Below are 57,671 nucleotides of genomic sequence, written 5' to 3' on the forward strand. Positions count from 1 at the left end.
CCGGTGCGCGCGGTGCTCGACGGCACCGTGCGCGGCTCCGGCGGGCTGGCCCTCGCCGGCGCCGACTGCGCGACCACCGTGCCCGGGCTCTTCGCCGCGGGCGGTGTCGCCGGTCGTGAGGTCGTCGCAGGGGCAGCAGGGTGCTCGGGCGGGTTGCGTGGTGCCTGGGCGCTCGCCTCGGGTAGCTGGGCGGGGGAGGGAGCCGCCCGCGCGGCCACCGCCTTCCGTGACGATGTCGCCTTGCCGCCCGCACCCGGCGCCGGACTCGGTCCACACGCCCACATCGACCCGCGCTCGGTGATCGGACTCGTCCAGGAACACACCTTGCCGTTGCGCCGCAGCTTCCGGCGCAGCGCCGACAGCCTCACCGACAGCATCGCCGAACTCGACGCCATGTGGCCCGGCGCCCGGTTCGAGCTCGGCGGCACCGGTGCCGAGCGATTGCGCGCCCGCGAGGCCGCCGCCCTGCTCGCCGTCGCCCGGTGGGCCGGGCACAGCGCCCTCGCCCGCACCGAGAGCCGTGGCATCCACCGGCGCATCGACCACCCCGATGTGCTGGCCGAGTGGCGGCTGCGGTTGCGCTGTGGTGGGCTCGACGCGGTCTGGGTGCGTCCGGAGCAACGGCCCGACCCCCGCGGCGGTGAGCTCACCGCGAACACCACCGTCACGGTGTGACTGTTCACCGGCGACCGCACCGGTGCTGCGAGTTTTCGCTAACTCCACGGCAATTCGACACGGCTACGCTCGACGGATGACGCCCAGCTCGTTGACACGCCGCACCGGTTTGGCAACCGGTCGACCGGGCTGGCAGAATGGTGCGAATTCCCTTCCCTTGCCACCGCCGGGTTCGGGGATGTTGGAGACCGTCCGCCTCGCGACGCACCGTCGTGGCCGAAGGTCGACCCGTTTGCTCGCCCGGACCACCCGTCCGGCTCCGCTCTGCGGTTCAGTGTCGCGCCCCGCATCCGGTTCCGTCCGGAAACGCGGGCGGCCGCGCACCCGATGAGCGTCATGTATCCCGTATTCCAGATAAACCCGGCTTTCAGAAAAACCCGGCGGTAACCGTCCCCCGGTTGAGCCCGACTCGAGCAGGAGTGAAATCGTGTCACCTGTGACTGACGCACCGAATGCCACCGCGGCGCCCCAGGCCGATGACGCAGCCAGCCTCGCTGCTATCACCAACGAGGAGATCTTCGCCGGTCACCTCGGCGGCAAACTGTCGGTCGAGCTCAGCGCGCCGCTCGAGACCCAGCGCGACCTGTCGATCGCCTACACCCCCGGCGTCGCCCAGGTGAGCCGCGCGATCGCCGAGGACCCCGCCCTCACCAAGACCTACACCTGGACCGATCGCCTCGTCGTTGTCGTCAGCGACGGCACCGCCGTGCTCGGCCTCGGTGACATCGGCCCGCGCGCCTCGCTGCCCGTGATGGAGGGCAAGGCCGCGCTGTTCAAGAAGTTCGCGGGCCTCAACTCGATCCCGCTGGTGCTCGACACCACCGATCCCGACGAGATCGTCGAGACCCTGATCCGCCTGCGCCCCAGCTTCGGTGCGGTGAACCTGGAAGACATCTCGGCGCCGCGCTGCTTCGAGATCGAGCGCCGCGTCATCGAGGCGCTGGACTGCCCCGTCATGCACGACGACCAGCACGGCACCGCCATCGTGGTGCTCGCCGCGCTCAAGGGTGCCGCCGCGCAGCAGGGCCGCGACATGTCGGCGCTCAAGGTCGTCGTCTCCGGTGCCGGTGCCGCGGGTGTGGCCTGCGCCAACATCCTGCTGGCCGCGGGCGTTCCCGATGTGGTCGTGCTCGACTCCAAGGGCATCGTGAGCATCGGTCGTGACGGCCTCAACGGCGTGAAGGCCGACCTGGCCGCCCGCAGCAACCCCCGCGGCCTGACTGGTGGCGCCGCCGACGCGCTGGCCGGCGCGGATGTGTTCCTCGGCCTGTCCGCGGGCACCATCCCCGAGGAGCTCATCGCCTCGATGGCCCCCGACTCGATCGTGTTCGCCATGTCGAACCCCGACCCGGAGATCCACCCCGAGGTGGCCGCCAAGTACGCCGCCATCGTGGCCACCGGCCGTAGCGACTTCCCGAACCAGATCAACAACGTCCTCGCCTTCCCCGGCGTCTTCAAGGGCGCGTTGGACGCGGGCGCTCGCCGCATCACCGAGGGCATGAAGGTCGCCGCCGCCGACGCCATCTTCAACGTCGTCGCCGACGAACTGGCCGTCGACCGCATCATCCCGAGCCCGCTCGACCCGCGCGTGGCTCCCGCCGTCGCCGAAGCCGTGGCCGAGGCCGCGCGCCGTGAGGGTGTCGCCTGATCGGCAACGCACAACCGACAGCGGCCCCGCTCCCCTAGGAGCGGGGCCGCCGTCGTCTTCCGGTGCGTGCGCTGCTCGGCGACGACTGAATCGCCTAGGCGATCGGGGTGTCGAGGCCGCGGGCGGTGAGCCAGGCGAGGGCGGCGGCCTTGGGTTCGATCTTGGCGGCGCCGGAGACGGCGGTGTTGAGGGAAATCAGTTCCGCGGTGGTGAGTTCTGCCGACACGGCGTCGAGGACCGCGACGGCTTTGTCGGTCTTCTTGGCGGCGTGGAAGAGGGGCACCACGTTCTGGGCGGCGAAATTGTTCTTGGGATCGGTGAGGACCACGAGGTCGTTCTGGATGATCGCCGGCGAGGTCGTGTAGATATCGGCGGCGGTGACCCGGCCGTCGGTCAGGGCACGGACGGTCTCCGGTTCGTCGGCGATGGCGACGAAATTCTGGGTGCTGATATCGAGGCCGTAGTTCTTGCGTAAGCCGGGTAGGCCGCCGGGGCGGTCGGCGAACTCGGGTTTGGCGGCAAAGGTCGTCTCGGCCGAATGCGGTGCGAGGTCGGCGATGGTGGTGAGGTTCCAGCGCTGCGCGGTGGCCCGGGTGACGACGACCGCGTCGGAATTCTGGCCGGGGGCGGGGGTGGCGATGGCGAGGTCTTCGCCGAGCGCGCTGCTCAGCGCGGTATCCACCTCGGCCGGGGTGGTCACGGTCGCGTCTTTGTTCAAGTACCGCAGCAGGTTTCCGGTGTATTCGGGGACCAGTGAGATGACGCATCGGCGGACGGCGGGCAGATACGCCTCGCGATTTCCGAAATCGAATTTCGTCGCCACCTTGAAACCGTTGATCCGCAGCACCTCGGTGTAGATGGTCGCCACGGTCTCGGACTCGGGGAAATCGGCCGAGCCGATGATCAATTCGTCGCTGGCGCAATCGCCGTGGGCCATCTGCTGCTCGGAGTCGGCGCACGATGCCACCACCATGGCGGCGGCCAGTGCCACCGCGGCGGCCAGAATCCGGCCCATCCGCACCACCATGCGGTGTGCCGGTCGACATTGTCGGTGTGCAGAGGTTCTCACTGGAGTCCTTCCGGCAAAGGCGGGCAGTGCGCTGTGCGTGCGGCGCGGACGCCGCAGGTACATTCTGGGTGTTCATATTGCCCCGCGTCGCGGCGAATTGCGGGGGTTGACGGCAAAGACAGAAAGTTGGTGTCGGCGGATGATCTCGGGCGCCCTGCGGCGGAGCGCAGCCGTGTTGGTGGCCGCCACCTGCGTTTTCGCCCTCGCGTCCTGTGCCGGTGACGAACCGGGCCCGGTGGTGACGGTCGGCGCCGACGGTTCGGTCGAAGCGAGGGTGCTCGCCGAGATCTACGCCCAGGCCCTGGCTCGCACGGGCATGGAAACAGCCGTCGCCGCCGAGTCCGCCGCGCCCGTGGCGGATCTGGACGCCGGGCGGATCGCCGTCCTGCCCGCACGCAACGGCGCCCTGCTCGATCTATGGAATCCGTCGTCGTCGGCCCGCAAGCCCGACGACGTCGGCGCGGCCGTGAATGCGGCACTGCCGCAGGGACTGTCGCTGTCGGATGCCGCCGACGGCACCGACCTGCGCGCGCGACTGCTGGTCACCCAGGAGACCGCCGCCCGCGACAACGTGCGCACCATCGACGCGCTGACGTGCGCGAACACCACGGCGGGCTTCGTCGAGGTGCCCGGGTTCGCGCCAACCGAACCGCCACGCATCGAGGACTGTTCCTTCGCCGCGACGGTGCGTTATCCGTCCTCGGCGCAACTGTTCGAAGCCTTGCGCCACGGGGACGTTCAGGTCGCCGTGCTGTCGGGTCCGGTCGTGGCGACCGAGGATCTCGTCATGCTCGACGACAAGAATTACGACCTGCGCGCGCAGAACGTTCTCGCGCTGTTCCGCTCGGGCATCTTCGACCGTGTGCGGCTGAAGAAGCTCAATTACGTGGCGGGCGAGCTGACCACCGAGGGTCTGGTCGAGTTGCTCGGACGGGTCGAGAGTGGGACAGCGCCCGCCGACGCCGCGCGCGAATGGTTGAACGCGCACGGTCTCTGAGCCGGATCGACTATTGGCACTGAGCCAAAAACGCTAGGGTCGTCACCGACGCGGCAACGAGCGATGCCGTCGTGGGTGAAAGGTGTGCCGTGACAGATCCCCAGGTGGACCCGCTGATCGAACGGGTGCGCGAGGCCTATGCCGCGGTCACCGACGAGGCGCGCGCCGACAAGGTCGCCAAGCAGCACTCCCGCGGCAAGCTGACCGCGCGTGAACGGGTCGCGCTGCTCGTCAACGGCGGCTTCTACGAATTCGGCGCGCTCGCCGGGCCCGGGCCCGCCCAGGCCGGTGCCGCGCCGTTGGTCGCGCCCGGTGACGGCGTGGTCACCGGCATCGCCTACGTCGACGGCCGCCCGCTCGCTTTGGCAGCGTTCGACTTCACCGTGCTCGGCGGCAGCAACGGCGCCACCGGCATGGCCAAACTCGACCGGTGTGTTGAACGCGCACTGCTGGACAAGATTCCGCTCGTCATGCTGATGGACGGCGGCGGGCACCGCATGCAGGAGGCGCTCGACTCGCGACTGGCCGCGCCGGGCTCGCGGCTGCTGATGCGGCTGGCCGATCTGTCGGGGTACGTCCCGATCGTGGCGGCCATGATGGGGCCCGGTTTCGGCGCGCCCGCCAACCTCGCCGCCTGCTGCGACTTCGTCACCATCGTGCGGGGGATCGGCACCATCGGGATGTCGTCGGCGCCGCTCGTGCAGGCCGCGACGGGGGAAACCCTGACCAACGACGAGATCGGCGGCGCCGACATCCAGGCCGAACGCGGCGTCGTCGACGTGGTCACCGACGACGAACACGAAGCCATCGACGCCATCCGGCTCTACCTGTCCTACCTCCCGCCGTCGGCCGACGGTGCTCCCGTGCTCGGCACGGCTCCCTTCGAACCCGGCGATCGAGCAGGCGAGATCGACGCATTAGTGCCCGCCTCGTTGCGTGCGGGCTACGACGTCCGCGAGGTCATCGAGGCCCTGGCCGATCGCGACACGCTCTTCGAACTCAAACGCACCAACGCGCCGAATGTGGTCACCGCGTTCGTGCGCCTCGGCGGGCGCCCGGTCGGTGTGGTGGCCAACCAGCCGCTGCACCTGGCGGGTGCGCTCGACAGCGCGGCGTGTGAGAAGGCCGCCCATTTCGTGGCCGTCTGCGACGCGTTCGGCCTGCCGCTGCTGATCCTCATCGACCTGCCCGGCTTCCTGGTCGGTACCGCCGCCGAGGAAACCGGCCTGGTCCGGCGCAGCGCGCGCCTGGGCTACGAACTCGCCAACGCGACGGTGCCCCGTTTCGTCATCGTCACCCGCAAGGCCTACGGCGCCGCCTACATCGTGATGGGCGGCGGGCGAAGCGTCGACGCGGATCTGTCGCTGGCCTGGCCGACCGCCGAGATCTGCGCCATCCCCATCGACAGCGCCGTCGACGTGGCCTTCCGCGCCGACTACGAATCCGCGCCCGACCCCGCCGAGCGCCGCACCCAGCTCATCAAGCTCTTCCAGGCCAATATCGACCCGCTGCTGGCCGCCGACGGGTTCGGCATCGACGACGTCGTCCTGCCGTCGCGCACGCGCGAACTGCTGCTCGAGGCGCTCGGCCGCGTCCAGCCCCGCCGCCCCGACCGGGTGCCGGGCAAGCGGCGGACGATCTCGCCGATCTAGATCACAGCGGGCCGGTTGGCGCGGCGCGTAACACGATTCGGCCCGCCTCGGACGCCATACTCGAAAGATGCCGATCAGAGCCGCCGCATCGACCTCGACCCCCTCCCGGTGGGACCGGCGACTATGACCGACTCGCCCGCCCGCGCCCTGACCGCCCCGCTGACCCGCGTTCAGAACTGGGTGGAGTCGACACTGGCCCCCGTGGCGACCGGCGACGACGATCCCGCCGACGTCTCGCACGGCTGGTGGGAGCGAATCCCCGCCGACCTCGCCGTCCTGTTCAACCACGTCGACCACTTCCCGCCCCGCCTCCTCCCCGACCACGACCTGCTCACCCTGTCCGGCGCCCACCGCATCTGGACTCTGTGGCTGGAGATCATCGACGACCAGCGCAACCGGATCCCCGAGTACGCCGCCGCTTACGACCCGGCAACCTTCAGCGCCGAACCCGCGGGTTCACCCAGCGAACTCTTCCTCCCCGAATTCATCCCCTTCGCCGACCTCGACGGCTCCACCCTCTTCCTCGACACCCGCCCCGGCGCCCGCTCCGGCTGCATCGCCGAATACAGCGCCACCGGCGCCTCGGAGGGCGAGTTGTGGCCGTCCCTCACCGACTTGTTCACCACCCTCGCCAACAGCCTGGAATCCGGCACACCATTCGCCGGCCACCACCCCACCGTCACTGCGGCAACACTGCGCTGGCACAGATGACGCATTCTGGCACTGGGGGAGATATCTCTTTCGTGCGGACGGCTGTGACGGTGTCGATGATGATCATGCCGAGCGAGGGGACTGATCGAACGAAATGAATTGTTGCGTCAGGCGGAAGCGGCTATGCCCGCGTGGCATTACCAACCGGGCTTTAGTCGAAAAGCGTGACATCCATCAGCTCTGCACCGACCTCCGTCAAGAGCCTTTTCATGACTTACGGAAGGCGCCTGGAGTAGGCCGGCGGTGATACAGTCTTGCTCGAGCTCGCTTAGGATCTCGTCACGTTCCTGGGCTCTTATCCGTGTGAAAAAGCCCTGATGAGCGGGTCACCGGTCCGAACAGATACCACACTGCCTCGCAGACCTGATATTTTCGAGATCCTGCACTGGATGAGCATGCTCAGACGTGGTGCTTTCTAAAGGTGTTTGTCGTTGGATACGGGCTCGGGATCCCATTCCGCAAGACCGCCGCCAGGCAGGCATACGACACGGAATCCATCGGTTCCGACTATCCACCACGATTCATAATCTGGGTCCGGGAGGAAAGTTACATCGACATCGTTGGCCAAGCGCATCGACAGTGAGCCGTCTTGGCCGATGTGGGCACTCGTGATCAAACGATTATCAATAGCGGCTACTAATGCATCTTCAATCTCTGCCGGTTCCTCGCCGGACGCGCTGATAGTAGTGCTGCGCACCGCTACGCCTGATTCTGCCATCAGTTGATATTTTCCAGCGCCCAGATCGACAGACAGCATCGGCTCGACAGTTTTGATTTTGCAGAGCAAACCGATAATGGGGAGACTATTCATGGTTACCAACCTTTTGGAAGGGTGAATGTGCCGTCGGCATTGAGATCAAAGTGTGTTTCCGCTTTTGATCCAGGTTTTCCGTCGAGTTTCAGTGGCTGCCCGTGTGAATTTGTGAATTTGACGTATCCATTTGGATATCTATCAGTGGGCGCCATAACTCTGATTGTATCAGCATCGCCCACGGAACCCGGCTTCTGCCAGATTACACCATCTCCCCTGGCCTGCTTCGAAACCCAGCCTTCAGGAACATTGTCGGGCCGTTTGTGCAGTGCATTCCACGGCTTATTCCAAAGTTCATCGAGGCGTTTGGCAAGTAGGTCGGCGATGCGTTGAATTTCTGACTTCTTGGCTTGAGCGTCTTCGGTTACCTTGTCGAGGATTTTTGTGAATTTGGCTAGGCGTTTGGCTTCGAGAACACGGTCGACGTACTTCTTGAGTTTGATGGCGAGTTTGCCGGCTTTGGCTGCAGCGATCGCCGCTGCTCCGAATCCTGCGGTAAGGGCACCGCCGATCACGCTGAGAATAACCGTTTCCGCGATCTCTTCAGCCAGATCGTGGGCAAGGTCAGTGAGGAGTTGGCCCAGATAGGTGCGGAAGTCCAGGATAGCGGTGCGATGTTGATTACACGCGTTGCCTAGTTCAGTGTAGAGGCCGATGAGTCTTTCGGCTGAATCCTTCATATGGCGGATGTCATCGTCCACCGTGGACAATTCGGGTGCGGTTTCACTGTCGAACGACCGCGCAAGGTTCTCCAGCAAGGTCGGTAGATTGCCGACGCCAGATGTTCCAGCGAATTTCAACCACACATTCGCGGCGGTCTCCAACTTATGTGGCTCGCCGTCGGGAATGGTACAGCCGAATTGTTCTAATGCGCCAACCGCGAAACCGACATCATCGAATAGGCCACTATTGGGGCCGCTGGCCGATGGTGGCGGTACTACGCAGGAAAGCCAGGTAGGCGCGAAAGGAGTCGGGGTAATCGGTTCGGGTCGACCGGAGCCTTCTTCGTAGTCGGCGTACGCGTAGCTGTAACCGAGTTCCTGCAAGATGCTTGCATAGTTTCCCATGGCGGTGATCAACAGCTCGGTCATGTTCATTGCGGTGGAGACATTTGTATCGTAGGATTTCGACCAGTCCAGCGATTCTCCAACGTTACCGCCCATGCTGCCCGTGTCGGACAGTGCGGTCATTTGCGCTGAATAGAACTTCTGATATTCTGTCGCCCACGAATATAGCGATGATCCGGCCAGTGAATACACCATGGGGTCAACGACAAGAGTGGTCACCGTGAATACCTCAATATTTATTTAAGTGCGGTCGCGGATTCGATAGATTTGGCGAGCTTCTGATGGTACGAGCCGATTCGACGGAGTCTGCTGCGACGTGGCTGCCTTCAACCCCCGCGATCGACGACGCGCTAACCGACATGGCCCGCTGCCAAGGTTTCCTTGGTCTCCTAGCCCTCATCGCAACTGCCGCCGGGTGACCAGGGCTCGGACGGGGTTTGGTTCTGTTTGGCGACAACCTGCAGACGTCAGTCGAGCCCGAGCAGCGAGATCTGCCCATACATAGGTCAGGCCGTCGGGATGGCGAGGCGTACTGCTCATCAGCGGCCGAGCATTTGTCGGTTGGCCTCGATGGCAGCGGTGTAGCGGGTGTGTGCGGCCTGTACCGCAGCGCGCATCGCGTCGATGCCTTCGGCAACTTCGGTGGCACCGAGATGCCACTCACGGAAGGCCGCATCCTGAGCGTCTGCGGCTTGACCATGCCACGTCTGCTGTACAGCGGCAATGCGCTGTTTGAGCCCATCGAGGCTCTCGTTGAGGAAACCGGTGAAGCCGGATACGCGAGTGACGAGTTGGTCAAGCTCGTCCAGATCGACCCGGAATGGCCGGGAATTCTCTACCAATTCAACGTCGGAAGGTCAAGCGAGCTGAGGTTGCTAGCGCCCGAGTTGTCCTCATGGGCGATGGTCTTGCTGGTTACTCCCAAAAGCTCGGCGATCACGGCCAACGCGTCGAGTACGTCAGCACCGCCCTCCTTGGTTTCGGCCCAGCCCGCGGTGAACGCGTCGGCTGATGTCCCACGCCAGTTGCTGAGCACGCCGGCGATCTCGGAATCCAGCGAGCTCAAGCCGTTGATCAGGGACTCGGCGACTTGCTGGACGTACTGCCCAGCGTCCGTGACTTCCTGCGGCACGATCGCGAACGTGGCCCCGCCTGGGCTTTCAGTCATGCGATCCTCCTCTTTGATGGCGTTTCGTGTGAGCAACGAGAAATTGCGCTGCTTCACCGATTTGGACGCGACGCACCAGTCCATGGTTTCTTTTGCGCGAGTAATGTGACGCACGTCCTAATTTAGAGGCGTGACGGAGTCCAGTGGGATTGGGTGCGGGTGATTTTCAGGACGGTGGTCGACAGGAGGATGCCTGCGGAGATGAAGAGGAGGGCGGCGAGGGTGCGGAGGAGGCTGAAGGTGAACAGGGAGTCGACCTCGGTGTCGCGCAGGGTTTGGATGGTGTCGTGGTCGTCGGAGATGCCGGATGCGGTGAGGATGGTTCCGGTCCAGAAGGTGAGCCAGGCGGCGATCCAGGTGATCCACCAGAGGGGTACGAGTGGGGTGCCGCGTTGCTGGGGGCTCGATGCTTTCGCGATGTCGTGCAGGAACAGGGGAGGGAACCACAGGGAGACGACGGGGACGACCCAGCCCCAGAACGCCCAGGGTGTGGACAGGTGATGAGGTGACGGGGAGACCATCTGGGCGTTGCCGCGTGCCCGCAGCATCCAGACGACCAAGACGATCCACGAGACGAACATCAGGAGCAACGACAGCAGCCACAGGCCGACCTCGAGCGGCATCATGACGTCGCGGCTCGCGTTGTATTCGGCGCTGCTCACGGTGCCCGCGTAGCGTCCGGAGACCGAGAGGTAGCCGAGCCATCGCACCACGACCACGGCCGATTCGAGCACCAGGACCACGGCGATCAGCGTGACCAGGGCTGAGGCGAGCCCACGCACGGCACGAAAAGCTATGGGACGACTCATTTTCCACTCCCCCTGTCGAGATTTCCCAACGTTACCGCAGCCTCGACCAGCCAGAAGGACTTATCCAGGGGTGCAGCCGGTGCTCGTCGGGCATCGTGTCGGTGCCCGGGCCTAGGCTCGGCAGTGCGACGATCATGAACGGCCGGATCGTCACCCGATCAATCCCTCGATAGGACGTATCGATGACCACCGAACGCAATCCATGGCTGGCGCTGTTCGCGCTGGTGGTCGGCTTCTTCATGATCCTGCTGGACATGACGATCGTCGCCGTCGCCAATCCGGCGATCATGAGCGCGTTCCACACCGACATCACCGATGTCATCTGGGTGACCAGCGCCTACCTGCTCACCTACGCGGTGCCACTGCTGGTCACCGGGCGATTAGGGGACAGATTCGGGCCGAAGAACATCTACCTGATCGGGTTGGCGGTGTTCACCGGCGCGTCGCTGTGGTGCGGGTTGTCGGGCAGCATCGGGATGCTGATCGCGGCCCGCGCTGCCCAGGGGATCGGCGCCGCGCTGATGACACCGCAGACGATGGCGGTGATCACCCGAACCTTCCCACCGGACCGGCGCGGCGCGGCCATGGGCCTGTGGGGTGCGGTGGCCGGTCTGGCGACGCTGATCGGCCCGATTCTCGGCGGCGTCCTGGTCGACGGGCTCGGCTGGGAATGGATCTTCTTCGTGAACCTGCCGGTGGGTGTCATCGCGTTCGGCCTGGCGATGTGGCTGGTACCTGCCTTGCCGACCAGCAAGCACAAGTTCGACTTCGTCGGTGTGCTGCTCAGCGGTATCGGCATGCTCGCCCTGGTTTTCGGTATCCAGGAAGGCAACGCGCAGGATTGGGCGCCGTGGATCTGGGCGTTGATCGCGTTCGGTGTGGTGATGCTCGTGCTGTTCGTCGTGAATCAGGCGCGTAATACCGGCGAACCGCTCGTGCCGTTGAGTTTGTTCGGTGACCGCAATTTCGCCCTGTCGAATCTGGCGATCGCCGCGATGGGCGCCGCCGTCACGTCGATGATGGTGCCCGCCTATTTCTATCTGCAGGGTGTGCGCGAGATGTCACCGACCACGTCGGCACTGATGTTCGCGCCGATGGCGATCGTCACCGGTATCGCGGCGCCGTTCATCGGGAAATTCGCCGACCGATTACCGCCTCGCCTGATTCCGACAGCAGGCTTCTCACTGTTCGCCGCCTCCATCGTCGGTTTCGCCGTGCTGATGAAGCCGGATTCGTCGATCGTGGCGTTCCTGATCGTCGGCGGTCTCGCCGGTCTGGCCAACGCCTGCATCTGGGCTCCGCTCGCCTCGACCGCCACCCACAATCTGCCGGTCACCCAGGCCGGTGCGGGCGCGGGTGTCTACAACACCACCCGCCAGGTCGGCTCGGTTCTCGGCAGTGCCGCCATCGGCGCCCTCATCGCCGCCCGGCTCAGCGCCAACGGACTCAGCGGCGATGCCCCGATCGGTGAGGGCGCGAGCACCGGTCCCCTCCCACCCCACGTCATCGACGAATTCAGTACCTCGCTCGCCCAGTCCATGCTGCTGCCCGCCGCGATCCTGCTCGTGGGCGTGCTCGCCTCGGCTCTGTTCGTCGGCCACGCGAAGTCGGCGGCGAAACCGGAAGTCGCCGTCACAGCACCAGGTCGCTCAACCGCTTCCAATCGATCTGGCAGCGGACCGGCGCCTCGATAACGGAATCACCGTCGGCAGGCTGCAACTCCAGGTGCGGGACGTACTGCCCCTGTACATGGTCGAGGACAAAGATCTTGATCATGCTGACGCTGTTGTCCGACACCCACACCAGCCAGTACCAGGGGATTCCGGCCAGGGCGTATTCGGTCTTCTTGTCGGCGCTGTCCACCATTTCGGTGCCGGGGGAGATCACCTCGATCGCGATCTTCACCAGTGACGCGGGCAGCGGGCGCAGATCGTTCGGTGCGCAGTCGAACAATGCGACATCAGGACGGCGGATGGTGACTCGGGGAAACTCCCACAGCACCACATCGAAGTCGGTGTCTACATCCAGGCACCCACCCCATCGGTTGACATGTGCGAGCGCGGCGGCTTCCACCAGGTCGGCCAAGCGTCGCGCGGCCTTCTGATGAGCGCGATTCGGCGATTCCGCGCGCACGATGTCACCGTTGACCACCTCGACCTGACGGCAGTAGTCCTCGGACAGCTTGCGCCAGATCTCCAGGGTGACCGGCTCCGGCTGCAAGTTGTCGCTGGTCGCCCAGTCGAAGATGGCGGACACACGCGCTCCTAGGTTGTGCTGCTTCGTGCACGAACATCCACTATCTTGCCAGCAAGTTCAACAGGTGTTGCAGCTTCTCGAGGGCTCGGGGCCCGCGCGTTATCGATCGTCGGTCGGCGAGTCGGTGTGGAAAGGGGCTGGTCAGCGCCGCCGGTAGGTAGTCTGCGCGGCATGACAGCACGTTCTCTTCGTCGATTCGTGTCTGCAGTGTTCCTGGCAGCCGCGATTCCAGTGGTATCGCCCATCCAGTCCGCGTACGCGGCGCCGTGTTCCGATGTGGAGGTGGTGTTCGCGCGGGGGACCGCGGAGCCGGGTGGGGTGGTCGGGGTGACCGGAATGTCCTTTGTCGAGGCGCTACGGGCGAATGCCGGTGGGCGGTCGGTGGGGGTTTATGGGGTCGACTATCCGGCCAGTAGTGATTTCGCGGATCGGCTCGGGTTCGCGCAGTCGGTGGTGCGCGGGATCGATGACGCACAGCGGCGGGTGGAGTTCGTCGCGGCGAATTGTCCCGGTACGCGGATCGTGCTCGGCGGGTATTCGCAGGGTGCGGCGCTGGCTGGGTTCGCGACGGGTGCCGGTGTGCCCGAGGGGGTTCCGCCGGAATACGAGCAGTACCTGCCCGAGCCGATGCGGGCCGAGGTGGCCGAGCACGTCGCCGCCGTCGTGCTGTTCGGCAAACCCTCCGAACGGTTCCTGCGTGACGCGGCGGCCCCCGCACTGTCGATCGGCGCGTCCTACCGGAACAAGACCATCGACCTGTGCATCGACGGCGACAACATCTGCGACGGTTCCCCGCTCGCCTACCCCAATGCCCTGCACACCCTCTACAGCGTCAACGGAATGACCGTCACCGCAGCCCAATTCGCGGCCCAGCGGTTCTGAAAACGTATCGAGAACAACGAAAAGGCCGGTTGCACAAAGCAACCGGCCTTTTCTGTTCAGCTACGTCAGCTGTAGATCTTGTCGACCTCGCCGGCGTACTGCTTCATGACGACGGCGCGCTTGAGCGACATCTTCGGGGTGAGCTCGCCCGTCTCCTGGGTCCAGTCGACCGGGAGGATACGGATCTTCTTGATGGCCTCGGCCTTGGAGACCTTCTTGTTGGTCTCGTCGACGGCGGCCTGGATCTCGGCGACCAGCGCCTCGTTCTCGATCAGCTTCTCGATCGCGGTATCGGCGGCGACACCGTTGCGGTCCTTCCAGCCCGGCAGGGCCTCGGGATCGAGGGTGATCAGGGCGCCGATGAACGGCTGACCGTCACCGACGACCATCACCTGGCTGATCAGCGGGTGCGCGCGCAGGGAGTCCTCGAGCACGGCGGGGGAGACGTTCTTGCCGCCCGCGGTGACCAGGATTTCCTTCTTGCGGCCCGTGATGGTGATGAAGCCGTCGGCGTCGATGGCGCCCAGGTCGCCGGTCTTGAACCAGCCGTCCTCGAATGCTTCGGCGGTGGCTTCGTCGTTCTTCCAGTAACCGGCGAACACGACCGAGCCCTTGAGCAGCAGCTCGCCGTCCTCGGCGATCTTGGCGGCGTGGCCCTGGATCGGACGACCCACCGAACCGACCCGGATGTGGGTGGGGGTGTTCACGCTGAACGCGGCGGTGGTCTCGGTCAGGCCGTAGCCCTCGTAAATGGTGACGCCGACGCCACGGAAGAAGTGGCCGAGGCGAGCGCCCAGGGGGCCACCACCGGACACGGCGGCCAGACACTGCCCACCGAGGGCGGCACGCAGCTTGCTGTAGACCAGCTTGTCGAAGACGAAGTGCTTGAGCTTGAGCAGCAGGTCGGGGCCGCCCTTTTCGAGCGCCTCGCTGTAGGCGATGGCCGTCTCGGCGGCGGCGTCGAAGATCTTGCCCTTGCCGCCGTCGTGCGCCTTCTGCTTGGCCGAGTTGTAGACCTTCTCGAACACGCGCGGCACCGAGAGGATGAAGTCCGGCTTGAACTCACCGAACTGCTCGACCAGGGTCGTCCAGTCCGAGGAGTGGCGGATGGTCACCTTGGAATCGAAGGCGATCAGCGCGACCGCGCGGGCGAACACGTGCGCCAGCGGCAGGAACAGCAGGGTCTTCTGACCCTCGGCGACGAACGCGCTGAGCTCGATGCCACCCGAGCGCGACTCGGCCCACAGGTTGGCGTGGGTGAGCTGCACGCCCTTGGGCTTGCCGGTGGTGCCCGAGGTGTAGATCAGGGTGGCGGGCGAGGCCGCGCCGACCTGCTTGCGGCGCTCGTGCACCACGGCGTCGTCGAGGTCGGCACCACGCTCGGTGAGGGTGTCGACGGCGCCCTTGTCGATCTGCAGGGTCTCGGCGAGAGCGGGCAGCGACGCGGCGTCGATCTCGTCGATGGTGGCCTTGTGCTTGTCGTTCTCGACGACCAGCAGCTTGGTCTCGGAATCCTGCAGGATCCACTTGGCCTGCTCGGCGGCCGAGCTGTCGTAGATCGCGACGGTCACGCCACCGGCGGCCCAGATCGCGAAGTCGAGCAGCGTCCACTCGTATCGCGTGGCCGCCATGATCGCGACCCGGTCGCCCAGTTCGACGCCGGAGGCGATCAGGCCCTTGGCGACGCCGGTGACGGCTTTCGCGAATTGTGCCGCCGTGACGTCATTCCAGCCGCCGCTGCCGTTCGGAACGTTGAACAACACCGCGTTCGGCGTCTCCTCGCCGAAGCGGAAGACGTTGTCGGAATTGTTCGCATCGTCCGGGATGGTGTAGGAAGCCGGAACTTCGAACTCTCGCATCAGTGCCCTTCCAGTGGGTTCTACTCGCCAGTAATCTACGACACGTTCGGCCCGGTTGCGATATCGCCGCCCGAAATGCCCGTCACCTGGCTTTATCGTAAGTCGTCTATCGATACGGGCTGGATTGCTTCCCGCAGGAAGTCCGCGAGTTCGCGCAGCGCGAGCGCGGCCTCGGCGACCAGCGCGGCCTGCAGTTGCGCGACGTGCCAAAGGCCGCGGGTTTCGGTGAAACGGACGTGCACGCCCGCTCCACGCAGGGCCGAGACGAGCGTGCGGCACTGGTCGTGCAGAAGTTCGCTCACATCGACCTGCACATAGGTGGGTGGCAGGCCGATCAGGTTGCCCGACAGCGGGGCGTAACCCGCTGTGGTGGCGTCGCCGTCGCCCAGGTAGTGGGCGGCGCACAGGCGCGACCACGCCCGGTTGATCACCAGGTCACGGTCGCGGCTCGGCGGGTCGGTGGGGTCGACCCACGGCGCGATGAGCCCGAGCGCGGCCGGGGTCATCTTGTGGCGTTCGATCAGCCGCTGGGCCAGCGCCAGTGCGAGTCCACCGCCCGCCGAATCGCCGGCCAGACAGATCTGATCCGGCTGGTAGCCGACATTGTTCACCAGATCCAGGAACGCGGCCTCCGCGTCATCGAGGCCGGCCGGGAAGGGGTGCTCGGGCGCCAGCCGGTAGTCCAGCGAGTACACCGCACAGCAACTCTCCAGCGCCAGCCTGGCGACCAGGGAGCGGTGGGTGGCCAGCGAACCGACCACGTAACCGCCGCCGTGCAGGTACAGGATCGCGCCCGCCGCGCGCTCCGGCGGGACGGCCCGGGTACGCGAACCCGGGATCGCGATCTCGGCGATCACCCGCTCGGCGGGCCGCCCACCCAGCTGCAATTGCTGCACGACGGCGCCGTCGGGCATGAACTGCAGCCGGGAGGACACGTCGAGCAGGGTGCGCTGCACGGCGACGGGCAGTCGCGCGTGCAGCGTCACCCGGAAGACCGGATCGAGCAGCGCGCGAACCACCGGCAGCGGAATCTTGAACTCGCGCATGGCGTTTTCCTGGATCTCGAGAGGGTCAGTGCGGCATGAAGCGGCCGTTGACAGCGGCCGAGATCCGGTTGTAGCCCGAAGCCAGGAAGCGCACGCTCACGTCGAGCAGCTTGGCCTCCCAGCCGATCAGCACGCGCGCGTGACCCTTGCGCACACCCTCGGTGATGGTCTGCGCGGCCATCTCCGGGCTGTGGATCGCCAGGTACTTGTCGAACAGCGAGGCGGTGTTGGCGCCGTCGATGCCCTCGGCGTAGGTGGCGTTGCGGGCCACAGCGGTCTTGATGCCGCCGGGGTGCACGCAGGTGACCTGCACGGGCGCCTTCGAGATCTTCATCTCCTGGTACAGCGCCTCGGTGAAGCCGCGCACCGCGAACTTGGCCGAGTTGTAGGCCGCCTGGCCCGGCACGGTGACCAGACCGAACAGGCTCGACACGTTGACCACGTGGCCGTCACCGGACTCGATCAGCATCGGCAGGAACGCCTTGGTGCCGTTGACGACACCCCAGAAGTCCACGTCCATGATGCGTTCGATGTCTTTGAACTCGGTCTTCACCACGTCGCCGTGGTAGGCGATGCCCGCGTTGTTGTACACCTGGTGCACCACGCCGAAGTGCTGCTTCACCGAGTCGGCGTAGACCAGGAAGGCCTCGCGCTCGGCCACATTGAGCCGGTCGGACTTCACCTGCGCGCCCAGTGCCTCGCACCGGCGGACGGTCTCGGCCAGGCCCTCGGTGTCGATATCGCTCAGTGCCAGCTTGGCGCCGCGCTTGGCCAGGTTCTCGGCCAGCGCGCGCCCGATGCCGGAGCCGGCACCGGTGATCACACATACCTTGTTCGTGAAGTAAGCATCTTTGCTCACTGTGCTGCCACCACTTTCAGATCGGCGCCGGGGGCGTCTGCGGTTGTCGTATTGTAGGCGGAAACGTCGAAATGCTTTGTGATCCTGCGGAATTCGAACGTGAAGTCCGGCCACAGGGTGGTGTTGTTGCCGTGCTTGTCGAGGTACCAGCTGGCGCAGCCGCCGGTATTCCAGACCGACTTGGCGAGCTTGTTCTGCAAGCCGGTGTTGTACTCGCGCAGAATGTCCTCGCGCACCTCGACAGTTTTCAGGGCGAGTTTGTCGATGGTAGCCAGGGCATCGCTGACGTAATTGATCTGCGATTCGATCATGTACACCATCGAGGTGTGCCCCAGGCCCACATTCGGGCCGACCAGGAAGAACATATTCGGGAAGTTCGCGATCGCCGAACCCTTGTAGGCCTGCTGACCGATCTCGTCGAACACCTCCGACAGGGTGCGCCCGTCGCGGCCGACGATGTTGTTGTAGGTCGGCGAATCGGTGACGTGGAAGCCGGTGGCCACGATCAGCGCGTCGATCTCGCGCTCGGTGCCGTCCTCGGTGACGATCGAGCCCGGCTTCACCTCGGCGATGCCGTCGGTGATCACGTCGACGTTGTCGCGATCCAGCGCCGGGTAGTACTCGTTGGAGATCAGCATGCGCTTGCAGCCGATCCGGTAGTTCGGGGTGACCTTCTTGCGCAGTTCGGGGTCGCGGATCTCGAGCTGCAGCTTGGCGCGCGAGAGGGCTTCGAAGCCCTTCATCAGCACCGGGAACTTGGCCAGGCCGACGACCTGGGTCTCGCGCGCGGCGTAGATGGCCGCCCGGCTGAGGCGCTGCACGCCCGGAATGTGCTTGAACGCCAGGCGCTCGGGCAGCAGGTAGGGGCGGTCCATGCGCGGCAGCAGCCAGGGGGCGGTGCGCTGGTAGACGTCGAGGGTGGCGACCTTGTCGGCGATGGCGGGCACGATCTGGATCGCCGAGGCGCCGGTGCCGATCACGGCGACGCGCTTGCCGGTGAGGTCGGCGTCGTGGTTCCACTGCGCGGAGTGGAAGATCTCGCCCTCGAACTCGTTGATGCCCTTGATGTCGGGCAGCGCGGGCTCGCAAAGGGCGCCGACCGCGCTGACGACGGTGTCGGCGGTGAATTCGCCCTGCGTGGAGCTGATCTCCCAGCGGCTGGTCTCGTTGTTCCAGTGCACGCGGCGCACGTCGCAGTCGAAGACGTGCCGGTCGAGCACGTCGTAGCGCTCCGCGACGCTCTTGATGTAGGCCTGGATCTCGCCCTGGCGCGAGAACGAGCGGGTCCAGTCCGGGTTCAGCGCGAAGGAGTACGAGTACAGGTGCGATGGCACGTCGCAGGCGGCGCCCGGATAGGTGTTGTCACGCCAGGTGCCGCCGACCTCGCTGCCCCGCTCGAGCACGAGGAAGTCCTCGCGACCCTGCTGGGACAGGCGGATGGCCAGGCCGAGACCCGCGAAACCGCTGCCGATGATGATCGTCTTCACGTGGCGGGCGCGGTTGTCCACGGTTCGGGGTTCGACAACATTGTCTGTAACCTTGCGACTCATGTAATGCAGACTACGTCGCTATTGAGCCGGAGTCAACAGCTATTGAGCATAGTTCAGTAGTGGCTAGGATGGTCGATGTGAGTAGCAGAAGTTCGGGAGCGACCAAGCGTGTCCGGCTCGGCCCGGAGGAGCGGCGACTGCAGCTGATCCACCTCGGTGCCGAGATGCTGGCCGATCGACCGCTCGAGGACATCTCGGTCGACGACATCGCCAAGCAGGCGGGCATCTCGCGGGGTCTGCTGTTCCACTACTTCGCCTCCAAGCAGGAGTTCCACGAGGCGATCGCGCGGCATGTGAGCACCGAGTTCTATGCCGCCGTCATGCCCGATCGCGAGTTGTCGCTGTTCGACATGCTGCGCGATTCGATCGAACGGTTCGTCGACTACGCCATCGGCCATTCCGCGGCCTACCACTCGGTGTTGCGCGGACCCGCCAGCCGCACCCCCGACATGACCGACTACGTCAACGAGACCCGCGGCGCCATCGCCGATCTCATCGTCAGCGAACTGCCGCTGCCGCCCGACGACCCCGACCTGGCGCGGCTCACCCTCGCGATCCGCGGCTGGATCGCGTTCGTGGAGGAGACGATTCTGACCTGGATGGTCGAAAAGCCCATCAGCCGTGAGTCTTTGGTCGATCTACTGGTCGAGTCGTTGCCCGCGCTCGCGCTCAGTCCCGCGTTGATCTCCGCGCTGCGGGGTTGAGCGTCAACCGTTCTCGCGCGGTTTGGCGCGGAAGTGGGCGCGTTCGCCCTGTTTGCCGAACAGGCTGAGGAATTCGACGGGCTGGTTGTCGGCCGCGCCGAACCAGTGCGGGACATGGGTGTCGAATTCGGCTGCCTCACCGGGGGTGAGGACGATATCGTGGTCGCCGAGGATCAGGCGTAGACGGCCGTTGAGAACGTAGAGCCATTCGTAGCCCTCGTGCGTTTGGGGTGTGTCGGGCCGGTCGCGCGCACCCGGGGGGATGACGATCTTGTAGGCCTGGATACCGCCCGCGCGTTTGGTGAGCGGGAGCATCGTCATGCCGTGCCGGGTCACCGGGCGTAGGTGGATACGTGGGTCGCCGGTGGGTGGGGCGTCGACGAGTTCGTCGAGAGTGACGCCGTGTGCCTTGGCCAGGGGAAGTAGTAGTTCCAGGGTGGGTTTGCGGTCGCCCGATTCCAGGCGCGACAGGGTGCTCACCGAGATTCCGGTCTCGGTGGACAGGTCGGCGAGGGTGGTCTGGCGCTGTTTGCGCAGGGCGCGCAGACGGGGGCCGACCGAGTCGAGGGTCTGTTCGAGGTCGTCCATGTCCACCAGTTTGCCATAGCGGCAAACATGCTTGCCAGTTTTTCGTCCGTTGGTGCACTGTGAATTCCAGAAGGAGGTCGACATGACAGAGCTGAACGAGTGCTACGACGTGGTGGTGATCGGCGGGGGTGCCGCCGGGCTGAACGGTGCGTTGATGCTGGTGCGGCAGCGGCGATCGGTGCTGGTGATCGATGCCGGTGCGCCGCGTAACGCGCCCGCCGACGGGGTGCACGGGCTGCTGGGGCGGGAAGGGATGCCGCCGCTGGAGCTGGTCGCGCTCGGGCGTGAGGAAGTGCGCGGGTACGGCGGTCACGTGGTGACCGGCGAGGTGGTCGCTGTCGACCGCGCTGGTGACTCCGCCACCGGGGCGGGTCATTCCTCCGATACGCCCGGAAATGATGACGCCTCCCGCGAATTCCGGGTGGAGTTGGCGGACGGCCGGTCCGTCTTCACGCGGCGCATCCTCGTCACTACCGGGCTCGCCGACGAATTGCCGCCGATCGCCGGGCTCCGCGAACGCTGGGGGCACGACGTGCTGCACTGCCCGTACTGCCACGGCTGGGAGGTGCGCGACCAGCGGATCGCGGTCCTGGCGACCGGCCCGATGGCGGTCCATCAGGCGCTGCTGTTCACCCAGTTGACCGACGACATCGTGTTCCTGTCGCACACGGCTCCCGCGACTGACGAAGACGCGGAAAAGCTTGCGGCACGGGGTGTTCGCGTGGTCGGCGGTGAGGTGGTCGAGGTGCTCGCCGACGACGGAAAGCTGAGCGGCGTCCGGCTTGCCGACGGCACGGTCATCGACCGGGACGCGCTGGTCGTCGGCCCCCGCTTCAGCACCCGTGCCACCTTCCTCGCCGACCTCGGCCTCACCCCGCAACCCCACCCGAGCGGAGTCGGCGACCACATCCCCGCCGACCCCACCGGCCGCACCTCGGTCCCCGGCGTGTGGATCGCGGGCAACGCCACCGACCCGATGGCGCAGGTCGGTGCGGCCGCGGCGGCCGGTGCGATGGCGGGCGCGCAGATCAACGCGGAGCTGGTGATGGCCGACACCGCCGCGGCAGTCGAGCGGCTCCGGGCTTCGGAAGGTGCCGCTGTCACTGGATGAGTTCCGGTCCCGGCGCATCGAACGGTGCGCCGGGACTGCTGGTCATCGGCCATTGCCGAACGTGCAGCGGGAGCGGGCTCGTCGCCTCTGCTCATCGCCCACGCGAGCGTCGCGCGAGAGCTTCATCGATGGCGCTGGTCAACAGTGCGCGTGCGTCGTCGGCGGGGATCTGGCCAACGGTCACGTGTAAGGCCAGGCCGTCGAGGAGGGCCAACAGGGTGCTGGCCGCCGCGGTCGGCTCGGGGTGGTGGGGGAGCAGGCCTGCGATGTGGTCGCGGAAGCCTCGGCCGTTGGTTGCCAGGGTTTCGGCGATCTGGGGGCGAACCGAGGCGAAGGCCAGGTAGCCGATCAGGGTGCGGGTGTCGGCGGTGGATTCGGCGTCGGTGGGGAGGAGGGCGGTGAGGATCTGGTGGAGGTCGGGGGCGGGGCCCGCGGCGGCGATGCGCTCGCCGATTCTGCCCGCGATGGTGGTCGCGGCGAATTCCATCATCGCGTCCTTGGTGGGGAAGTAGTGCTGCACCTGGCCTGCGGAGACGCCTGCTTCGGCGGCGACGTGGCGCAGGCTGATCGACTCGAGTCCGTCGCGGGCGAGCAGTCGCATCACGGCGTCGCTGATCTCGGCTCGGCGCGAACTGTGATCGACCCGTTTCGGCATGCGGTCATTCTTTCACGATGCACTTGTATTGCCATGGTGCACCTCTTTACAATGCAGTTGTATTGCAAAGGAGGTCGCCGTGCGTCCTGTCCTGCGGCTCGTACGCCGTTTCGTCCGGTTCGAAGTCGATCTGTGGGTGAGCCTTGCCCGCGCGATCGCCCGCAAGCCCGAAACGGCGGGCGGCACCCCGATTCGCTACGCGGGCGCCATGTCGGCCATCCTCTGGGCGTTCGTCGTGGTCAGCGCGGTGGAGATTCCCGCTGTGCACCTGATCATCCCGTGGGCACCGGTCCGCCTGGCCGCGTTGGCGCTCGGCATCTGGGGACTGTTGTGGATGCTCGGCCTGCTAGCCGCTCACCACGCGTACCCGCACGTGCTCACCTCCGAGCACCTACGCCTGCGCTACCTGCGCCGCACAGAACTCACGATCCCGCTCTCCGCCCTGCGTGCTGTGCGCCCCGACATGCGTGGCTACGACGAATCGAAGTCGTTGCACCGCACAGCAAATGGAACCCTCGCCCTCCCGGTCGGCAGTTCCACCAACATTCGCCTGGAACTGGCCGCGCCGCACACCTTCTCCACGCCACAGGGCGACCTGACCTCGTCGACCATTGCCTTCTGGGCCGACGATCCACACACCGCCATCGGCGCGATCAAGGCAGCGAGAGTGAAGCAGCACTCCGAAGCCTGAGTCACCCCGGTATCGGCGCATCCTCGGGAAACTGCCGCACCACCTCGATCGTGCCGACGATATTGCGGTTGAACTCGGTGAGATCCTCTGCCGGGATCCAGTATTCGAGGATCTCGCGTCCACCGGCCCGGTCTCGGCTATCTGGGGCCGAAGGTTTCGAGGCCGGTTACTCGGAGGAGGTCGAGGGCTGTGGCGGTGGGGGTGTTGGGGGGTGCGGAGTAGATGACGATGGTTTGGTCGGTGTGGGGGACGTGCATGGCGTCGCAGTCGAGGGTGAGGGTGCCCAGGTCGGGGTGGGCGATGGTTTTGGTGAGGCTGTGCATGGTGCTGGAACGACCTGCTTGCCAGTGGGCCTCGAATTCGGCGCTGCGCGTGCGTAGTTCGGTGAGCAGGCGGGTGAGGTCGGGGTCGTCGGGGTAGGTGGCCTTGACGGCGCGCAGGCAGCCGACGCAGGCGGCGGCGTTGCTGTCGGCCTCCTCGGGGGTCATGACGACGCGGCCCATGCCGGTACCGAGGAAGCGCTGCCACATGATGTTCCGCTGCTCGGGCGGGATGGCGGAGAAGTCGCCCAGCAGTGCGGCCGACAGCGGATTCCAGGCGAGGACGTCGGATTTCGCGGACAGGACGAGCACCGGCAGATCGGTGAGCCGGTCCAGCAGTCGCTGGACGCTCGGCCGGATGACCATCGGAATCCGCCCGGCCTGCGGTGGTTCGGAACCGGCGAGCCGGTAGACCAGATCCCGATCGACATCGGTGAGCCGCAGTGCCCTGGTGAGGGCACCGAGTACCTGATCGGACGGCTTGGGCCCACGTCCTTGCTCGAGGCGCACGATGTAATCGACACTCACGCCGGCCAGGCTCGCCACCTCCTCGCGCCGCAGCCCGGGGACCTGTCGGCGGGCTCCGGCGGGCAGGCCGACGTCGACGGGCGAGAGCCGGGAGCGCGCACCGCGCAGTACCGTCGCCAATTCCGCTCTGTCCACGTTTCCATGGTGCCGCAGGTCGGTGGCGGCCGGGTGGTACCGCGAATCCCACCCCCTGTGCGGCACGGCATATCCGCCAGATCTATACGCAACCGTATAAGCGACTGGTCAGCTCATCCTCCTTCGACGAGTGGCTGACCTTCGAACTCTGGGGCCACTGGTGGGAGGACACCCCCGCAGCCAACAGCTTCTGGGCCAATCCCGCCGGCTTCGGCTGGCCGCTGCTGCTCGTCGGTTCGCTCATCGTGTGGATGGACCGGCGTGGCATCGTCCCACCCGAATTCCTCGCGTGGGCGGTGCTCGGCTGGGGCGTGGTGTGCGCCGTCGTCGTGGAGCCGACGCCCGCTCCGGTGGTGGTGATCGCGGCGATCCTGCTGCTGCGCGGTATCCGCGTCGCCGGTGCGCAGGTCGCTTCGCCTGTTCTCGCTCGATAGGGCGTGGTACCGCCCGTCCTATGCCTCTCCGGCACTGGTGCGCGGCTCGCTGTGGCGTGAATCTGGAGGCATGACACAGACGATCGCCCTGGTGACCGGGGCAAACAAGGGACTCGGCCGCGAAACGGTTCGCCGGCTGGCGGGCCGGGGCTGGCAGGTGTTCCTCGCCGCCCGCGACACCGGGCGCGGTGCGGCGGCGGCCGCCGAACTCGCCGCAGCCGGTGCCGACGTCAGGTTCGTCGCGCTGGACGTGACCTCCGACGACTCCGTCATGGCCGCCGCGGACACCGTGAAATCCGAAGCGGGCCGCCTCGATGTCCTGATCAACAACGCGGGCATCGGCGGCCCACGCACCGCGCCGAGCGAGACCAGGCCCGAAGACTTGCGCGAGGTGTTCGAGACCAATGTCTTCGGCCCCATTCGGGTGACCAACGCGTTCCTGCCGCTGCTGCGCCTGTCCGGGCATCCACGCATCGTGATGGTCTCCAGCGGCATCGGCTCGATCGCCACGATCACCGACCCGAAGTGGGCAGGCCTGCTGCCACCGGCCCTCGGCTATCCGAGCACCAAGGCCGCGCTGAACATGCTCACCGTCATGTACGCGAGCGAACTCGACACCATGAAGGTCAACGCCGTCGATCCCGGCTATACGGCGACCGACCTCAACGGGCACAGTGGTTTCCAGACCGTCACCGAAGGCACCGACGCGATCGTGGCCATGGCGACCATCGGCCCGGACGGACCCACCGGCGCATTCGTCGACCGCACCGGCACCGCGCCGTGGTGAAACTCGGCGCGGTGCTCGCGGCCGGGCTGCTGGCGGTCGCCGCCTATCTGATGACAACGGAGGACGCAGTGGCAGAACAGAAATCCGACACCGTGCTCTCGATCGGCCTGCACCCCAGCGCCGTCGACTACAGCCGCTACCCGCAGATCGACGAAGCCACACTCACCGCGCGTATCGCGGCGGGCGAGACGGCCCTGCGCGAGGCAGGCTTCGACATCGTCACCTGCCAGGTCCCGGCCGACCCCGACGCCGCCGAGGCGACGCTGCGCGACTGCGCGGCGGGCAGGCCGTTCGGGGTCGCGATGATCGGCGCCGGGGTGCGGATGGCGCCCGAGCACACCTTGCTGTTCGAACGCCTCATCAATGTCGCCACCGAGATCGCGCCGGGAATCCGGTTCTGCTTCAACACTTCTCCGGAGACGACCATCGACGCGCTGCGCCGCGGGTTGCACGCCCGCTGACTATAGGCAGTCGAGACGCGCGCCCGCCGGGCAGCCGTCCTACTTGTGGCCGCCACCGTGGTCGTGGCCGCCGCAGGTGTCGGTGCGTCGACCGTCCGTGGCCGCCTGACCGGCACCGTGACCCTCCAGCGCCGCGAACGGGCCGCATTCGTGCGGAGCGATCCACACGTGCACCATCGGATTGCCCGCGCCGGGGTTGATCGAGTTCGGCGGGCAGTTGCCCTGTTCGTCGGTCACGCCTGCGACCTGGGGACCGTTGTCGCCTGCCTTCCAGCACAGGTTGTCGTGCACGTGCCACTGCATCAGCGGGCCCGCGTACTCGGTGAGGGCCGGGTCGTCGATCTTCTTGCCCTTGGCCATGTACATGGCCGACACCAGGGTGCGGTTCTGGCCGTCGACCCGGTAGACCAGCGACTCCGGTCGGGTGGGGTCGAGGAAGCTGTCGTCGCGGATGTAGCCGGTGTTGATCCAGTGCTCGTAGCCGGTGGCGGCATCGCCGATCGAGCGGAAGCCGAGTGCGCCGATGGTGGTGACGTCGGCGAAGGCAGGCAGCTTGTCGAGGGTGTTCTGGATCAGGGCTGTCGCGCGTTGCTCCTGTTCGGCGGTGACGCCCGGGACGCCGGAGATATCGATCGGCTTGCCCGGGTCGAACGCCCGGGGCCAGGAGTCGCCGGTGTCACCGTGGTCCTCGCCCGCCGCGTGTGCGTGATCGTCGCCGTGACTGTGCACATGCCCGACACCGTTCAGCATGGCCGCCAGCGCCAGCACACCGACGGCGGCGGCCGCGAACCCGGACCGCATGGGCGGCAGCGTCGCACCCGGCCGCAGCAGTGCGACGGCCGCGCCGAGGACAGCGAGCGCACCGAGCGCGGCGCAGACGGTATCGGCGACACCCGGTGATTCCGCGGTCAGCCCGGTGACCCACGGGATATCGGCGAAACGGGTGAACGCCCACACCGCAACCGCGATCGCGTTCACCGCGGCCAGCGCGGACACGACGATCTTGCGATCACTCAGCAGCACCGTCAGCCCGACGGCGCATTGCATCGCGGCGAGCACGACCATCAGCCGCGCCAGTGTGGCGTGGTCGCTGTGCATTCCGGCGGCCAGGAAGTGCACCGCCCCCGCCCCGACCGACGAGATCCCGCCGAGCAGCAGAAATCCGTTGCGTCCGCTCACCTGTTGTCTCCAATCCGATAGTTCGCCGCGGACATTACTGGGCAACAGTGAGTGCGGAGTGCCGCATGTCTGAGGAAAGTCTGTGACCCAGGTCTCCGGCGCCGTTGTCACATCGAGACCATTACGGTGGTTAACGATCTCCGCGCGAGTCGCGAATTTCGGAGCATGAGTCTGAAAAGCAAGCAAGGTCAACGGGTTTCGGTTCAGGTCGGGGTGGCCGCCGCAGCGGCCGTTACCGCGCTCGTCGGGTTCAGTGGTCCGGCGGCGGCATTGCCGTCGGATCAGGTCGTCCACTTCGTACCGACACTCGTCCGGGTGCCGGGCGGATGCTCGGCCATCGTCAACGCGGAAACCGTGCCCCAGCCGCAGGCCGGGCACCTCGGTGTTCGCGTGAAAATCATTCAGGACGGACAGAACTGCCAGCCGTACCGGATCTCGGTGCGGTGGAAGAACCTCGACACCGGCCGTGAGAACAGTCAGTCCCATCGGGTCGATGCCAACGGTGTCATCGAACAGGCGCCCGACGGCGTGATCACCGGTTTCGGCATGGGCCCCGGCCCCGGCCGGGTCGAGGCGAAGATCGTCGCCACCACCGACACCTACCCGCAACACTATGACCTGGAACAGCTTTCGGGTCAGGCCTGGATCACCCTCAACCAGTAGCGAAACGGCGGCAGGGGCGGCCCGCCCGGGTCCGCCTCTGCTGTCGCGTGCCGGTGGCTTGCTCGTCCGGAGGGCTGCCCTTAGATTCATCCGTGATCGGGTGGGCCCATAGTTCCGCTCAAGCGTCGGCGGGCGAAGCGGAGGTGGGTCGGGGTGGCGGTGGAATCCGGGACGGTGTTCGCCGGATACGTGGTCGAACGGCTGCTCGGCGCGGGCGGGATGGGGTCGGTGTATCTCGCGGAGCATCCGCGGCTGCGTCGGCGGGTCGCGCTGAAGGTACTCGGCGACGGGATTTCCACCGATGCCAAGGTGCGCACCGCGTTCGACCGTGAGGCGACACTGGCCGCGCGGCTCGAACACCCGAACATCGTCGCCGTGTACGACCGCAGCGGTCCCGAGGACCCGGTGCTGTGGTTGTCGATGAAATACGTCGACGGTGGCGACGCGATCGGCCTGCTGCGCGCGAATCCCACCGGCCTGGCACCGGATCGAGCCCTGCGGCTGATCCGGGGTGCCGCCGCCGGACTGGATTTCGCGCACGCGCACGGGGTGCTGCACCGCGATGTGAAACCGGCCAACCTGCTGATCGAACGCGACGCGGCGGGCCGCGAAACCGCGCTGCTCACCGACTTCGGCATCGCCCGCAGCCTCGACGACACGGTGACGCTGTCGGCGATGGCCGCCACCTTCGCCTACGCCGCGCCCGAACGATTCCACGGGCACCTGGTGGATCATCGCGCCGACATCTACTCCCTCGGCTGCACGCTGTATCAGCTACTCACCGGCCGGACGCCGTTTCCACGTAGTGACCAGGCGGCGGTGATCGCCGCGCATCTGGGCGCGGCACCGCCCCGGCCCACCGAGCTACGACCGGAGCTGCCGCGGGCCATCGACGCGGTCGTGGCGACCGCGATGGCGAAACGGCCGGAGGACCGATTTGCCCGCTGCGCCGACCTCGCCGCGGCGGCGAGCAGAGCGTTCGACACCGGGGCGCCGGTGCGCGCGCCGTCCCCGAGCCCGTCGCCGACCGATCCGGTCACGGCCGGTGTTCCAGCCGCCCTGCCAGGTCGACGGCGTGCCCGGGCCGCGCGAACGCTCCTGCCCTCGGTGCTCACCGCGGTGCTGACGACCGCTACGGTCGCGTTGCTCGTCGTCATGACGACCACCGACCTGATCCGTGGCCAGCCGACCCGGGTCTACACCACGCAGAGTGTCGCGAACGCCTGTGACCTGCTCGATCTGCCCGCACTCGAACAACTCGGTGGGGCGCCGCCCGATCCGCCCATCCATTCCGAATCCGTTGATTCCGAGCCATATTCGTCCCACCACTGCTCGGTCTCCTACCGGGGTCTGGCAGCCACTGTGCTTGCCAAGGTCGTGAACGATGGACACGGCGCCGAGGCCTTCTTCCGCGACGACCTGGAGTTGGTTCGTCTGGGCGGGGCCACGATCCGGGCGGACCACCGGCTCGAGCTCGCTGACGACTCCTACTTCTACGTGCGCCGACTGCCGTACATGTACGGCCCGACCTGCGAGCTCGGCCTCTTCGACGACAACGTGGTCGTCGCGGTGACGCTGAGCACGCCCGCGGAGTCGAAGGTGGACGATTCGGAGATGGTGACGGCCTGTGAGCATCAGGGCCGAATACTCTGGGAGCGCCTCGGATGACACCACGACGGTTCTCGCTGCCATGGACGGCTGCGGCAGTGTCGGCCTGCTCGCTCGTGGTGGTCACCGTGATCGCCGCCGCGATGTGGCTGGGGCGCGAGGACGGGGCGGCGAACACGCGGTGGACGCCGGGCACACCGGTCGACACCCCGACCTCGCGCAAGTACCGCGAGCTGGAGCAAGGCAATCACTGCGAGCTGATGGATCTGGCCGAACTCACGCGTCGCGGCAGCGCCGGGTGGCAGCAGGACGATCAGGAGCCCATCGGGTCGACCGGCTACTGCTCCGGCGCTTTCGGTGACCTCACTGTGTCGCTGAGTCTCCATGTCACGCGGGCGGGAGGCGACCGGCGAGGGGGGCACGACAGGTTCAAATATCTTGTCGGACAACGTGTCTCGGATCCGAATACGAGTTTCGAATACCTGGCCGGGCTCGGCGAGGACGCCTTCGTCGAGGAGGAGGCCGACCGGGCCGGGCGTCCGGTGACAAAAGTGCGGATCGGCGTGCTCGACGAGAACCTGCACGTGGACACCACACTGACGATCGATGGCAACCGGATCAGCCGCGCCGAGCTGCGACAGCTGACCGAACACCACGTTCGCGTGGTGATGCGCAACCTGCGGGCCTGACAACGGCGAACGCCGGGCGGATCGTGATGATCCACCCGGCGTTCGCCGTTGTGCGGGAAGAAATTACGCGGTCGGCTCGAAGGCCTCGGCGATGATCTCGGCCTGCTCCACGGCGTGGACCTTCGAGGAACCCGAGGACGGGGCCGACATGGCGCGGCGGGAGATGCGGCGCAGTTTGCCCAGGCGGTCGGGGAGGACCTCGGGGAGGTTGAGGCCGAAGAAGGGCCAGGCGCCCTGGTTGGCCGGTTCCTCCTGGACCCAGGCGATGTCGGTCGCGTTGGGATACTTGGCCAGGGCCTCGTTGAGGCGGTACGTCGGGATCGGGTAGAGCTGTTCGATCCGGACGATGGCCACGTCTTCACGCTTGTGCTTGGCCTTCTCCGCGGCGAGCTCGTAGTAGAGCTTGCCCGAGGTCAGCAGGATGCGCTTGACCTTGGCGGTGTCGCCGACGCCCGATTCGTAGGTGGGCTCGTCGAACACCGAACGGAACTTCGACTCGGTGAAGTCCTTGATGTCGGACACCACGGCCTTGTTGCGCAGCATCGACTTCGGGGTGAAGACGATCAGCGGACGACGGATGCCGTCGAGGGCGTGGCGGCGCAGCAGGTGGAAGTAGTTCGCCGGGGTGGACGGCACCGCGACGGTCATCGAACCCTCGGCGCACAACTGCAGGAACCGCTCGATACGGCCCGAGGTGTGGTCGGGACCCTGACCCTCGTGGCCGTGCGGCAGCAGCAGCACCACATCGGAGAGCTGACCCCACTTGGCCTCACCGGAGGAGATGAACTCGTCGATGATCGACTGCGCGCCGTTGACGAAGTCACCGAACTGCGCCTCCCACAACACCAGTGCGTTGGGGTTGCCCAGCGAGTAACCGTATTCGAAACCGACAGCGGCGAATTCGCTCAGCGCCGAGTCGTGCACCGCGAACCAGCCCGGGTTCTCCGAACCGATGTTGTGCAGCGGGGTGTACTCCTGGGCGTTGATCCGGTCGATGATGACCGAGTGGCGCTGGGTGAACGTGCCGCGACGCGAGTCCTGACCGGTCAGGCGCACATCGTGACCCTGGTCGATCAGCGAACCGAACGCGAGCAACTCGGCGAAGGCCCAGTCGACCTTGCCCTCGTAGGCCATCTCGCGCCGCTTCTCCAGCACCGGCTTCACGCGCGGGTGCACGTTGAAACCGTCGGGAGTGTTGAGGAACGCGTCGCCGATGCGCTGCAGCACCGACTTGTCGACCGCGGTCTGCACGGTCGCGGGCACCTTCTGGTCGTCCTCGACGGACTCCGACGGCTCCGGAACGTATTTCTCCAGCTCGCGGACCTCGTTGAACACGCGCTCGAGCTGACCCTGGTAGTCGCGCAGCGCGTCCTCGGCCTCCTTCATGGAGATGTCGCCACGGCCGATCAGCGATTCGGTGTAGGCCTTGCGGACCGAACGCTTGGTGTCGATGACGTCGTACATCTCCGGCTGGGTCATCGAGGGGTCGTCGCCCTCGTTGTGTCCGCGGCGGCGGTAGCAGACGAGGTCGATGACGACGTCCTTGCGGAACTTCTGCCGGAAGTCGACCGCCAGGCGCGCGACCCAGTCGCAGGCCTCGGGGTCGTCACCGTTGACGTGGAAGATCGGCGCGCCGATGAACTTCGCGATGTCGGTGGAGTACTCGGTGGAGCGGCTGTTCTCCGGCGCGGTGGTGAAGCCGATCTGGTTGTTCACCACGATGTGGATGGTGCCGCCCACGCGGTAACCGCGCAGACCCGACAGGTTCAGCGTCTCGGCGACCACGCCCTGACCGGCGAACGCGGCGTCACCGTGCAACATCAGCGGCATCACCGAGAAGCCCTCGGGGCCGTCGCCCTTGTTCAGCAGGTCCTGCTTGGCGCGCACGAGGCCCTCGAGCACGGGATCGACCGCCTCCAGGTGCGAGGGGTTCGCGGTGAGCGACACCTCGATCTCGTTGTCGCCGAACATCTGCAGGTACTGGCCGTGCGCACCGAGGTGGTACTTCACGTCGCCCGAGCCGTGGGTGGCGGCCGGGTTCATGTTGCCCTCGAACTCGGTGAAGATCTTCGAGTACGGCTTGCCGACGATGTTGGCCAGCACGTTGAGGCGGCCACGGTGCGGCATACCGATGACGACCTCGTCGAGCCCGTGCTCGGCGCACTGGTCGATGGTGGCGTCCATCATCGGGATCACGGCTTCGGCGCCCTCGAGCGAGAACCGCTTCTGACCGACGTACTTGGTCTGCAGGAAGGTCTCGAACGCCTCGGCGGCGTTGAGCCGGTTCAGGATGTACTTCTGCTGGGCGACCGTCGGCTTGACGTGCTTCTGCTCGACCCGGTCCTGGATCCACTTGAGCTGGTCGGTCTCGAGGATGTGGGTGTACTCCACACCGACGTGGCGGCAGTAGGCGTCGCGCAGGATCGACAGCACATCGCGCAGCTTCATCCGCTCCTGGCCGTGGAAACCGCCCACGTCGAAGGTACGGTCCAGGTCCCACAGGGTGAGGCCGTGCGAGGTGACGTCGAGGTCGGGGTGGCTGCGGAACTTGTCCTTGACCAGGCGCAGCGGGTCGGTGTCGGCCATCAGGTGGCCGCGGTTGCGGTAGGCCGCGATCAGCTCGAGCACGCGGGCGCTCTTGTCGACGCCGCGCTCGCTGATGTCCTTGCGCCAGCGGATCGGCTCGTACGGCACGCCGAGGCCGTGGAAGATCTCGTCGTAGAACTCGTCGGAGATCAGCAGGTTGTGGATGGTGCGCAGGAAGTCGCCGGACTCGGCGCCCTGGATGATGCGGTGATCGTAGGTGGAGGTCAGCGTCATCAGCTTGCCGACGCCGATCTCGGCCAGGCGCTCGTCGCTCATGCCCTGGAACTCGGCCGGGTACTCCATGGCGCCGGCACCGATGATCGCGCCCTGGCCCGGCATGAGGCGCGGCACCGAGTGGACGGTGCCGATGGTGCCGGGGTTGGTCAGCGAGATGGTGACACCGGAGAAATCCTCGGCGCCGAGCTTGCCTTCACGGGCGCGGCGGACGATGTCCTCGTAGGCGGCGTGGAACTGACCGAAGCTCATCTCCTCGGTGCCCTTGATTGCGGCGACGACCAGCGTGCGGTTGCCGTCCTTGCCCACGAGGTCGATGGCCAGGCCGAGGTTGGTGTGCGCGGGGGTGACCGCGTTCGGCTTGCCGTCGATCTCGGCGAAGTGCCGGTTCAGGTTCGGGAACGACTTCACGGCCTGCACGATCGCGTAACCGAGCAGGTGGGTGAAGGAGATCTTGCCGCCGCGGGTGCGCGCCAGGTGGTTGTTGATCACGAGGCGGTTGTCGATCATCAGCTTGGCCGGGATCGCGCGCACCGACGTGGCGGTGGGGATGGTCAGCGAGGCCGACATGTTCTTGGCGATGGCCGCGGCGGGGCCGCGCAGCACCTTGGACTCGTCGGTGCCCGTGCTCGTCTTGGCGGGCGCGGTGGCCGGGGCGTTCGACACCGGGGCGGGCGTGGTCTGCGGTGCGCGCACGTTCTCCCGCTTCGGAGCCGGGGCGGGTGCCGGAGCCGGGGCGGGTGCCGGAGCCGGCGCGGGTGCCGGCTTGGGCGCCGTCGCGACGGCGGTCTTGGGGGCCTGCGGTGCGGCCTTCGGAGCCTGCTGCGGCGCCGCTTGCGCGGTGGCGGCGGGAGCCTGCTCGTTAGCGGAGTCGGTGGCCTCGGGGGTGTAGTCGGCGAGGAACTCGTGCCAACTCGCGTCGACCGAGGACGGGTCCTGTTTGAACTTCTGATACATCTCGTCGACTAGCCACTGGTTCTGTCCGAACTGGGAAGTTGAGCTGCTCACAGCTGGTGTTCGCCTCATTTCGTTCTTCGCGCTGCGACGTTTGTGACGTGCCCGGCAGGGGTATCAGCGGATGGCTGCCGATGCGCCCTCACCGAGCATATGCCCCGTGGCATGTCGGCGTAGCTAGTGGCCCGAGACTATTCGCTCCTCGTGCAGTCCCGCCGACCAGAGTCGCGCGTAACTCCCGCCTCGGGCGAGCAGTTCCCGGTGGCTACCGAATTCGACGATACGTCCTTGTTCGACCACGCCGACGAAGTCGGCGCGGGCCGCGGTGGCCAGCCGGTGGGCGACCACGACGGTCGTGCGGCCCCGGGCCAGCGAACGGCTCGCTACCAGCACCGATGCCTCGGTCTCCGGGTCGAGGGTCGAGGTCGCCTCGTCGAGAAGCAGCAGGTCGGGGTCGACGAGGTCGGCGCGGGCGAGGGCGACGAGCTGACGTTGTCCGGCGGATAACCCGCGACCTCTTTCACCGACCGGTTGGTTCATTTTTCGGGGTAATCCGGCGATCATTTCGGCCGCACCGACGTGGCTCGCCGCCTGTGCGATGTCCACCGATGTGGCGAAAGGTTGTCCGAATGCAATGTTGCTCGCGACATCACCGCTGAACAGGTGAGCTTCCTGGGGCACAATTCCCAGCCGCGAGCGGTACTCGGTGAGCACGAATTTACGTAAATCGACACCGTCGACCCGAATCTCACCCGCCGACGGCTCGGCGGGCAGATCGTAGAGCCGGGCGAGCAGTTTCACGATCGTCGATTTGCCCGCGCCGGTCGGCCCGACGAGCGCAAGGGTTCGCCCGGCCGGGAGGGTGAAGGACACGCCGTCCAGCGCCGGGAAGTTCGCTCCCGGATAGCGGAAGTGGACATCGTCGAAGACGACCTCACCGCGCAAACGGTCGATGCGCACCGCGTCGGGTGGGTCGGCCGCGATCGACGACTGTGTGCGCAGCAGGTCACCGATGCGGCGCAGCCCGACCCTGGCCTGCTGGTAGCCGTCGAACACCTGCGACAGTTCCTGGATCGGGCTGAACAGCAGGCCGAGGTAGAGGACGAAGGCGACGAGCGTGCCGGTGGTCGTTCGTCCGTCGGCCACCGCGTTGGCGCCCAGATAGACGACGACGGCCAGGGCGAGGTCGGCCCAGGCCAGGCCGAAGGAGAAGTAGCAGGCGATCGCGCGCTGGGCGCGGATGCGCGCCTCGCGGTAGCGGTGGGAGTACTCGGCGAAGCGGCGCGCCGCCACCGGTTCGTTGCGGGCGGCCTGCACGGCCCGCAGGCCCGCGATGTTCTCCTGGAAGTCGGCGTTCACGGCGGAGACCCGTTCGCGCGAGACGGTGTAGGCGGCGGTCGAGACGCGCCGGAACAGCAGGGTCGCGATGAGCATCGGCGGCACGGTGGCGAGCACGACCAGCGCCAGCCCCGCATCGATGACGACCAGGCCGACAGCCACGCCGATCAAGGTGATGACCGCGACCAGGCCGGTGGCGACACCGGTCTGCAGGAAGGTCGACAGGGCGTCGACATCGGTGGTCATCCGCGTCATGATCCGGCCGGACAGTTCGCGCTCGTAGAAGTCGAGGCCGAGCCGCTGCAACTGGGCGTAGCTGCGCACCCGGAGCCCGAACAGCACGCGTTCGCCGGTGCGCGCGGTGAGCACCGTGACGGCAGCGCCGACGATCAGGCTCGCGAGCACCAGTCCGATCCCGATCACCGCCGACACCGCGAGCGCCGAGTTCTGCCCGCCGGTGACACCGGTGTCGATGGCGTAGCGGACCAGCGGCGGGAAGGCGATGCCGATCATGGCGTCGGCGATCAGCAGCAATACGACCAGCCCGACCAGCTTGCGGACCGGTCGAAGCAGGACGCGCAGACCGAAGTCGGGTTGGGGGCCGCGCAGATCGCCGGGCAGGTCGGGTTGTTCGGTGGCCGGTGGTAGCGCGTCGACGGCCGCGCGCAGTTCCGGGGTCTCGCTGAGGTCGGCGGCCGCCATCGACCGTGGCCGATCACCGACGACGGGCCGCTTGTCGACGCGCACGGTCGGCACGACCGAGCCGGTGGGCGCGGGCAGCCGGATGACCCGATCGGCCTGGGCCAGGGTCGACTCGCGGTGGGCCAGGATCAGCGTGGTGCGCCCGCCCGGGTCGGGCAGCCGCCGGAAGATCTCCGCCTCGGTCACCGCATCGACGGCGGAGGTGGCGTCGTCGAGGACGAGTACGCGCGGCCGGGTGAGCAGCGCGCGGGCCAGCGCGATCCGCTGCCGTTGGCCACCGGAGAGGGTGAGGCCGCGTTCACCGATGACGGTGTCGTACCCGTCGGGCAGTTCGGCGATGAACTCGTCGGCGACCGCCGCGGTGGCCGCCGCCCGGATCTCGGCGTCGGTGGCCTCCGGGCGGCCGAGGGCGATATTGGCCGCGATGGTGTCGGAGAACAGGAACGGGTCGTCGAAGACCACGCCGAGCGCGCCGCGCAGATCCTCGGCGCGCAGGTCGGCCAGGTCTACCCGGGTGCCGTCGGTGCCGACGAGGCTGATGGTGCCCGCGTCGGGTGCGTAGAAGCGGGGTAGCAGCAGTGACAGCGTCGACTTGCCGGACCCGGCCGGGCCGATGATCGCGACGGTCTCACCCGGCCGGATCGTGAGGTCGAGTTCCGAGAGCACCGGCTCGCCGGGGGTGAAACCGAATCCGACACCGTCGAATTCGATGCCGAGCGGGCCGGGTGGCAGCTCGGTCGGCTTGTCGGGGTCGACGAGTACCGGCGCCGCGTCGATCACCTGGAACACCCGGTCGGCGGCGGATTTGGTGAGCTGGCTCATGATGACCACCGAGGTGATCGTGCGCGCCGAGGACGTCATCGTGGCCAGGTAGGCGGTGAAGGCGAGGAAGGTGCCGATCCCGATCGCGCCGCGCGAGGCGAGCAATCCGCCGACGATGATGACGGCGACCAGCCCGGCCTGCGGCAGTGCCGACACGACGGGGGCGAAGCGGGCGTTGATCCGCGCGGCGCGCAGCCGTTCGGCGTAGAGGGCGCGGCCGTGGTGCTCGAGTTCGTCGACCATCCGGGCCTCCTGCCCGAAGCCCTTCACCACACGCACCCCGGTGACCGTCTGTTCGACGTGTTCGGCCAGCTCGGCGGCCCGCTGCTGCGCCGACCAGGTGGCCGCGTACAGCCGGGGCCGCATCCGCAGCACAACCACCGCCATCACCGGCGCGACGAGCAGCGCGGCGAGCGCCAGCGGCGGGCTCAGCCACACCATCACCACCGCCGAGGCGACGAACTGCAGCACGGCGAGGCCCGACCACGGCACCATCGCCAGCAAGCCCTGCACCAGCTGCAGGTCGGTGATGGAACGCGACACCACCTGGCCGGTGCGGATGGCGTCCTGGCCCGCTCCGTCGAGGCGCTGCAGCGCGGCGAGCAGTGAGACACGCAGGTCGTGTTGCACCTCCAGTGACAGTTGACCAGCCCATAGCCGGCGGGCGAAGGTCACCGCGAACCGGCAGACCGCGAGGACCGCGAGCAGGGCGGCGGCACTGCCGATGACCGAGGTGTCGCCCGCTTCGGCGGCGTCGACGGCGCGCTTGGTGGCCAGGGGTGCCGCGATCGAGACGGCCGCGCCGGCCAGCACCGCCCCCGCGATGACGGCGAGCAGCCGCGGATGCCGCAGGCACAGGCGCCACAGCCTGCGGAACCAGCCGGGCCGGTCAGCGCGCCGCGTCATCACAGCGGGCTCGTGCACTACAGGTCGCGGTTGCGCAGGTCCCACCACCCGGCAGCACCAACGGCGATGGTCCACAGGAGCAGAACGACGAGCGCGGCGGGCGTCGGTGCGAACACCTCGGCCTCGTCGAAGGAACCGGCGCTCACTCCGGCCACGGTCGAGGACACCGGCAGCACGGTCGTGAGACCACCGGCCCCGAAACCCTTGGCTACCAACCAGATCAGCGGCTCGAGCACGAATGCCCAGCCGAGCACCAGCCACACCGCCGCTCCGGTCGTGCGCAGCAACAACCCGATGCCCGCACCGAGCACCGCCCAGCACATCGCGACGAGCAACCCGGCGCCGAGCACTTCCAGCAGCGGCCAGCCGAACTCGAACTTGCCACGGCCCGCGGCGGCGAGCACGAGCATCGCGACCACCTCGGCGACGACGGCGACCACCAGCGCGATACCGGCCACCGCGGCGTATTTCGCGATGACCAGCCGGTCGCGATCCGGGGCGAACAGGGCCGTGAGCGCCATGGTCTTGCGCTTGTACTCGCCACCGGTCACGCCGATGCCGAGCAGTGCCGCGGCCACGAACACCGCGACGAGCGCCAGGTACAGGCCGATGGTGGCCGCCCCCGTCAGGGGTTGTCCGGTCGGGTCGTAGCGGCCCGACATCAGCGCCGTGATCAGCGTCGCGACCAGTGCCACCGCGATCGGGCCGACGAGCAGCAACCGATTGGGCCGCAGCGTGAACACCTTGCGTGTTTCGGCGTCGAGACCGGGGAGCAGATCCTCGGGCAGCACAGTGGTCATCGGGTGATCCCCTCCGAAGTCATGACCGAAATGGATGCGCGCACACGCCCCGGTCGGAGTCCGGCTACCCGGACCTCCCCGCGAAGGCCGGAGCCGCACGCGGCGCGCTGAGCCGGCGAGAACGGGCGACGGCTTCGGCACGCGGGGCGCACCGGTCGATCTGTGGCCGACGGCGTCATCGGGACACCCCGTACGACGGCGGGGCCGGCGCGAAGGTGGCGTTCGACGGCGTGGGAAGGCGGTGCTGATGCCTGCGGGGTTTGGTCAAGGAGGCCAGGACCCGGTCGGGGTGGATGGGGTCGGCGACGATGCTGCCGATCCGCACCGAGGCCGCCTCGGCGATCGAACGGATCGTCGCCTCGTCGGCCTCGGCGACGGCCAGGCGCCCGTCCGGCCGCATCACCGCATCGGTGAAGCCCCGGGTCGCCAGGGCCGTGGCCAAGGCGATCGACGGGGAGGAGGCGACGACGAGCCGGTCGGGATGGCCGCGCCGCAGCTTGGCGGGAGTGCCCTGCCAGACGACGGCGCCCTCGCTCAGCACCACCAGGTGGTCGGCCGCCGACACCACGTCGGCCAGGCTGCCCGCGCTCACCAGCACCGTGCCGCCCCGCCCGACATGCCCGCGCAGCACCTCCTGCAACCAGCCGCGTTCCATGCCGTCGGCATCGGCGAACAGGTCGTCCAGGACGAGCAGCGGAGGATCGGCGAGCAGCGCCGTGGCCAGCGCGAGGCGGGTCTGCTGACCCGGATTCAGCTGGGCTACAACGGTATCGGCGAGAGCGCCGAGACCCGTCGTCTCGAGCACCGCCTCGACCCGCCGACCGCCGACGCCCGCGACCGGGGCGTAGCACGACAGCTGATCGCGCACCGTGCGCGCCGGATGCAGACCGCGCGGATGCAGCACCGCGCCGACCGCGGCCGGTCCGTGCCCCACCGTCACCTCCACCCGGCCGGTGCTCGGCCGCTGCAGCCCGAGCACCATTCGCAGCAGGGTGGTCTTGCCCGCCCCGGTGGGCCCGACCAGCGCGGTCACCGCACCCGACGGCACCGCGAAGTCGATGCCGTCGACGGCGCTGACCTGGTCGAAGACTTTTCCGACGCCGCGCACCAGCACGGCGTCGCCCCCGGCTTTCCTCACTGCTTACGGGCCGGGTCGGTACCGATCGCGGGCAGCGGATCGGCGTCGATCACGTTGTGCAGCGGCGTCGGCCACAGCGCTGGCGCGGGCCCGAAGGCCTTGTGCGCGTTCTCGATCGTGGCCTTGCCGAGCGCCCGGTTACCCGCGCCACCGATGGCGGCACCGATACCGGCGGGCAGCACCTTGCCCGCCATCAGCGCGGCCCGCTTGGTGATGAAGCGCTTGATGAACTGCTGCAGCAGTTTGCTGTTGATCGCGCCCATGCCGGTCGCCTTGCCCGCCAGCGTGTTCGCCCAGTTCTTCGACTGGGTGCGCAACCCCTTCTGCACGATGGCGATGCCCGCGTCACCGAGGACGACCGCGAGCACCAGCGCGCGCCGGGCCTCCTGGTCATGCGGCTCGATGCCCTGGACGGCGGCCCGTGCCAGCGTGAACAGTGCCGAGGCCTCCATGAAGAACGCCGTCTCCGCGCCGACCGCGCCGAGGGCGGCCACCGTGCCGATGCCCGGCACGGCCGCGGTCGCGCCGACGGCGGCACCGCTGCCGGTCACCGCGAGCAGGTACTGCTTCTCCAGCCGTTCGGCGATCTGGGCCGGGCTCTCCCCGGGATGACGTTCCCGCAGGTACTGGACATAGCGCCGCACGGCAGGGGCCTGCAGCTTGGAACCGGTGTCGAGAACATCGACTACGGCCTTCTCGATCGCACTCTTGAACACGGCGTCGTCCTCCTCTTCGACCGACGAGTCGAACTGTAGGGCACCTGTGGTCCCGACAGCCCATCATGCCAACGACTACCGACACCCCTGTGGTTCCGCGATGTGGGCACGCTCTCCACTCCCACGACCGGTGCCCGGGTTCTACGCTGACCAAATGAGTGAAACGAACCCGACCCGACTGACGCGCGAGTTCACCGAAGCCGGTGCCGAGATCGCCACGATCACCATCGATCATCCGCCGCTCAACCTCTTCGACCGGCCCCTGATCGACGCGCTGATCGCCGATCTCGCCGCGCTCACCGCGCAGCCGCCGCGCGCCGTGCTCATCCGCGCCGAGGGCAAGGTGGTCTCCGGCGGTGTCGACGTGCACGTCTTCGAGGGGCGAAGCGCCGAGCAGGGCGCGCAACTGTGGCGCGAGCTGTTCGACCGGATCATCCATCCGCTCGAGGCCCTGCCGTGCCCGGTGGTGTTCGCCGCGCACGGGCTCACCCTCACCGCCGCCTTCGAGATGTCGCTGGCCTGCGACATCATCCTGGCCGCGCCGAAGGCGAAGTTCGGGCTGGTGGAAACGGTGGTCGGCCTGACACCGTCGATGGGTGGCCCGCAGCGGCTGGCCGAGCGGGCGGGTTCTGGCCGGGCCCGCGAGTTCGTGATGACCGGCGATCTCTACGACGCCGCGACCATGGCCGACTGGGGTGTGGTCAACGCCGTCCACGACGACGTCGACACGGCCGCCCGCGCGCTGGTCACCCGCCTCGCCGACGGACCGACCCGCGCGCACGCCGCGACCAAGCGGATCATCGAGGCATGGCGTTCCGGCGGTGTGGCACACGCGGATTCGGTGACACCGGAGGTGTCGGGCGCCCTGTTCGAGACCGCCGACCTGCGCGGTGCCGTTCGCAGTTTCCTCGATGTCGGCCCAGGTAAGGCGACCTACAAGGGCGAGTGAATCCCGAGCGGCTGACAGAAATGTGATCCACGTCATATAGTCGGAGATGCATGCCGGGCGAGGACGTGGAGGTCTTGATGGGTCAGCCGGAACCGGACACGACCGCACGCTCGGAGGGTGGCGCGCCGGAGCGAGGGCCCGGCTCCGAGGCTCGGGTGCCGATCACGAGTGGACCCGAGTTCCGGGCGTTCCGGTCGTCCCCGGTCGGCTCCGGTGTGCTGGGTTGCGGACAGCTGCGGCGCGGCCCCGACGGCGTGCTCCGCTACGGCGACCTGCACCCCGCGCTCACCGAACTGCTCGACCTGCGCGTGCACGCCTTCACGAATCGGGAGGCGGTCGTCGAGGTCGGCGGCCCACGCCTGACCTACCGGGAGCTGTGGCACAGCGCTTCCCGCATCGCGGGCGGCCTGCAGGGTCACGGCATCGGCTACGGCGACCGGGTCGCGGTGCACATGCCGACGGGCGCGCGCTGGGTGCAGGCGTTCCTCGGCGCCCTGCTGTCCGGTGCGGTACCGGTCCTGATCCCCGACGGGCTCGGCGCCGACCTGACGGCGCGCGTGATCGCCGACAGCCGCGCCGACTTCGTGCTCGGCCCCGACGGGCCACTGCCCGACAGCACCGCCTACATCGATGACGGTGCGGCACTGGGAGATCCGGCCCTGCTCTGCTACACCGGTGCCGCCGCACGCGGTCCGGTGCCCGCCGGGGTCGAGCTCACCAACGAGAACCTCTTGTCGGCGGTGTCGTCGATGGTCGGCGCGCTCGGCCTGCCCGCCGACGGCGTGCGCAATCTGGTGCTGCTGCCGCTGGCCCACGCCAGCGGATGTGTCGACCAGTTGCTGCCGACCTTCGCCGTCGGCGGAACCGTCGTCCTCGCACCGGGTGCCCGCAGCCTGGCCGACGTGCTGGTCAGCGAGCGGATCGACACGGTCTCGGCCACCCCGCGCATCTTCGCCGACCTGCTGCCAGCCTTCGCCGAGCGACGCTCGGGCGCGGGTGTGCGGCGCGTGAGCAAGGCCTGTCACCGCTCCGAACGCGCCGCCGCCCCGGCCTCGGCCCCGCTGACCGCTGCCTTGCGCGCGCTGTTTCCCGAGGCGCGGCAGTGGTCGGTGTGGGGCGCCACCGAGACCAGCGGCATCGGCCTGCTCGTCGACGACACCGATCGCACCGAGGCGGCGCTCGGGTTCGCCTTCGGTGGAACGGAATTGGCGCTGTCGGGCCCGCAGGCTCGCCAGGGTCGCGGCGAACTGCTCTGTCGCGGACCGAATGTCAGCCGACGCTACTGGAACAACCCCGACGCGACCGTCGCCCGGTTCAGCGGAACCTGGTTCCACACGGGCGATTTCGTCCGCATCGACACCGACGGCCTGGTCTACGCCGAGCCGGCCGGCTGACTCACACCAGCTTGGCGCGCAACGCCGAGCGCAGGTCGCCCGTGAGGCCGATCTCGGTCAGGTAGCCCTCGGTGTCGCCGTAGCGTTTGTGCACGGTGGCATCGGCGGTGCGCAGGTACTCCTCGCGCACGCCGAGGATGTCGACCGACAGTGCCTCGCCACCGCCGATCTTCGGTTCCAGCAGGACGCGCAGGGGTTCCACCGCCGCATTGCTGGCCAGGAAGTCGGTGTAGATGTCGTCCTCGTGCACGCCGACCGCGCGCAGCACGGTGGCCACCGCCCAGCCGGTGCGGTCCTTGCCCGCCGCGCAGTGCACGAGCACGGCGTCGTCGCCGTCGACGATCGAGCCGGCCAGCCGGGTGATGGCCGCGCCCGCCTCGGGCAGCAGCGGGAACTGCCGGTACACCTCGAGCATGTGCGCGAACGCGCTGACGGTCGCCGCCTCGTGTGGCGGTGCCTCTTCCATCCGCGAGTCGAACGGTGTGACGTGCAGGCGCACATGCTGGGGCAGGGTGTCGTGGCCGATGTGGTCGATCTCGACCGGGCCGCGCAGATCGTGTACATCGGTGACCCGCAGCTCGCTCAAGGTGGCATGCCCCTGTTCGTCGAGACCGCTGAGTTGTGCCGAGCGCAGCAGCACGCCGGGGCGGACGGTGCCGCCGTCGACGGTGCGCAGCCCGCCCACATCGCGGAAATTGAAGGTGCCGCTGAGGGCGAACTGGTCGGCGCGAGGCGAGAGAGTCACCCGTCCAGGTTATCGGCGGTTCGACCCGGCGTGGACGGAGTCGGCCGATCGGTCACGAAGTATGTGACGTGCGTTTCCCCGCGCGACACGTGTGTGCTCACCCACAGGAACGTGAGCGCGGCTACCACGACTTGTACCATCGACAGGTAAGCGAATACAGCGGGGGCATCTATTCGAGCGCGAAAACAAAATCGAGCCGTATGGTCGGTTTTTATCAAGGTCGCATTCGGGTAACAAAACAATCTTTCAGTCTGAAAAGGATGGCTGAACCAGTTCGTGAATCCAGAAAACCTTCTAAGATCGTGCTTGCGGGATGTGGTTGACCTCGATGAGGCCTCTTCCCGACCAGCTCGCATCGCCGCGGGCAGCGAATTTTGTTGCCGAGGAGTTGTCGTTGAGCGCCAGTCGTGAACTAACCGAAACATCCTTGCGACCCGTCGTTCGCCGGGCCGTGGAAGCAGCCGCCGCGAGTTCGGATACCGCCGGGCTGCGGGCGCTGCGAATCTGCCTTCATGCGGGGCTCAGTGCGTATTGGCCGGTGGTGAAGGCCGCCCCGGCGAAAAGCATCAGGTCCTACGAGACCGCGCTGCGGACCCTGCGGGAGCGGTGGATCGAGCCCGGTGGCAACGTGGGCGATCCGTCCGCGATCGTGATGTTCCGTGAGATGGATGCCGAGGCGACCGAGTTCCTCGAGCTGTGTGCCGAGCTCTCGGGTACGCAGTGGCTCGAGCCGGTCGACTCCATTGCCAGCTACCTCGTCTCCGTCTTCCACGGCGCGGTACTGCGCTGGCTCGCCGACGGCAACGACGAGACCATCCTTGTCGTCACCGATGATCTCGTCGGCTGTCTCACCCTCAAGGCCGTCGAAGCCTGAGATTTACTGGACGAGTGACCAGATAGGTGGTTCAGTAGACGGGTGACCGAGACAACAGCGCTGCACCACCTGCACGACGCCACCGCTGACCTCGACCCGCCGCTGGCGGCACTCGATCTGTCCCGGCTCGACGCCAACGCCGCGGATCTGCGCCGCCGCGCGAACGGCGTCGCAATCAGGGTGGCGAGCAAATCGGTGCGCTGCCGGGCCGTGCTCGAGCGGGTCCTCGGCACCGACCTCACCGCGGCCGACGGCTTCGCGGGCATCATGGCCTACTCCCTGCGCGAAGCCATCTGGCTGGCTCGCCTGGGCGCCCGCGACATCCTGCTCGGCTATCCGACCCTCGACCGCGCCGCGCTGGCCGAACTGGCGGGCGCGCCGACGCTGCTGCGCTCGATCACCCTGATGATCGACGACGTCGCCCAGCTCGACCTGGCCCGCGCTGCCCTCGGCACCGACACCGTCCATCCACGCGTCTGCCTCGACGTCGACGCCTCGCTGCGCATCGGCCCGCTGCACCTGGGCGTTCGCCGTTCCCCCATCCGCACCCCCGGCGAGGCCGCCGTCCTGGCGACGCAGGCGCGCGCCCGCGGCTTCGAGGTGGTCGGCGTGATGACCTATGAGGCGCAGATCGCGGGCCTGCCCGACAACAATCCGGCCGTGCGCGTGGTCAAGCGACTCTCGGCCGCCGAGATCGCCCGCCGCCGCACCCAGGTGCTCGACGCGGTGCGCATGGTGACCGGGCCGCTCGAGATCGTCAACAGCGGCGGCACCGGCTCGATCGAGGTCTCGATCAGCGATCCCGATGTCACCGAGGTGACCGCCGGTTCCGGCCTCTACGTGCCCACCCTCTTCGACCACTACCGGTCCTTCACCCCTCGGCCGGCCCTGTTCTTCGCCACGCCGGTGCTGCGCAAACCCACCCCGAGCATCGCCACCGTCTTCGCGGGCGGCTACATCGCCTCCGGACCGACCGGCCCCAGCCGGGTACCGCTGCCGGTCTGGCCCGCGGGCCTGAAGCTGCTCGGCGCCGAGGGCGCGGGCGAGGTACAGACCCCGCTCGCCGGTGGATCCGAACTCGAGATCGGCGACCGCGTCTGGTTCCGCCACGCCAAGGCGGGCGAGCTGTGCGAACGCTTCGCCGAGATCCACCTCGTCGACGAATCGGGAACTCGCACAACCGTTCCCACCTATCGCGGCGAAGGCCAGTGCTTCGGCTGATCAGCGCAGCAGTTCGGTGACCTCGTCGTCGGTGAGCTGGTGGAAGTCGTGGTAGGCGCCGCCGACGCCGCCCAGGTCGTCGGGGGTCCAGAGGCAGACCAGCTCGTCGCACTCGGGGCGGACCCGGTGGGCCGCCTCGGGGGCCGAGACCGGCATCGCCACGATCAAGCGGGCGGGTCGCTGTGCGCGGGCGACGCGGCAGGCGGCGGCCACGGTGGCGCCGGTGGCCATTCCGTCGTCGACGATCACCACCGTCCGGTCGGTCATGGAGACCGGTTCGCCGTCGCGGAGCAGGGTTCGCCTGCGGGCCAGTTCGGCGCGTTCCGCGCGCTCGACCTCGGCGAACGCCGCCTCGCTCACCCGGCCGCGTGCCACCACGTCTTCGTTGAGCACCAGCACGTCGTTCTCGCCGAGCGCACCCATCGCCAGCTCCGGATGCTGCGGCAGACCCAGCTTGCGCACCAGCAGCACATCGAGTTCCCCGTCGATCGCATCGGCCACGGCGGCCGCCACCGGCACACCGCCACGCGGCAACCCGAGCACCAGCGGGTGCGTGCCACGCAGATGTTCCAGGGCCGTGCCGAGAGCGCGGCCCGCCGCAGCGCGATCCGGGTACACCATCGCTTCGACGCTACTCCGCGGTGGCGTCGGCCGAAACTGTGAAGCGGCGCAGCGACAGGCTCGGGTTGGCGGTACGCACCCTGGCGAGGTGGGCGGGGTCGATCGATGCGGTGAGCACACCCGGCTCGTCGCCGAGTTCGGCGAGCACGGTGCCCGCCGGGTCGACGATCATCGACGCGCCCGCCCCGAGCGGCGCGCACTGATCGGCCGCCGCCACGTACACGGTGTTCTCGATGGCCCGCGCGCGCAGCAGCGTGGTCCACTGGTCGACCTTCGCCGGGCCGGGAATCCACTGCGCGGGTAGCAGCAGCACGTGCGCCCCCGCCGCCGCGACACGCCGACATCCCTCCGGAAAGCGCAGATCGAAGCAGGTCTGCATGCCGAACATCACACCGTCGACGGTGAATGTGGCGGGCGCCACCAGCGGACCGGCCGCGACGACATCGGATTCCAGGTGCCCGAAAGCGTCGTAGAGGTGCACTTTGCGGTAGAGCGCGAGCCGTGATCCGTCGGGTCCGTGCGCCACGAGGGTATTGCTGATCCGGTCCGCGTCCGGTGTCGGCAATTCGACGACACCGGCCACCAGATGCACCCCCAATTCAGCGGCGAGCGCGGCGAGTCCGGTGGTGAACGGCCCGTCGAGCGGCTCGGCGGCGGCCACCACCCGCTCGTCGAGACGGGTCACCGCAAACATCGAGTATTCGGGTGCGACCACGACGCGCGCACCCGATTCGGCAGCGGTTCGCACGTGTTCGCGCAAGGCGGCCAGGTTGGCCGACGTGTCGGTCTGCGGGGCGAATTGGACGACCGCGATCGGCACCGTCGTCGCGGCGTGTTCCTGATGCGATGACCCGTTGTGCAGCTGCATAGGTCACACCGTATTCACCCGGTGGCCCGATCAGCTACCGCCAGGCAGTAAACTCGTGGTCAATGAACACAAATGAGGTCGACAGCGTTCCTGCCGACGACGACAGGCACGACAACGGCCCGACCTTCGCCGATCTCGGGATCGATGACCGTGTCCTCGCGGCCATCGCCGACGTGGGCTACGAGTCGCCGTCGCCGATCCAGGCGGCCACGATTCCCCCACTGCTCTCCGGCGCTGACGTCGTCGGCCTGGCCCAGACGGGCACCGGCAAAACCGCCGCATTCGCGATCCCGATCCTGATGAATCTGGACACCGCGCAGAAGAAGCCGAGCGCACTGGTGCTCGCGCCGACCCGCGAACTCGCGATCCAGGTCGCCGAGGCGTTCGGCAAGTACTCCTCGCACATCCCCGGTCTCCACGTGCTGCCGATCTACGGCGGCCAGAGCTACGGCGTGCAGCTGTCGGGTCTGCGCCGCGGCGCGCATGTGGTCGTCGGTACGCCCGGCCGCGTCATCGACCACCTGGAGAAGGGCACGCTCGATCTCACCGAGCTGCGCTACCTGGTGCTCGACGAGGCCGACGAGATGCTCAAGATGGGCTTCCAGGAGGACGTCGAGCGCATCCTGCGCGACACTCCGCGGGACAAGCAGGTCGCCCTGTTCTCGGCCACCATGCCGGGCGCGATCCGCAAGATCTCCAAGCAGTACCTCAACGACCCGGTCGAGATCACGGTCAAGTCCAAGACCACGACCAACACCAACATCACCCAGCGCTATGTGCAGGTGTCGCACCAGCGCAAGCTCGACGCGCTCACCCGCGTCCTCGAGGTCGAGGACTTCGAGGCGATGATCATCTTCGTGCGCACCAAGCAGGCCACCGAGGAGCTGGCCGAGAAGCTGCGCTCGCGTGGTTTCTCCGCCGCCGCGATCAACGGTGACATCGCGCAGAACCAGCGTGAACGCACCATCGGTCAGCTGAAGTCGGGTGCGCTCGACATCCTCGTCGCCACCGATGTGGCCGCGCGTGGTCTCGACGTGGACCGCATTTCGCATGTCGTGAACTACGACATCCCGCACGACACCGAGTCGTATGTGCACCGCATCGGCCGCACCGGTCGCGCGGGCCGCTCGGGTCAGGCGCTGCTGTTCGTCGCGCCGCGTGAGCGTCATCTGCTCAAGGCGATCGAGCGCGCCACCCGGCATCCGCTCACCGAGATGCAGCTGCCGAGCGTCGACGATGTGAACGCGACCCGCGCCGCGAAGTTCGGTGACTCCATTACCGAGAACCTGGCCTCGGACAAGATCGAGCTGTTCCGCAAGCTGATCGAGGACTACGAGGCCGAGCACAACACCCCGCTGGTCGATATCGCCGCCGCGCTGGCGGTCGGTGGGTACGACGGGGACAACTTCTTCATGGCGCCCGAGCCGGAGCCCGCACCGCGTCGCGAACGCGACCGGGACCGTGATCGCGAGCGTGCCCCGCGCCAGTTCGACGACGAGGACCGTGGACCGCGTCCGCCGTCGTTCTCCCGCGAGAGCGGTGCGGAGCTGGCGACCTACCGGATCAGCGTCGGCAAGCGGCATCGGGTGGTGCCCGGCGCGATCGTCGGCGCCATCGCCAACGAGGGTGGGCTGCGGCGCAGCGACTTCGGGCACATCAGCATCCGGCCCGACTACAGCCTCGTCGAGCTGCCCGCGAACCTGCCCAACGAAACGCTGGAAGCATTGCGGCGCACCAGGATCAGCGGTGTGCTGATCCAGCTGCAGCCGGATCAGGGTCCGCCGTCGCAGCGGCTCAACTCCCGTGGTCCCCGGCGTGACCGTGAGGCCCGTCCGCGTACCGAACGGCGTAAGCCGCGCACGTAGCGCACCACCGCACGTAGACAAGTCCATGGGTCGCTCCATGGGCTGTCTCGGCGCTGGCTAAGGTGTTGCCGTCGGGTGTGCGTGAACACAGGAGGGCCGCGTTTGTTCGTCTCCGGTGATCGGGTGATCGGTGCTGTCGGCGATCTCGTGCGCGCGGCGGACTGTGAGTTCGCGCTGCTGCGCGCGGTCGACGCCGCCCTCGGCAACCTCCCCGGCACCCGCGACGCCGCCGCGAATCTCGTGCGCGCCGTCGACGTTTCCCCGGAGTTGCTGCGGCACTTCGGGGACGGGTGGATCCACATCCCCACCCCCGATCCCGTCGACGCCACCACTCTCACCGAAGCCGCCGCACGCACCACCGACGCCCTGCGTGCCGGTGCCGAGGCGATCGACGGTGCGGTCTTCTTCGACGGTCGATTCGTCTGCCAGGCAGACCTTCTCGTGCGCGACGGTTCACGGTACGTAGTGCACGGTGCCGTCGCACCTGCGCGAGTCGGGGCTCCGGGCGATGTGCCTCGGCATGACGACTGCGGGCCTTCGGGTATCGGCTTGCCCAGGCGTTCACGTGGAGATGACGACGCGCAGGACCGCGACGTGGATGGCGAGTCGCGCTGGGACCGGGGCGCCGAGGCTGACCGTTACGCGGACAGTGGCGTGTCGCCCGTGCTCGCTGAGCCACGTTCTGGTGCCGCGGGGTTCGTTGATGCCGACGACCATCGGGTGTTGCGGCGTGAACTCGCGGCGGGGCGGACGCCGTTCGAGCGGGTTTCGGCGTCGGTGCGTTCGGTGGGGGTCGATCCGGTTCGGCTGGAGTTGTGTGCGCGGGTCGAAGTGGCCGCGTGCGTCGAGGCATTGGCGGCGGCCGGGGTGGATGTCGACCCGGTGGCGCGAATTTCGTCGCCGACCGGTGAAAGTGGCGTGGTCGCAGCGGAACTCGGGCCGATCTACCGGGCGCGGCGGGCGCGGGTGGAACACGTCGTCGAGGAGAAGCTCACCGAATTGCTGCCCGTGCAGTGGGGTGACCCACGCTATCTCGCGTGTGGACACTGCCCGACGTGCCGTGCGGCGGCCGCGACCGCACGGGACTTGCTGCTGGTAGCGGGGATTCGGCCCACCCAGCGTGCCCGACTGCGTGAAGCCGGTGTGCTCACCGTCGACCGCCTCGCCGCCACCACCGTTCCCGTCCCCGGCCTCGCCCCGCGCACGGTCACCGAACTGCGCCGCCAAGCCGACATCCAACTCACCCGCGAACGCACCGCAACCCCCACCTACGCCCTGCGCGACGCCACCGCCCTCGGCGCCCTCCCCACCCCGCGCCCCGGCGACCTGGCACTGCTCATCGACCTGGACCGCCGGGGAACCATCACCTCGGTAGAACTCGCCGACACGACAACCACTGTCTTCCGCCCGGACCCCTCGCCGACCGCGTCGACCGATCCGCGCTACGCGCAGGCGAGCGACTACGGATCATTCGCCCGGAACGGCGGGCTCGGGTTTGACGAGGGGAACGGTGGCGCTCTCGGAGCTTTCGCGAGGGGCGCCGGAGGGCTCGGAACTTCAGCGACGGGTGGGGGCGAGCTCGGGCCGTCGACACAGGACGGGTACGGCCCGGACGTGCTCGAGGAATTGCTCGACATCATCGGTGAGTATCGGGCGCTGGATCCGGATGTGCGGGTCTATCACTACGGGTCGGCGGTTCGGACGGCGCTGCTCGATTGGTCGGGGCGCTTCGGTGTCGGAGCCGATCAGCTCGACGAACTGCTCGCCGCCGGGGCACTGGTCGACCTGGCACCCGTAGTGCGGACCGCATTGCTGATCGGTGAGCAGTCCTACGACGTGGCCGGATTGGCCGCCCTGGTGCCGGGCGCACACGGTCGCGCGGCCACCGTGCTGGGGATCAGGGATTGGTTGCTGGAACGGGCAGCCGAGGCGGGGATCGAGGTGCCCGGCCCACGGTTCGCGGTGGCCGAGACCGACATTCCGCCGTCGTTGCGCACGGGTTCACTGGAGGCCGCGCTGGCCGAATTCGCCGCCGACGCACACGGCGACGCGGCACGGGCGGCCGCGCTCACGGCCGCGGTGCTCGGGTATCACCGGCGTGAACGGCAGCCCAGATGGTGGGCGCACATCGACCGGCTCGGGCACCCGGTGGGGGAGTGGGCCGACGCGCCGGGCGTCCTGGTCGCCGAGTGGGGCACCGTCGACACCAAATGGCATCGCACACCCCAGCTTCCGACGATGCGCCGCTACCTCACCCTCACCGGTCGCCTCGGCACCGGTGCCACGCTGACCCCCGGCACCCAGATGATCACCATCTACGACGGTGCGGCGGCAGCGGGCATGACGCAGACGCTCGGCAGACGCGCCACCGCCACGGCCACCGTCCTCGGCTGCGCGGTGGACGCCGATTTCGACGACACCGTGCGCCTGGAAGAACTGCTCCCGGCGGGCTGCCCGCCCTACGACGACCTACCCGCCGCCATCGCCCCCGGCCCGCCCGACGGCGAGGCCGACCTCGAGGCGGCCCTGGAAGCCACCGCCCAGGACCTGCTGGTGACGTTGCCGTCCGTGCCCACGAACGCGGTCTACGACCTGCTGCTGCGCCGCACGCCCCGCCTGCACGAGGGCGCACCGTTACCGCAGGTCGACGGCGATATCGCACACGCCACGGCCCAGGCGACGGCCGCACTCGACGCCTCCTACCTGGCTGTGCACGGACCGCCCGGCACCGGCAAGACCGGGACGACGGCCCGCGCCATCGAGCGCCTTGTCACCCGCAAGCGGTGGCGGATCGGTGTGGTCGCACGCTCGCACGAGGTGATCGAGCGGATCTTCGACGCGGTCGTGGAGGCCGGGTTGCTGCCCGAACTCGTCGCGAAGAAGGACGTGGCGTCGGTGGGCCGCGAATGGTCGGCGATCGAGGGCAGCCGGTATCCCCGATTCCTCGACAACGCGGTGAACGGGTGCGTGATCGGCGGCACCACCGCCGATTTCGTCGACGAGACTCTCATCGCCCCCGGCTCGCTCGACCTGCTGGTGATCGCCGACGCGGGCGAATGCTCGCTGGCCGACACCGTCGCCGTCGCGGTGAGCGCGCGCAACCTGCTGCTCGTCGGTGATCCAGAGCCCGCGCTCGCCCAGGCCGAACACCCTGAGCCGATTCATGTTTCGGCCCTCGAGTGGTTGTGCGACGGCGCGGCCACCTTGCCGCCGGAGTACGGCTACTTCCTCGACCGCACCTGGCGGATGCACCCGGCGGTGTGCGCGCCGGTGTCGGTGAGCTGCTACGACGGCAAGCTCACGGCGGTCGAGGCCGTCACCAGCGCCCGCGATCTCGCCGGGATCGCGCCCGGGGTGAGTACGGTGTTCGTCGAACATCGCGGCAGCGCGACCGAGTCCGACGCCGAGGCCCGCGAGGTGGTGCGCCGCGTGCGCGCCCTGCTCGGCGAAACCTGGACCTCCGGTGCGCGCACCCGCAAACTGCACCCGCACGACGTCTTCGTGGTCGCCCCTTACGCAGCGCAAGTGGCGCGCATCCGAACCCTGCTGGCGCGCGCCAAGATCGAGGACGTCCTCGTCGGCACCCCCGACCGTTTCCGGGGCCGTGAAGCCGCCGTCGTCGTGCTGTCGATGACCACCTCCACACCCGACGACGCCCCCTTCGGTATGCGAGCCCTCCTCTCGCGCACCGTCATCCACGCCACCCTGTGCCGCGCCATGTGGAAAGCGATCATCATCCGCTCGCCGCTGCTCACCGAGTACCTCCCGGACACTCCGGAAGAACTCGCCGCCCTGCGCGGCTTCCTCCAGCTCGGTTGAGCACCCGGCGGCACATCAACCGTCGCACGGCGCAGGCGCACGCACTCGATCGGCAATTCGCCCCGCGAGCTGTGACGGTGGGCGCGGTCTACGCCTAGATCAGATACCGCCCATCAGCTCCGACCGATTCAACCGCCTGCCCCTACGCCGAACCCGGCCGCCGCATGTAGCGCACCGGCGACCTCGTCGTTACCTGTGGCTGCGAGGGCCGCCTGAACCGATCGCCGCGGGTCAAGCGGCGCGCAACAGCCGCCGCAGCCAGTCGGCGGCGGTGTCGGGTGTCGCCGGGGCGACCGACACCTGGTGCCCGGAGTGGATCAGGTACCGGCCGTCGCCGGTGACGTCGATCCAGGACAGGACGCCCGTGGCCGGTTCGTCGGCCCCCGGGGCGACGAGGATCTGGCCGATGCCGGTGCGCGGGCGTTGGAGGAGTTTGCGGATGCGGGCGGCGTCGGAGGGTCCGGCGACGGGGACGGTGACCAGGTCGCGGCTGTCCTCGCGCACGCGCGCCGCCGGTGCGGCGATCCGCGGACCGGTGCCGACCGGTTGACGCGGAATCCGGGAAAAGACCTGGGGCGCGAAGCGTTTCGTCGCACCGACCTGAACGTGCAGGTCGCCACCTCGGTCGGCCGAGGTGCCGGGCGACTGCACGGCGAGTACCGCCACGTCCCCCGCGACGGCGCCGAGCATGCGCACCGGCGCGGGCGCGTGTCCGCACACCTCCACCCGGATCTCCGGTTTGGCCAGCACGCGCAGCGCCGCCGAGAGGTCGGGGTCGAGAGTGCGGGCACACCACGCGTCGAGTGCCGGTTGCGCGGCCGCCCGCTCGGCGGTGTCTCTGGTAGACGCGCGAACGGCGAGCGGATACGGGATCCGGTCGCCGTCGGTACGCGCCCAGGCCAGCGCGAACTGGTCGGGCGTGAGGTGCCAGTTCACTCCTGCTCGGTCCACTCTCCGAGCACGGCGGGACTGGTCGGTTCCAGCTTCCCGATCAGCGGGTTCACCTCGTCGGCGGGTTCGAGGAAGGTGGGTTCCTCCTCGAGGAAGCGCAGGAATTCGTCGTCGTCGTCCTCGATGTCGGGCTGGGCGGGTGGGCGCGGGCCGCCGGGTGCGCGGGTGTGGTCCGCCGCGACCATCGCCCCACCCATGAGCCCACCGATCGCGCCCGCACTCATTCCGGCAGCCGCTTCACCACCGGCCACCGTGGGGTCCTGGCGGACATCCTCGGACGACGCCGATCGCGTGGCGGGAGAACCGGATTCGCCGAGCGAAGCCGCCTGGGTCGCCGGGGACCCGGATTCCTTCCGCGAGGCGTTCGCGCGTTTCCCGGTCCGTCCGAGCGTGCCGGCGGGAACAGGACCCGCGACGGGTACCCCATTCGCGGCGACGGACCCGCCTGCCCCGGACAAGGCGCTCGACGTACCGGTGCCGGACGCGGTCGCCGCCGGAGCGACCGCTGCGGAACCGCCTGTGAACAGGGAAGTACTCGCCGTCGAGCTGCTCACACTCGCCGGTGAAACCACGGCACCGGAGCCGTCGGCCGTCGACCCTCCCACCGCATCGCCAACGGCGCTCCCTGCTGCCGTATCGGTGACCGCGACATCGGATCCCTCACCGGAAACCGCCGTGACCACCGACGAAGGCACCGCACCGAGCGCACCGCCGACTTCTACATCAGTTGTGCCCGAACTGATCTCACCGAACGCGGGCACGCCCGACCCGGTGGGTACGAAGGCCCCCGCGTAGATCGTCTCCATCGCCCGCACCGCGTCCAGCCGGGCGTTCTCGGCTTCCCGCGAAATCGTGGCATTGTCCGTGGCCTGCTGCGGATCGAGCAGCGCGCCGTCCGGATCCGGCTGCGCCGCAGCGGGTTCGGCGACAGCGGCGCGAATCGACTCCGCCGCATCACCCGCCTGGCACAGCCGGACACCGACCGCCGTCAGCACATCCGCGATCTGCCGACCCACCTGCTCGAACGTGCGAAGGGCATCGACGGCGGACCGCGCCGCCGACCCGCGCCACCCGTCGGCGATCGCGGCCCGGATCTCGGCATGCGCGTTGTCGACCTCGTCACCGACGGCGGTGGCCGCGGTGAGATACAACTGCCCGCCGCTGCTCAAGGCGGCCGGGTCGAGTTGCTGTACTGCCGTGTGGATTTCGGAATGCGACAGGCTGTCGAACACCTCGACGACGGCCACGTAGTCCGGGTCGGTCCCCGGTGCACCGGAAATGCTACGCATGTCCATCACCTGTCTCGATCGCCCGGACCGCGCTCGCCATCGCCTGATCGCTCTCCTGGTAGGCGGCCCCGGCGGCCCGCAGCACGGCGGCCAGCTGACGAGCCGTCGCGGCGTAGGCACGCAACTGGTCGAGGGCGTTACCGGTCTTGGTCTCGAAGCCGGTGCGCAGCGCGGCACCCGAGGGCAGCCCGCCGAAGCCGGGCAGCGTCGCGGCCTGGGTCAAGGCCTGTACCTGCGCGTCGACGGCGGCGGCGAGACGTTCGTAGCGCAACGCGCACCGTTCGGTTGCGCCGTCGGCGACGAGCACCCCGTCGACCCACAGTCCGCCCTCCTCGACGGCCTGACCGAGCGCCGCCGTATTCGGCAGCCCCGTGCGATTCGATTGCACCGCTTCCCCCTTCGTCGTTCAGTCCGCCGTGGCGAGTACCCACCGCGCGATATCGTCGGCCACGCGGTCCCGCACCGGCTCGTGCAACAGGTCGTGACCGGCGTCGGCGTACTCGCGCAAATCTACCGATCGATACCGCTGTGTCCATAGCCGCATCGCATCGATCGGTGCCCGGCGGTCGTCGATTCCGTGCACCGCGAGCGTCGCCAGGCGCGGGTCGGGCTCGGTCTCGGTGGCCCGGCGCGGGGTGCCGCACAGGACGAGTCCGCGCAGGTCGGCGGCCTGATCGGCGGCGACGGCGAGCGCGGTGACGGCGCCGAGGGAGTGGCCCATGAGTACCGGCGCGGAGGTGGTTTCGGCGCGCACCACCTCGAGCAGGCCCCTGGCATCGGAGACCAGCTCGTCGAGGGTGCCCGGCGCGTGTGGATCGCCTTCGCTCAGGCCCTGTCCCGCGGTGTCGAGGGTCCACAACTCGATGCAGGCGGCGGCCAGCGCGGCACCGAATCGGTGGTAGTGCCCGCTGTGCTGACCGGTGCCGGGCAGCAGCACGACGGTCGCGGCGACCAGGCCGGGTGACCTGCGCCGGTAGTGCAGACGACCACGCGCGCTGTCGAAGTAGGGCACCAGCCGATTATCCGCACCTGCCAAAGCATCGCGCCAGCCGTTACACTTCGCCAGTCCACCCGGTTCAGAGTCGAGGTCGTCCATGTTGTCGTTGCGTCGTTGTGTGGCAAGCATTGTCGTCGGTGCGGCAGGCGTGAGCACCGCGGTCACCGGCGTCGCCGGTGCCGACCCGGTCGCCGCCTGCGGGCGGGCCGGTCAGGAGATCGCGATCCACTCGACGGTCCCGCTACTCGACTGGTCGGAGAACTTCGGCATCGACGAGCGCGGCGACGTGTGGGTGTCGCGCGTGCTGCGCGGTGAAGTACAGCGCTACGACAGCGCCGGAAAGCTCACCGCCACGGTGGATATCGCCGCTCCCGGCGCCGTTCGCCTCGGGCCGGACGGCCTGCTCTACGTGGTCACCGGCAATTCGCCGCTGTCGGATTCCGGCGGTGTCGTCCGATTCGACCCGACCGCCGCAGAACCGGTGCCCGAACCCTTCGCCACCGGTTTCATCCACCCCAACGGCGCCGCCTTCGACGCCCAGGGCAACCTGTACGTCACCGCCCGCGACGGCGTGCACCGCCTCTTTCCCGACGGCACCGAGGACATGACCTGGTGGTCGAGCGCCACCGTCGAGGGGCCCAATGGCGTTGTGGTCTCCGGTGATTCGGTCTACGTCACGGCGAACTACGTCGACAGCGCAGCCGGTCCGGTCGGCCGAGTGCTCCGCTTGTCGCGCACGAATCCGGCGGTGAGCACGACCATCGCCGATTTGACCTCGTTCGGTTCGCTGCCCGATTTCGTCGACGACCTGGTCCTGCGTGACGGCGCCCTGTACGTGACGACCCTGACCGGACAGCTGGTGCGCGTCGACCTGGCCACGGGCGGTGCCTGCACGATCGCCGCCACCCAGCCGCTCACCGCCGTCGTCGCCGACCCGGCCGACTCGACGGCGCTGCTCGCGGGCACCGAAGAGGGAACCGTCCTGCGCATCCGCCCGCGCGGCTGACCCCGAACCCTGTCGCACGACAAACGGCCGCCGACATCAGTCGACGGCCGTTTTCGAATCCTGGCGCCTCGGGCGCCGAATGATCAGCCGTCGACGCTCAGCGCCGACGGCGGAGCCGGGGGAGCGGGCGCGGGAGCCGGCTGCGGCGCCTCCGCCGGGGCCGGGGCCGGAGCGGGCGTTTCGGGGGCGGGCGCCTGCGACTGTGCCGCACCGGCACCGGGCGCACCCGAACCGGGGGCGGGGGCCTGCGGTTCCGGCGCGGGCGGGGCGGCCGGTGCTTCGGGAGCCGCCACCGGCAGATCGGGAACGACGAACGTGCCGACGGTCGGCGTCATCACGCAGCGCGCACCGGGGTAATCGATGGTGCCCCACATGGAGGCGACCACGGTGCCCGCGCCGCTGGTGATCGTCTTCGACAGCGACGGCAGCTGGTATTCGGTGAGGTCGTCGAGGGCGGCGATACCGCTCTGCCCGTTGTTCACATTCACCCAGGCCACACTCAGGCCCGAGGCCAGCGGCACACCGGTGTGGGCCGGACTGGCGCTGAACCGGACATCGCCCGGGGTCAGGCTGGTTCCGGTGCGCGGGCCGGGGCCCTCGACGGTCGCGGCGGCGATGATGGTGGTGATGGGTCCGTTGCTGCCGCAGCCGAAGGTGGGGGCGGCGTAGCCCAGCGGGATGAACTGGGCCGAGATGTCACGCAGGCGGTCGGCGCCGACCATGCCGGTGAAGTTGGCGATCGCGTCGACACCGGCCTTGGTGCTCACGTCCTCGCCGGCGAGATCGTGCAAGTGAGTGATGGCGTCGTCGAGAGGAGACGCACTCGCGGTCGAGGCGAGCACGACCACAGCACCGATGCTCGCCGCGGTCACCGCCGCCGCCCTACCTGCGATGGATCTGCCGTTCACCCGTAACTCCCTGCTGCTCGCCCACCGGTTCCCCGGTCCGTGTGGCAACGTACCAGTTCGACGGGCCGGTGGCAGCGTGGTGGTGTCGCGGCGTCGCCGTGCGGGGTAGGTTTCACCAGGACGGCTACTAGAGACGCTGGGAGACCCGTATGAAGCTAGCCCTGTCCCCGGAAGAGGTCGCCTTCCGCGATGAGCTCCGGCACTTCTATCACACCGAGATCCCCGTCGAGATCCGTGACCGTGTGAAATACGGACACGAGCTTTCCCGCGAAGACATCGTCACCGCCAACAAGATCCTCAACGATCACGGGCTCGCCGTGCCGAACTGGCCGGTGGAGTGGGGTGGCAAGGACTGG

General features: G+C 68.2%; 51 protein-coding genes and 1 pseudogene (1 of these 52 running past the window's edge). 24 read left to right on the plus strand and 28 right to left on the minus strand.

What is annotated here, in order from left to right:
- Positions 1–675, plus strand: a pseudogene (locus NI2_RS15030) (pyridine nucleotide-disulfide oxidoreductase); the annotation flags it as partial.
- 427 nt (positions 676–1,102) lie between these two features.
- Entirely contained in the window at positions 1,103–2,323 is a 1,221-nt protein-coding gene (locus NI2_RS15035) for an NAD(P)-dependent malic enzyme (RefSeq protein WP_067491231.1), read from the plus strand.
- Positions 2,324–2,417: 94 nt separating this feature from the next.
- On the opposite strand, the gene NI2_RS15040 is transcribed toward NI2_RS15035, so the two are convergent.
- Positions 2,418–3,338, minus strand: a complete 921-nt coding sequence (locus NI2_RS15040) for an ABC transporter substrate-binding protein (RefSeq protein ID WP_243749743.1) — start codon at positions 3,336–3,338, stop codon at positions 2,418–2,420.
- A gap of 226 nt (positions 3,339–3,564) precedes the next feature.
- Between NI2_RS15040 and NI2_RS15045 the strand changes: the two genes are divergently transcribed.
- From NI2_RS15045 to NI2_RS15055, 3 genes are all read left to right on the plus strand, one after another.
- Entirely contained in the window at positions 3,565–4,389 is an 825-nt protein-coding gene (locus NI2_RS15045) for a glycine betaine ABC transporter substrate-binding protein (protein ID WP_166655725.1), read from the plus strand.
- A gap of 89 nt (positions 4,390–4,478) precedes the next feature.
- Positions 4,479–6,041 carry an acyl-CoA carboxylase subunit beta gene (locus tag NI2_RS15050; RefSeq protein ID WP_166655724.1) on the plus strand — a complete coding sequence of 521 codons (1,563 nt, stop codon included), beginning with the start codon at positions 4,479–4,481 and terminating at the stop codon, positions 6,039–6,041.
- Positions 6,042–6,164: 123 nt separating this feature from the next.
- Entirely contained in the window at positions 6,165–6,752 is a 588-nt protein-coding gene (locus NI2_RS15055) for an SMI1/KNR4 family protein (protein WP_067491239.1), read from the plus strand.
- Between the two features lie 415 nt (positions 6,753–7,167).
- Here the strand turns inward: NI2_RS15055 and NI2_RS33805 are convergent, their stop codons facing one another.
- From NI2_RS33805 to NI2_RS15070, 5 genes are all read right to left on the minus strand, one after another.
- A complete protein-coding gene (locus NI2_RS33805; protein WP_133733836.1) occupies positions 7,168–7,563 on the minus strand; it encodes a DUF6188 family protein in 396 nt (131 codons plus the stop codon).
- Positions 7,564–7,565: 2 nt separating this feature from the next.
- Positions 7,566–8,849 (minus strand): hypothetical protein, encoded by a 1,284-nt coding sequence (locus tag NI2_RS33810; RefSeq protein WP_133733835.1) that lies wholly within the window; start codon positions 8,847–8,849, stop codon positions 7,566–7,568.
- A 320-nt stretch (positions 8,850–9,169) separates the two neighbouring features.
- Positions 9,170–9,472, minus strand: coding sequence for a WXG100 family type VII secretion target (locus NI2_RS15060; protein WP_067491241.1), 303 nt, complete (start codon positions 9,470–9,472; stop codon positions 9,170–9,172).
- On the minus strand, positions 9,466–9,912 hold the full coding sequence (locus NI2_RS15065) for a WXG100 family type VII secretion target (protein ID WP_133733834.1): 447 nt from the start codon (positions 9,910–9,912) through the stop codon (positions 9,466–9,468). Before NI2_RS15065 ends, NI2_RS15060 begins: the two co-directional genes overlap by 7 nt.
- 8 nt (positions 9,913–9,920) lie before the next feature.
- Positions 9,921–10,607 carry a DUF4328 domain-containing protein gene (locus NI2_RS15070; protein WP_084476439.1) on the minus strand — a complete coding sequence of 229 codons (687 nt, stop codon included), beginning with the start codon at positions 10,605–10,607 and terminating at the stop codon, positions 9,921–9,923.
- Positions 10,608–10,789: 182 nt separating this feature from the next.
- Between NI2_RS15070 and NI2_RS15075 the strand changes: the two genes are divergently transcribed.
- Positions 10,790–12,301: a DHA2 family efflux MFS transporter permease subunit gene (locus NI2_RS15075; RefSeq protein ID WP_067491247.1), complete on the plus strand. Its 1,512-nt coding sequence runs from the start codon at positions 10,790–10,792 to the stop codon at positions 12,299–12,301.
- Here the strand turns inward: NI2_RS15075 and NI2_RS15080 are convergent.
- Complete coding sequence (locus NI2_RS15080) at positions 12,240–12,863, minus strand: Uma2 family endonuclease (protein WP_067491249.1); 624 nt, start codon at positions 12,861–12,863, stop codon at positions 12,240–12,242. The genes NI2_RS15075 and NI2_RS15080 overlap by 62 nt on opposite strands.
- Positions 12,864–13,034: 171 nt before the next feature.
- Between NI2_RS15080 and NI2_RS15085 the strand changes: the two genes are divergently transcribed.
- A complete protein-coding gene (locus NI2_RS15085) occupies positions 13,035–13,745 on the plus strand; it encodes a cutinase family protein (RefSeq protein WP_067491251.1) in 711 nt (236 codons plus the stop codon).
- 65 nt (positions 13,746–13,810) lie between these two features.
- Here the strand turns inward: NI2_RS15085 and NI2_RS15090 are convergent, their stop codons facing one another.
- From NI2_RS15090 to NI2_RS15105, 4 genes are all read right to left on the minus strand, one after another.
- The gene (locus NI2_RS15090; protein WP_067491253.1) at positions 13,811–15,604 is read right to left on the minus strand and encodes an AMP-dependent synthetase/ligase; all 1,794 of its coding nucleotides are present in this window, start codon (positions 15,602–15,604) and stop codon (positions 13,811–13,813) included.
- 92 nt (positions 15,605–15,696) lie between these two features.
- Positions 15,697–16,650 (minus strand): alpha/beta hydrolase, encoded by a 954-nt coding sequence (locus tag NI2_RS15095; protein ID WP_067491255.1) that lies wholly within the window; start codon positions 16,648–16,650, stop codon positions 15,697–15,699.
- A 25-nt stretch (positions 16,651–16,675) separates the two neighbouring features.
- The gene (locus NI2_RS15100; RefSeq protein WP_067491257.1) at positions 16,676–17,509 is read right to left on the minus strand and encodes an SDR family NAD(P)-dependent oxidoreductase; all 834 of its coding nucleotides are present in this window, start codon (positions 17,507–17,509) and stop codon (positions 16,676–16,678) included.
- Positions 17,506–19,059 (minus strand): flavin-containing monooxygenase, encoded by a 1,554-nt coding sequence (locus tag NI2_RS15105; protein WP_067491259.1) that lies wholly within the window; start codon positions 19,057–19,059, stop codon positions 17,506–17,508. Before NI2_RS15105 ends, NI2_RS15100 begins: the two co-directional genes overlap by 4 nt.
- A gap of 68 nt (positions 19,060–19,127) precedes the next feature.
- Between NI2_RS15105 and NI2_RS15110 the strand changes: the two genes are divergently transcribed.
- A complete protein-coding gene (locus NI2_RS15110) occupies positions 19,128–19,763 on the plus strand; it encodes a TetR/AcrR family transcriptional regulator (RefSeq protein ID WP_067491261.1) in 636 nt (211 codons plus the stop codon).
- A 3-nt stretch (positions 19,764–19,766) separates the two neighbouring features.
- Here the strand turns inward: NI2_RS15110 and NI2_RS15115 are convergent, their stop codons facing one another.
- Positions 19,767–20,351 carry a helix-turn-helix domain-containing protein gene (locus NI2_RS15115; protein ID WP_067491263.1) on the minus strand — a complete coding sequence of 195 codons (585 nt, stop codon included), beginning with the start codon at positions 20,349–20,351 and terminating at the stop codon, positions 19,767–19,769.
- An 82-nt stretch (positions 20,352–20,433) separates the two neighbouring features.
- Here NI2_RS15115 and NI2_RS15120 point away from each other — a divergent pair, with 82 nt between their 5' ends.
- Positions 20,434–21,462, plus strand: coding sequence for an NAD(P)/FAD-dependent oxidoreductase (locus tag NI2_RS15120; RefSeq protein WP_067491654.1), 1,029 nt, complete (start codon positions 20,434–20,436; stop codon positions 21,460–21,462).
- A gap of 91 nt (positions 21,463–21,553) precedes the next feature.
- Here NI2_RS15120 and NI2_RS15125 read toward each other — a convergent pair whose 3' ends face one another.
- The gene (locus NI2_RS15125) at positions 21,554–22,117 is read right to left on the minus strand and encodes a TetR/AcrR family transcriptional regulator (RefSeq protein ID WP_067491265.1); all 564 of its coding nucleotides are present in this window, start codon (positions 22,115–22,117) and stop codon (positions 21,554–21,556) included.
- Between the two features lie 79 nt (positions 22,118–22,196).
- On the opposite strand from NI2_RS15125, the gene NI2_RS15130 reads away from it, so the two are divergent.
- A complete protein-coding gene (locus NI2_RS15130; RefSeq protein WP_067491267.1) occupies positions 22,197–22,808 on the plus strand; it encodes a hypothetical protein in 612 nt (203 codons plus the stop codon).
- A gap of 137 nt (positions 22,809–22,945) precedes the next feature.
- Here the strand turns inward: NI2_RS15130 and NI2_RS15135 are convergent, their stop codons facing one another.
- Positions 22,946–23,791: a helix-turn-helix transcriptional regulator gene (locus NI2_RS15135; RefSeq protein ID WP_067491269.1), complete on the minus strand. Its 846-nt coding sequence runs from the start codon at positions 23,789–23,791 to the stop codon at positions 22,946–22,948.
- Positions 23,792–24,042: 251 nt separating this feature from the next.
- Between NI2_RS15135 and NI2_RS15140 the strand changes: the two genes are divergently transcribed.
- The 3 genes from NI2_RS15140 (at position 24,043) to NI2_RS15150 (ending at position 25,473) form a co-directional block, all read left to right on the plus strand.
- The gene (locus NI2_RS15140) at positions 24,043–24,225 is read left to right on the plus strand and encodes a hypothetical protein (RefSeq protein WP_133733833.1); all 183 of its coding nucleotides are present in this window, start codon (positions 24,043–24,045) and stop codon (positions 24,223–24,225) included.
- Between the two features lie 70 nt (positions 24,226–24,295).
- Positions 24,296–25,012, plus strand: coding sequence for an SDR family oxidoreductase (locus NI2_RS15145; RefSeq protein ID WP_067491274.1), 717 nt, complete (start codon positions 24,296–24,298; stop codon positions 25,010–25,012).
- On the plus strand, positions 25,009–25,473 hold the full coding sequence (locus NI2_RS15150) for a hypothetical protein (protein WP_208115316.1): 465 nt from the start codon (positions 25,009–25,011) through the stop codon (positions 25,471–25,473). The genes NI2_RS15145 and NI2_RS15150 overlap by 4 nt, the downstream gene beginning before the upstream one ends.
- A gap of 39 nt (positions 25,474–25,512) precedes the next feature.
- On the opposite strand, the gene NI2_RS15155 is transcribed toward NI2_RS15150, so the two are convergent.
- Complete coding sequence (locus tag NI2_RS15155; RefSeq protein WP_067491275.1) at positions 25,513–26,652, minus strand: hypothetical protein; 1,140 nt, start codon at positions 26,650–26,652, stop codon at positions 25,513–25,515.
- A 165-nt stretch (positions 26,653–26,817) separates the two neighbouring features.
- Here NI2_RS15155 and NI2_RS15160 point away from each other — a divergent pair, with 165 nt between their 5' ends.
- The 3 genes from NI2_RS15160 (at position 26,818) to NI2_RS15170 (ending at position 29,612) form a co-directional block, all read left to right on the plus strand.
- Positions 26,818–27,315 carry a hypothetical protein gene (locus NI2_RS15160; RefSeq protein ID WP_243749742.1) on the plus strand — a complete coding sequence of 166 codons (498 nt, stop codon included), beginning with the start codon at positions 26,818–26,820 and terminating at the stop codon, positions 27,313–27,315.
- A 153-nt stretch (positions 27,316–27,468) separates the two neighbouring features.
- Positions 27,469–28,983 (plus strand): serine/threonine-protein kinase, encoded by a 1,515-nt coding sequence (locus tag NI2_RS15165; protein WP_067491280.1) that lies wholly within the window; start codon positions 27,469–27,471, stop codon positions 28,981–28,983.
- Complete coding sequence (locus NI2_RS15170) at positions 28,980–29,612, plus strand: hypothetical protein (protein WP_133733832.1); 633 nt, start codon at positions 28,980–28,982, stop codon at positions 29,610–29,612. Before NI2_RS15165 ends, NI2_RS15170 begins: the two co-directional genes overlap by 4 nt.
- Positions 29,613–29,675: 63 nt before the next feature.
- Here NI2_RS15170 and NI2_RS15175 read toward each other — a convergent pair whose 3' ends face one another.
- The 5 genes from NI2_RS15175 to NI2_RS15195 all read right to left on the minus strand — a co-directional run bounded on the left by NI2_RS15175 (position 29,676) and on the right by NI2_RS15195 (position 39,808).
- Positions 29,676–33,458, minus strand: a complete 3,783-nt coding sequence (locus tag NI2_RS15175; RefSeq protein WP_166655723.1) for a multifunctional oxoglutarate decarboxylase/oxoglutarate dehydrogenase thiamine pyrophosphate-binding subunit/dihydrolipoyllysine-residue succinyltransferase subunit — start codon at positions 33,456–33,458, stop codon at positions 29,676–29,678.
- 105 nt (positions 33,459–33,563) lie between these two features.
- On the minus strand, positions 33,564–37,154 hold the full coding sequence (locus NI2_RS15180; RefSeq protein ID WP_067491658.1) for an ABC transporter ATP-binding protein: 3,591 nt from the start codon (positions 37,152–37,154) through the stop codon (positions 33,564–33,566).
- Positions 37,155–37,171: 17 nt separating this feature from the next.
- Entirely contained in the window at positions 37,172–37,954 is a 783-nt protein-coding gene (locus tag NI2_RS15185; RefSeq protein WP_067491286.1) for an ABC transporter permease subunit, read from the minus strand.
- A 175-nt stretch (positions 37,955–38,129) separates the two neighbouring features.
- On the minus strand, positions 38,130–39,092 hold the full coding sequence (locus NI2_RS15190; protein WP_067491288.1) for an ATP-binding cassette domain-containing protein: 963 nt from the start codon (positions 39,090–39,092) through the stop codon (positions 38,130–38,132).
- Positions 39,089–39,808 (minus strand): hypothetical protein, encoded by a 720-nt coding sequence (locus NI2_RS15195; protein WP_243749741.1) that lies wholly within the window; start codon positions 39,806–39,808, stop codon positions 39,089–39,091. The genes NI2_RS15190 and NI2_RS15195 overlap by 4 nt, the downstream gene beginning before the upstream one ends.
- A gap of 154 nt (positions 39,809–39,962) precedes the next feature.
- Between NI2_RS15195 and NI2_RS15200 the strand changes: the two genes are divergently transcribed.
- Together NI2_RS15200 and NI2_RS15205 are read left to right on the plus strand one after the other, a co-directional pair.
- A complete protein-coding gene (locus NI2_RS15200; RefSeq protein ID WP_067491291.1) occupies positions 39,963–40,757 on the plus strand; it encodes an enoyl-CoA hydratase/isomerase family protein in 795 nt (264 codons plus the stop codon).
- A 50-nt stretch (positions 40,758–40,807) separates the two neighbouring features.
- On the plus strand, positions 40,808–42,151 hold the full coding sequence (locus NI2_RS15205) for a class I adenylate-forming enzyme family protein (RefSeq protein ID WP_243749740.1): 1,344 nt from the start codon (positions 40,808–40,810) through the stop codon (positions 42,149–42,151).
- Between the two features lies 1 nt (position 42,152).
- Here the strand turns inward: NI2_RS15205 and NI2_RS15210 are convergent, their stop codons facing one another.
- A complete protein-coding gene (locus NI2_RS15210; RefSeq protein ID WP_067491293.1) occupies positions 42,153–42,896 on the minus strand; it encodes a tyrosine-protein phosphatase in 744 nt (247 codons plus the stop codon).
- A 394-nt stretch (positions 42,897–43,290) separates the two neighbouring features.
- Between NI2_RS15210 and NI2_RS15215 the strand changes: the two genes are divergently transcribed.
- On the plus strand, positions 43,291–43,770 hold the full coding sequence (locus NI2_RS15215) for a TetR family transcriptional regulator (protein ID WP_243749739.1): 480 nt from the start codon (positions 43,291–43,293) through the stop codon (positions 43,768–43,770).
- A gap of 42 nt (positions 43,771–43,812) precedes the next feature.
- Positions 43,813–44,991: an amino acid deaminase/aldolase gene (locus NI2_RS15220; protein WP_084456734.1), complete on the plus strand. Its 1,179-nt coding sequence runs from the start codon at positions 43,813–43,815 to the stop codon at positions 44,989–44,991.
- On the opposite strand, the gene NI2_RS15225 is transcribed toward NI2_RS15220, so the two are convergent.
- Together NI2_RS15225 and NI2_RS15230 are read right to left on the minus strand one after the other, a co-directional pair.
- Positions 44,992–45,612: a phosphoribosyltransferase gene (locus tag NI2_RS15225; RefSeq protein WP_067491297.1), complete on the minus strand. Its 621-nt coding sequence runs from the start codon at positions 45,610–45,612 to the stop codon at positions 44,992–44,994.
- A gap of 10 nt (positions 45,613–45,622) precedes the next feature.
- Positions 45,623–46,480, minus strand: a complete 858-nt coding sequence (locus NI2_RS15230) for a carbon-nitrogen hydrolase family protein (protein ID WP_067491300.1) — start codon at positions 46,478–46,480, stop codon at positions 45,623–45,625.
- Between the two features lie 62 nt (positions 46,481–46,542).
- Between NI2_RS15230 and NI2_RS15235 the strand changes: the two genes are divergently transcribed.
- Both NI2_RS15235 and NI2_RS35150 read left to right on the plus strand, forming a co-directional pair.
- A complete protein-coding gene (locus NI2_RS15235; protein WP_067491302.1) occupies positions 46,543–48,345 on the plus strand; it encodes a DEAD/DEAH box helicase in 1,803 nt (600 codons plus the stop codon).
- A gap of 81 nt (positions 48,346–48,426) precedes the next feature.
- Complete coding sequence (locus tag NI2_RS35150; RefSeq protein ID WP_243749738.1) at positions 48,427–52,164, plus strand: bifunctional RecB family nuclease/DEAD/DEAH box helicase; 3,738 nt, start codon at positions 48,427–48,429, stop codon at positions 52,162–52,164.
- Positions 52,165–52,395: 231 nt separating this feature from the next.
- On the opposite strand, the gene NI2_RS15245 is transcribed toward NI2_RS35150, so the two are convergent.
- From NI2_RS15245 to NI2_RS15260, 4 genes are read right to left on the minus strand one after another with little or no spacing between them, the layout of a single operon-like run.
- Positions 52,396–53,100, minus strand: a complete 705-nt coding sequence (locus tag NI2_RS15245; protein WP_067491306.1) for an ESX secretion-associated protein EspG — start codon at positions 53,098–53,100, stop codon at positions 52,396–52,398.
- Positions 53,097–54,404 carry a WXG100 family type VII secretion target gene (locus NI2_RS15250; RefSeq protein WP_067491308.1) on the minus strand — a complete coding sequence of 436 codons (1,308 nt, stop codon included), beginning with the start codon at positions 54,402–54,404 and terminating at the stop codon, positions 53,097–53,099. The genes NI2_RS15245 and NI2_RS15250 overlap by 4 nt, the downstream gene beginning before the upstream one ends.
- Entirely contained in the window at positions 54,397–54,792 is a 396-nt protein-coding gene (locus tag NI2_RS15255; RefSeq protein ID WP_067491310.1) for a hypothetical protein, read from the minus strand. The genes NI2_RS15250 and NI2_RS15255 overlap by 8 nt, the downstream gene beginning before the upstream one ends.
- An 18-nt stretch (positions 54,793–54,810) precedes the next feature.
- Positions 54,811–55,416 (minus strand): alpha/beta hydrolase, encoded by a 606-nt coding sequence (locus NI2_RS15260; RefSeq protein WP_067491666.1) that lies wholly within the window; start codon positions 55,414–55,416, stop codon positions 54,811–54,813.
- Between the two features lie 103 nt (positions 55,417–55,519).
- On the opposite strand from NI2_RS15260, the gene NI2_RS15265 reads away from it, so the two are divergent.
- Complete coding sequence (locus tag NI2_RS15265) at positions 55,520–56,407, plus strand: SMP-30/gluconolactonase/LRE family protein (RefSeq protein ID WP_133733831.1); 888 nt, start codon at positions 55,520–55,522, stop codon at positions 56,405–56,407.
- An 83-nt stretch (positions 56,408–56,490) separates the two neighbouring features.
- Here NI2_RS15265 and NI2_RS15270 read toward each other — a convergent pair whose 3' ends face one another.
- Positions 56,491–57,315 (minus strand): hypothetical protein, encoded by an 825-nt coding sequence (locus tag NI2_RS15270; protein WP_067491314.1) that lies wholly within the window; start codon positions 57,313–57,315, stop codon positions 56,491–56,493.
- Positions 57,316–57,464: 149 nt separating this feature from the next.
- On the opposite strand from NI2_RS15270, the gene NI2_RS15275 reads away from it, so the two are divergent.
- Positions 57,465–57,671, plus strand: the beginning of a protein-coding gene (locus NI2_RS15275) for an acyl-CoA dehydrogenase family protein (protein WP_067491316.1). The gene runs 966 nt beyond the window's last position; only the first 207 of its 1,173 coding nucleotides appear in the window; the start codon lies at positions 57,465–57,467; its stop codon lies beyond the right edge, outside the window.

It is taken from the genome of Nocardia ignorata NBRC 108230, from assembly GCF_001612905.1.
GTDB classification, from domain to species: Bacteria; Actinomycetota; Actinomycetes; order Mycobacteriales; family Mycobacteriaceae; genus Nocardia; species Nocardia ignorata.

Excerpts from the sequence above, each read along its gene's own strand:
- NI2_RS15040 (WP_243749743.1), bottom strand. The coding sequence starts at position 3,338 with ATGGGCCGGATTCTGGCCGCCGCGGTGGCACTGGCCGCCGCCATGGTG.
- NI2_RS15055 (WP_067491239.1), top strand. The coding sequence starts at position 6,165 with ATGACCGACTCGCCCGCCCGCGCCCTGACCGCCCCGCTGACCCGCGTT.
- NI2_RS33805 (WP_133733836.1), bottom strand. The coding sequence starts at position 7,563 with ATGAATAGTCTCCCCATTATCGGTTTGCTCTGCAAAATCAAAACTGTC.
- NI2_RS15070 (WP_084476439.1), bottom strand. The coding sequence starts at position 10,607 with ATGAGTCGTCCCATAGCTTTTCGTGCCGTGCGTGGGCTCGCCTCAGCC.
- NI2_RS15075 (WP_067491247.1), top strand. The coding sequence starts at position 10,790 with ATGACCACCGAACGCAATCCATGGCTGGCGCTGTTCGCGCTGGTGGTC.
- NI2_RS15085 (WP_067491251.1), top strand. The coding sequence starts at position 13,035 with ATGACAGCACGTTCTCTTCGTCGATTCGTGTCTGCAGTGTTCCTGGCA.
- NI2_RS15090 (WP_067491253.1), bottom strand. The coding sequence starts at position 15,604 with ATGCGAGAGTTCGAAGTTCCGGCTTCCTACACCATCCCGGACGATGCG.
- NI2_RS15095 (WP_067491255.1), bottom strand. The coding sequence starts at position 16,650 with ATGCGCGAGTTCAAGATTCCGCTGCCGGTGGTTCGCGCGCTGCTCGAT.
- NI2_RS15105 (WP_067491259.1), bottom strand. The coding sequence starts at position 19,059 with ATGAGTCGCAAGGTTACAGACAATGTTGTCGAACCCCGAACCGTGGAC.
- NI2_RS15110 (WP_067491261.1), top strand. The coding sequence starts at position 19,128 with ATGGTCGATGTGAGTAGCAGAAGTTCGGGAGCGACCAAGCGTGTCCGG.
- NI2_RS15115 (WP_067491263.1), bottom strand. The coding sequence starts at position 20,351 with ATGGACGACCTCGAACAGACCCTCGACTCGGTCGGCCCCCGTCTGCGC.
- NI2_RS15120 (WP_067491654.1), top strand. The coding sequence starts at position 20,434 with ATGACAGAGCTGAACGAGTGCTACGACGTGGTGGTGATCGGCGGGGGT.
- NI2_RS15125 (WP_067491265.1), bottom strand. The coding sequence starts at position 22,117 with ATGCCGAAACGGGTCGATCACAGTTCGCGCCGAGCCGAGATCAGCGAC.
- NI2_RS15140 (WP_133733833.1), top strand. The coding sequence starts at position 24,043 with ATGGACCGGCGTGGCATCGTCCCACCCGAATTCCTCGCGTGGGCGGTG.
- NI2_RS15145 (WP_067491274.1), top strand. The coding sequence starts at position 24,296 with ATGACACAGACGATCGCCCTGGTGACCGGGGCAAACAAGGGACTCGGC.
- NI2_RS15160 (WP_243749742.1), top strand. The coding sequence starts at position 26,818 with ATGAGTCTGAAAAGCAAGCAAGGTCAACGGGTTTCGGTTCAGGTCGGG.
- NI2_RS15170 (WP_133733832.1), top strand. The coding sequence starts at position 28,980 with ATGACACCACGACGGTTCTCGCTGCCATGGACGGCTGCGGCAGTGTCG.
- NI2_RS15175 (WP_166655723.1), bottom strand. The coding sequence starts at position 33,458 with ATGAGGCGAACACCAGCTGTGAGCAGCTCAACTTCCCAGTTCGGACAG.
- NI2_RS15180 (WP_067491658.1), bottom strand. The coding sequence starts at position 37,154 with ATGACGCGGCGCGCTGACCGGCCCGGCTGGTTCCGCAGGCTGTGGCGC.
- NI2_RS15185 (WP_067491286.1), bottom strand. The coding sequence starts at position 37,954 with ATGACCACTGTGCTGCCCGAGGATCTGCTCCCCGGTCTCGACGCCGAA.
- NI2_RS15200 (WP_067491291.1), top strand. The coding sequence starts at position 39,963 with ATGAGTGAAACGAACCCGACCCGACTGACGCGCGAGTTCACCGAAGCC.
- NI2_RS15205 (WP_243749740.1), top strand. The coding sequence starts at position 40,808 with ATGCCGGGCGAGGACGTGGAGGTCTTGATGGGTCAGCCGGAACCGGAC.
- NI2_RS15225 (WP_067491297.1), bottom strand. The coding sequence starts at position 45,612 with ATGGTGTACCCGGATCGCGCTGCGGCGGGCCGCGCTCTCGGCACGGCC.
- NI2_RS15230 (WP_067491300.1), bottom strand. The coding sequence starts at position 46,480 with ATGCAGCTGCACAACGGGTCATCGCATCAGGAACACGCCGCGACGACG.
- NI2_RS15235 (WP_067491302.1), top strand. The coding sequence starts at position 46,543 with ATGAACACAAATGAGGTCGACAGCGTTCCTGCCGACGACGACAGGCAC.
- NI2_RS15250 (WP_067491308.1), bottom strand. The coding sequence starts at position 54,404 with ATGCGTAGCATTTCCGGTGCACCGGGGACCGACCCGGACTACGTGGCC.